This is a genomic window from Pseudomonas sp. B21-053 (genome assembly GCF_026016365.1).
In the GTDB taxonomy this organism is placed as follows: Bacteria; Pseudomonadota; Gammaproteobacteria; order Pseudomonadales; family Pseudomonadaceae; genus Aquipseudomonas; species Aquipseudomonas nunensis.
Genome location: NZ_CP087205.1, coordinates 112,441 through 170,111, shown reverse-complemented (window position 1 = coordinate 170,111; position 57,671 = coordinate 112,441). Strand labels below are relative to the sequence as shown.

The 57,671-nt window shown below is 59.1% G+C and carries 28 protein-coding genes, 2 tRNA genes and 4 rRNA genes (2 of these 34 only partly in view); 12 read left to right on the top strand and 22 right to left on the bottom strand.

Annotation, left to right across the window (positions count from 1 at the left end):
- From LOY68_RS00725 to LOY68_RS00675, 11 genes are all read right to left on the bottom strand, one after another.
- Positions 1–63: the 5' portion of an efflux transporter outer membrane subunit gene (locus tag LOY68_RS00725; RefSeq protein WP_265042422.1), read on the bottom strand. Its footprint begins 1,470 nt before the window's first position; 63 of the gene's 1,533 nt are visible here — the first part of the coding sequence; its start codon is at positions 61–63; the stop codon falls past the left edge of the window.
- A complete protein-coding gene (locus tag LOY68_RS00720; RefSeq protein ID WP_163907648.1) occupies positions 60–1,124 on the bottom strand; it encodes an HlyD family secretion protein in 1,065 nt (354 codons plus the stop codon). Before LOY68_RS00720 ends, LOY68_RS00725 begins: the two co-directional genes overlap by 4 nt.
- Positions 1,125–1,150: 26 nt before the next feature.
- Positions 1,151–2,686 (bottom strand): MFS transporter, encoded by a 1,536-nt coding sequence (locus LOY68_RS00715; protein ID WP_265042421.1) that lies wholly within the window; start codon positions 2,684–2,686, stop codon positions 1,151–1,153.
- Between the two features lie 196 nt (positions 2,687–2,882).
- Positions 2,883–3,803 carry a LysR family transcriptional regulator gene (locus LOY68_RS00710; protein ID WP_265042420.1) on the bottom strand — a complete coding sequence of 307 codons (921 nt, stop codon included), beginning with the start codon at positions 3,801–3,803 and terminating at the stop codon, positions 2,883–2,885.
- Between the two features lie 151 nt (positions 3,804–3,954).
- The gene (locus LOY68_RS00705) at positions 3,955–4,821 is read right to left on the bottom strand and encodes an ABC transporter permease (protein WP_265042419.1); all 867 of its coding nucleotides are present in this window, start codon (positions 4,819–4,821) and stop codon (positions 3,955–3,957) included.
- A 20-nt stretch (positions 4,822–4,841) separates the two neighbouring features.
- On the bottom strand, positions 4,842–5,705 hold the full coding sequence (locus tag LOY68_RS00700; protein ID WP_265042418.1) for an ABC transporter ATP-binding protein: 864 nt from the start codon (positions 5,703–5,705) through the stop codon (positions 4,842–4,844).
- A gap of 5 nt (positions 5,706–5,710) precedes the next feature.
- The gene (locus LOY68_RS00695) at positions 5,711–6,736 is read right to left on the bottom strand and encodes an ABC transporter substrate-binding protein (protein ID WP_265042417.1); all 1,026 of its coding nucleotides are present in this window, start codon (positions 6,734–6,736) and stop codon (positions 5,711–5,713) included.
- A gap of 17 nt (positions 6,737–6,753) precedes the next feature.
- A complete protein-coding gene (locus LOY68_RS00690) occupies positions 6,754–7,641 on the bottom strand; it encodes a TauD/TfdA dioxygenase family protein (protein WP_265042416.1) in 888 nt (295 codons plus the stop codon).
- A gap of 319 nt (positions 7,642–7,960) precedes the next feature.
- Positions 7,961–9,328 carry an HlyD family type I secretion periplasmic adaptor subunit gene (locus tag LOY68_RS00685; RefSeq protein ID WP_054050328.1) on the bottom strand — a complete coding sequence of 456 codons (1,368 nt, stop codon included), beginning with the start codon at positions 9,326–9,328 and terminating at the stop codon, positions 7,961–7,963.
- Entirely contained in the window at positions 9,318–11,474 is a 2,157-nt protein-coding gene (locus LOY68_RS00680; RefSeq protein WP_054050330.1) for a type I secretion system permease/ATPase, read from the bottom strand. The genes LOY68_RS00685 and LOY68_RS00680 overlap by 11 nt, the downstream gene beginning before the upstream one ends.
- A 42-nt stretch (positions 11,475–11,516) precedes the next feature.
- Positions 11,517–12,869 (bottom strand): TolC family outer membrane protein, encoded by a 1,353-nt coding sequence (locus tag LOY68_RS00675; protein WP_054050332.1) that lies wholly within the window; start codon positions 12,867–12,869, stop codon positions 11,517–11,519.
- A gap of 359 nt (positions 12,870–13,228) precedes the next feature.
- Between LOY68_RS00675 and LOY68_RS00670 the strand changes: the two genes are divergently transcribed.
- Complete coding sequence (locus tag LOY68_RS00670; RefSeq protein ID WP_265042415.1) at positions 13,229–31,579, top strand: retention module-containing protein; 18,351 nt, start codon at positions 13,229–13,231, stop codon at positions 31,577–31,579.
- Positions 31,580–31,727: 148 nt separating this feature from the next.
- Positions 31,728–32,066, top strand: coding sequence for a hypothetical protein (locus tag LOY68_RS00665; RefSeq protein ID WP_054050336.1), 339 nt, complete (start codon positions 31,728–31,730; stop codon positions 32,064–32,066).
- A 123-nt stretch (positions 32,067–32,189) separates the two neighbouring features.
- Here LOY68_RS00665 and lapD read toward each other — a convergent pair whose 3' ends face one another.
- Positions 32,190–34,136: a cyclic di-GMP receptor LapD gene (gene lapD, locus LOY68_RS00660; RefSeq protein ID WP_163914931.1), complete on the bottom strand. Its 1,947-nt coding sequence runs from the start codon at positions 34,134–34,136 to the stop codon at positions 32,190–32,192.
- A gap of 14 nt (positions 34,137–34,150) precedes the next feature.
- Positions 34,151–34,843 (bottom strand): cysteine protease LapG, encoded by a 693-nt coding sequence (lapG, locus tag LOY68_RS00655; RefSeq protein WP_265042414.1) that lies wholly within the window; start codon positions 34,841–34,843, stop codon positions 34,151–34,153.
- A gap of 267 nt (positions 34,844–35,110) precedes the next feature.
- Between lapG and LOY68_RS00650 the strand changes: the two genes are divergently transcribed.
- The 5 genes from LOY68_RS00650 (at position 35,111) to LOY68_RS00630 (ending at position 42,221) form a co-directional block, all read left to right on the top strand.
- Entirely contained in the window at positions 35,111–35,821 is a 711-nt protein-coding gene (locus LOY68_RS00650; protein ID WP_163914927.1) for a GntR family transcriptional regulator, read from the top strand.
- A gap of 783 nt (positions 35,822–36,604) precedes the next feature.
- Positions 36,605–37,381, top strand: coding sequence for a DUF3050 domain-containing protein (locus LOY68_RS00645; protein ID WP_265042413.1), 777 nt, complete (start codon positions 36,605–36,607; stop codon positions 37,379–37,381).
- On the top strand, positions 37,378–38,307 hold the full coding sequence (locus LOY68_RS00640) for a diiron oxygenase (protein ID WP_265042412.1): 930 nt from the start codon (positions 37,378–37,380) through the stop codon (positions 38,305–38,307). Before LOY68_RS00645 ends, LOY68_RS00640 begins: the two co-directional genes overlap by 4 nt.
- A gap of 13 nt (positions 38,308–38,320) precedes the next feature.
- On the top strand, positions 38,321–41,731 hold the full coding sequence (locus tag LOY68_RS00635; protein WP_265042411.1) for a non-ribosomal peptide synthetase: 3,411 nt from the start codon (positions 38,321–38,323) through the stop codon (positions 41,729–41,731).
- A gap of 22 nt (positions 41,732–41,753) precedes the next feature.
- Positions 41,754–42,221, top strand: a complete 468-nt coding sequence (locus tag LOY68_RS00630; protein ID WP_265042410.1) for an SRPBCC family protein — start codon at positions 41,754–41,756, stop codon at positions 42,219–42,221.
- Positions 42,222–42,369: 148 nt separating this feature from the next.
- On the opposite strand, the gene LOY68_RS00625 is transcribed toward LOY68_RS00630, so the two are convergent.
- The 9 genes from LOY68_RS00625 to LOY68_RS00585 form a co-directional block, all read right to left on the bottom strand.
- A complete protein-coding gene (locus LOY68_RS00625; RefSeq protein ID WP_265042409.1) occupies positions 42,370–44,250 on the bottom strand; it encodes a methyl-accepting chemotaxis protein in 1,881 nt (626 codons plus the stop codon).
- Between the two features lie 304 nt (positions 44,251–44,554).
- Positions 44,555–44,670, bottom strand: a 5S ribosomal RNA gene (rrf, locus tag LOY68_RS00620).
- 108 nt (positions 44,671–44,778) lie between these two features.
- Positions 44,779–44,894, bottom strand: a 5S ribosomal RNA gene (gene rrf, locus LOY68_RS00615).
- A 176-nt stretch (positions 44,895–45,070) separates the two neighbouring features.
- A 23S ribosomal RNA gene (locus LOY68_RS00610) occupies positions 45,071–47,962 on the bottom strand.
- A gap of 247 nt (positions 47,963–48,209) precedes the next feature.
- Positions 48,210–48,285: transfer RNA gene (locus LOY68_RS00605), tRNA-Ala, on the bottom strand.
- Positions 48,286–48,318: 33 nt separating this feature from the next.
- Positions 48,319–48,395, bottom strand: a tRNA-Ile gene (locus tag LOY68_RS00600).
- 83 nt (positions 48,396–48,478) lie between these two features.
- A 16S ribosomal RNA gene (locus LOY68_RS00595) occupies positions 48,479–50,017 on the bottom strand.
- The 16S, 23S and 5S rRNA genes sit together here with 2 tRNA genes alongside, the layout of an rRNA operon.
- A gap of 629 nt (positions 50,018–50,646) precedes the next feature.
- Complete coding sequence (locus LOY68_RS00590; protein WP_265042408.1) at positions 50,647–51,867, bottom strand: CaiB/BaiF CoA transferase family protein; 1,221 nt, start codon at positions 51,865–51,867, stop codon at positions 50,647–50,649.
- Positions 51,868–51,880: 13 nt separating this feature from the next.
- A complete protein-coding gene (locus LOY68_RS00585) occupies positions 51,881–53,062 on the bottom strand; it encodes an acyl-CoA dehydrogenase (protein WP_163910462.1) in 1,182 nt (393 codons plus the stop codon).
- 157 nt (positions 53,063–53,219) lie between these two features.
- On the opposite strand from LOY68_RS00585, the gene LOY68_RS00580 reads away from it, so the two are divergent.
- From LOY68_RS00580 to LOY68_RS00560, 5 genes are all read left to right on the top strand, one after another.
- Entirely contained in the window at positions 53,220–54,119 is a 900-nt protein-coding gene (locus LOY68_RS00580) for a LysR family transcriptional regulator (RefSeq protein ID WP_054617216.1), read from the top strand.
- Between the two features lie 435 nt (positions 54,120–54,554).
- Positions 54,555–55,676 (top strand): Re/Si-specific NAD(P)(+) transhydrogenase subunit alpha, encoded by a 1,122-nt coding sequence (locus LOY68_RS00575; protein WP_265042407.1) that lies wholly within the window; start codon positions 54,555–54,557, stop codon positions 55,674–55,676.
- A gap of 15 nt (positions 55,677–55,691) precedes the next feature.
- The gene (locus LOY68_RS00570) at positions 55,692–56,015 is read left to right on the top strand and encodes an NAD(P) transhydrogenase subunit alpha (RefSeq protein ID WP_007947884.1); all 324 of its coding nucleotides are present in this window, start codon (positions 55,692–55,694) and stop codon (positions 56,013–56,015) included.
- Positions 56,015–57,451, top strand: coding sequence for an NAD(P)(+) transhydrogenase (Re/Si-specific) subunit beta (locus tag LOY68_RS00565; RefSeq protein ID WP_265042406.1), 1,437 nt, complete (start codon positions 56,015–56,017; stop codon positions 57,449–57,451). The genes LOY68_RS00570 and LOY68_RS00565 overlap by 1 nt, the downstream gene beginning before the upstream one ends.
- Before the next feature lie 180 nt (positions 57,452–57,631).
- Positions 57,632–57,671, top strand: partial view of an acetyl-CoA hydrolase/transferase family protein gene (locus LOY68_RS00560; protein ID WP_054047914.1) — the 5' end (the start) only. 1,454 nt of this gene lie beyond the right edge of the window; only the first 40 of its 1,494 coding nucleotides appear in the window; the start codon lies at positions 57,632–57,634; its stop codon lies off the right edge, out of view.

Below are 57,671 nucleotides of genomic sequence, written 5' to 3'. Positions count from 1 at the left end.
GCGGTCCCCTGTGGGAGCGGGCTTGCTCGCGAAGGCGCCAGCACGATCAACAAAAATCTTCATCGCTGAACCACCTCATGCTTATCCACGCTGGCAGTATCAATCCGCGCATCCACCGACATCCCCACCCGCAACCGCTCAGCCAACGGCTGTCCCGGATCCAGCACAATCTTCACCGGAATCCGCTGCACCACTTTGGTGAAGTTGCCCGTGGCGTTGTCTGGTTTGACCGAGGCAAACGTCACCCCGGTGGCCGGCGCAATGCTTTCGACGCGACCGTTCAACAGTTGGCCGCCGAGGCTGTCGACGCGCACCTGCACGTCCTGCCCCTGCTGCACATCCGTCAATTGCGTCTCCTGAAAATTGGCGACGACATAAGCCTGGGCCAATGGCACCACGGCGAGAATCTTGCTCCCTGGCGTGACATAAGCGCCCACTCGCACTGCCCGCTCACCGACCATGCCGTCCTGCGGCGCGACGATCCGCGTGTAGGACAGTTCGTAACTGGCGATCTCCAGCGCCGCTTGCGCGCGCTTCAGCCCACCTTCGGCCGCGTCGCGCTGGGCAGTGAGGATGTCGACCTGCTTGCGTTCCGCCGCCAGCACCGCCGTGGCGTTGGCCAGTCGAGCGGTCGCTTGATCGATGCGCGTGCGGGCCTGTTGCGCGTTCTGCACCGTACCGGCACCGACACCCGCGAGGTGGTCGTAGCGATTCAATTCATGCTCGGCGAAAGCCATTTCAGCCTTGGCCGAGACCACCGTGGCCTGGGCCTGGGCGATTACCGATGTCTGACGCTCAAGAGTCGCCCGGGCGTTTTGCAGTTGCGCCCTGGCCACCAGGGTTTCGGCGTCGGCAGCCTGGGCGGCGGCGCGCAGGTCACGGTCGTCGATCAACGCCAGCAGTTGCCCGGCCTTGACCTGCTGGTTGTCCTCCACCAACACCTCTTTGATAAACCCGGCGACCCGCGGCACGACCAGGGTGAAGTCCGCCGAGACAAAGGCGTCGTTGGTGCTCTGTTGCGTGCGTTTGCCGAACAGGCCCGGCGCGACCAGGTAAATCAGCACGCCGACCGCGATCGCTGCGGCGACGCCGACAGCCACTTTTTGCTTGGTAAAAGTCGTCATAAAAACCTTCTGGTTCAGTGAAGCGTTCAAGTCGGCGCGCGCGGTGGATACATCCGCGTCGGCAGCCAGAAAATCAGCAGGATCAACGCCGCAGCGACGCCCGCCATGCACAGATAAAGATCGGAAGCGGTCAGCACCACGGCCTGCTCATGCAGTCGGTGGGCAAGGCCGGCGCTGTCGCTGTCGGCCAGGGGCGAGTTGCCGAGGTTGTCCACCAACATGGTCGAGTGGAAATGCAGGCGGGCAGTGGTCAGCGCCTCGATGATGCCGGTCGCGATCACCGCGGACAGACCTTTGACGGTGTTGAACCAGGCCGAGGCGAACGGTCCTTCCATCGGCGAAATGCTGCCGGTGGCCAACATCAGCAGCGGCAACACCGCCATGGGCTGACCGAAGATTTGCAGCAGTTGCAGCACGTAGAAATCATCGCGAATCCACACCGACGTCAGTTGCGAACCGCCGAGGCAGGACAACACCAGCATGCCCAGGCCAATCCCCAGCACCCAGCGACAATCGACCCAGCGAAAGTTGCACAACGCCGCCACCAACGGCAGCGCGATCAATTGCGGCAACGCTGCCAGCAGCATGATCGGCGCGGTCTGGATCGGCCGATAACCCTGGACTTGCGCCAGGTAACTGGACGGAATGATCACCACTGCCAGCAACACCACCAACACCCCGGCCAACGTCATCAGGGCGAACGACAGGTTGCGGATACCGAGCATTTGCAACTTGAAGAATGGAATCGGCTGCGACCATTCATTGATCAGGAACAGCACCAGCAACAGCAACCCGACGCCGAGCAAAAAGCAGATCAGGCTCGACTCGAACCAGTCCAGCCGATTGCCTTGCAGGATGCCGATCACCAGCATGCAAATCGCCGGAAAACCCAGCAGCAACCCGCGCCAGTTGAACTGCTTGAGACGCTCCAGGCGCAGTGGGTCCTGAGGCAATCCGTAAGCCACAGCGGCCATGGCAATCAGGCACGGCACGATGATCTGCCAGAAGGTCCATTGCCAGCCGACGTACTCGGTCCACAACCCGGCCAGCGGCGTGCCGAGGCCCGGTCCGAAGGTCGCGGTCAGGGCGTATCCGGCGAGACCATAAAGTTTGACGTTGGCCGGCAGAAAGCGCAGGGCGACGGTCATCAGCATCGGTGGTAACGCCCCGCCCGCCAGGCCTTGCACGATGCGCATCAGCAACAGGCTTTCGTAGTTCGGCGCGAACGGGCACAGCACCCCGAGGAAGGTGAAGACACCGATGGCGTAAAGCGTGAAGCGCCGCAGCGAGAACGTCACCGAGCACCACGGCGCGAACGCCATGGCCGCCACCGAGGTCGCGGTGTAACTGGCGACCAGCCAGGTGCCTTCGTCGTAACCGATGGCCAACGCGCCGCGAATGTCGGCGAGGGCAACCTTGGTCACCATCTCGTTGAGGCCCGACACCAGCACCGCCAGCAACACGCCCACCAGACCGATGATGATCCGCAGACCGAAGACCGGTGGCGCAGCGGCGGCAGGGCTGGTCGCGGCGAGAGGGGCCGGGGCCGTGAGGGAAGTCATGTACTGCAAGCTCCGGGAAGAATACCGGGGCATTTTATGGAGGGTTAGGCGTTACGAAAATTGACTTGTTGGCAGGTTATAAGTGCGTCAGACGCAGCAATAAAAATACAAGATCAAAAGATCGCAGCCTTCGGCAGCTCCTACAGGGTTTTGTGTACACCTGTAGGAGCTGCCGAAGGCTGCGATCTTTTGATCTTCAGACGGGTTGCGCAGCCAGCCAGGTTTCATCGCAACACGCCTTGAGCATCTCGCGCATCCAGCGGTGAGCCGGATCCTTGTCGTAGCGAGGGTGCCAGGCCTGGGTCAACATCAGCGTTGGCAGCGGAATCGGCAGCGTGAACGAGCGCAGCTTCAGGCCCAGACGCCGCACGCTCAGCAGCGCTTCTTTTGGCACCGGCAGCAGCAGATCGGATTCGGGCAGCGCAAACATCGCCGCATGAAAACTCGGCGCAATCACCGCCACCCGCCGCTCCAGCCCCAGAGCGTTGAGCGCCGTGTCGATCGGTCCCCGGGCAATCCCGCGACGGGACATGCTGATATGCGCAAACCCGGCATAACGCTCGGCGGTGATTTCCTCATCGAACAGAGGATGATCTTCTCGCGCCAGGCCGACGAAGTGCGTGGAGAACAGGTTCTGGATCTTCACTTCCGGCATCAACGGACGGTTGTTGCTGATGTTCAGATCGATCCGCCCTTCGCGCAGCGCCTCATCATCGCCATCGCCTTCCGGGACGAAACGCAGCTCACAATGCGGCGCCTGACGTTCCATGGTGGAGAACAGCTTGCCGCCATAAACGCCGACGAAAAAGTCATTGGCTCGAATGCTGAAGCGACGGCGCAAGGTGCCCAGATCCACTGCGTCGGCGGAGCGGAACAGCAGCGCGGCTTGCTCCATCACGTCGCGCACCTGTTCGCGCAACGCCAATGCCTTGGGGGTTGGCACCAGGCCACGACCAGCGCGCACCAGGATCGGGTCGCCGATGGCCTCGCGAATGCGGGTCAGGGTGCGGCTCATGGCCGCCGGGCTGAGGTTCATCCGCCGCGCGGCGCCCACCACACTGCCCTCGTCGAGCAAGGCGTCGAGGGCGACCAGCAGGTTCATGTCCGGGAGTTGCATGCTGAGCACTCTTGGCTGATCAGGATTGATTCAGACGCAATGCTAGCAGATCAAAAGATCGCAGCCTTCGGCAGCTCCTACAGGTGTACACATTCTCCTGTAGGAGCTGCCCAAGGCTGCGATCTTTTCGAGTCACCCCCGATTTAATTGATTAACGCTGCATCCCCCAGCGCTTAACGGTCACGCGCTCCAGGGTGTCGAACACCAGGTTCTCCACCAGCAACCCAATCAAAATCACCACCGCCAACCCGGCAAACACTTTGTCGGTGTACAGCTCATTGCGGTTCTGAAAAATATACCAACCCAAACCACCCTTGCCGCTGGTCGCACCGAACACCAACTCAGCCGCGATCAATGTGCGCCAGGCAAACGCCCAGCCGATTTTCAGCCCGGCCAGGATCGACGGTAGCGCCGCCGGGATCAGGATGAACAACACGAAGCGCATGCCCTTGAGGCCATAGTTGCGACCTGCCATGCGCAGGGTTTCCGAGACGCCGAGAAACCCGGCATAGGTGTTCAAGGCCAAGGCCCAGAGCACCGAATGCACCAGCACGAAAATCAGGCTGTTCTGCCCCAGGCCAAACCACAGCAGCGCCAGCGGCAGCAGCGCGATTGCCGGCAGTGGGTTGAACATCGAGGTCAGCGTGCTCAGCAGATCACGACCGAACTGCGTCGAGACCGCCAGCGTGGTCAGGGCAAACGCCAGGACGATGCCGATCAGGTAACCCTTGAGCAACACCACCAGGGAAATCCATACCTTGCCCAGCAATTCACCGCTGAGCAGACCGTCGTACAGCGCGCTGCTGGTTTGCACAAAACTCGGTAGCAGGAGATCGTTGTTCTGGATGCGGGCAACCACTTCCCACAGCACCGCGAGCAAAATCAGGATCAGGCTTTTGCGAACCCAGCCCTGTTGCCAGACACGCTGGCCGAGCGGTAATTCTCGCTCCAGCGGTACGCTGGTCAGTGGCTCCAGGACGGTTTCGAATTCTTTACGTGCAGATGACAACTGGCTCATCGGGCAATCCTCTCAATGGCTCAATAAGCGATGCGAATGTCGGAGAAATCCAGCTCACGCTCGGTTTCCGGGGACTGGCCTTCATCGAACAACAACCGATGAATACGCCGCGCCGACTCCTGGAACGCCACGCCTCCGAGGCTGTGCAAATCGTATTGATGGCTGTGGACTTCCGCCCGTACCCGACCCGGATGCGGCGACAGCAGCAGGATGCGATTGCCCACCACCAGCGCTTCTTCGATGGAATGCGTGACGAACAGCAGGGTGAAGCGCACTTCCTCCCAGAGCAGCAACAGCTCTTCCTGCATCTTGCGTCGGGTCAACGCGTCGAGGGCGGCGAAGGGTTCGTCCATCAGCAGGATTTTCGGTTGCATGGCCAACGCACGAGCAATCGCCACGCGCGCCTTCATGCCGCCAGACAAGGTGTGCGGATAGGCATCGGCAAACGCCGCCAACCCGACCTTGTCCAGATAGTGCAACGCCCGCTCTTCGGCCTCTTTGCGCTTGAGGGTTTTCGAGGCCAGCAGCGGAAACATCACGTTCTGTTTGACGGTTTTCCACGGCGGCAGTTGATCGAATTCCTGGAACACCACGATCCGGTCCGGGCCCGGCGCGTTGACGGTTTGCCCCTGAAGACGAATCTCGCCCTCGCACGGCTGGATAAACCCGGCCACCGCTTTGAGCAGCGTCGATTTACCACAGCCGGACGGGCCGAGCAGCACAAAGCGGTCGGCCGGATCGATCTCGAAACTGACTTGGTGGGTGGCCCGAACCACACGCTGCGGCGTGCGGTATTCGAGGCTGACGTGATCGACCGACAGCAGCGCTCCGGCTGCCGGTGCGATCGGGTTGCTGGCCGTGTGGCCTTGCAAGGGGGCGTTCATGTCGATCAGCTCCCTTGCAGCGGTTTGGCGTCCTGGAAGAAGTAATCCTTCCACGAATCCGGTTTGTTTTTGATCGCGCCGACGCGGTAGAGGAACTCCGCCAGCGGGTAGGTATTTTTCGGCGTGACGCTGAATTCGAACTGTGGGTTATCGATGATTTTCAGCAACGCGGCGCGGTCGATTTTCGCCTTGGTCACACGGATATAGGTGTCGGCTGCCGCACCTTTGTCGTTCTGGGCGAACTCGGCTGCTTCGGTCAGGGCTTCGACGAAGGCCTTGTAGGTTTTCGGGTTCTCTTCGCGGAATTTTTCGGTGGCAAACAGCACTGTTGGCGAGTTCGGGCCAAGCAGGTCGTAGGTGTTCAGCACCACATGGACGTTGGGATTGGCCAACGCCTGATCCTGGAATGGCGGGTTGGAAAAGTGCCCGCTCAACTCTGTGCCGCCAGCAATCAAAGCAGCCGTCGCGTCGGGGTGGGGAACCGCGATGGTGTACTTGTCGAGTCGATTGAATTCCTTGTCGCCCCACTGCTTGGCCGCCGCGTATTGCAGGAAGCGCGACTGCACCGACACACCGACCGCCGGCACCGCGATGCGGTCCTTCTCGGTGAAGTCGGCGATGGTTTTGACGTTCGGATTGTTGCTCAGCAAGTAGTAAGGAAAGTTGCCCAGCGAAGCGACGGCTTTGACGTTTTGCTTGCCGTGGGTGCGGTCCCAAATGGTCAGCAGCGGACCGACGCCGGCCCCGGCGATGTCGATGGAACCGGAAAGTAACGCATCGTTGACCGCCGCACCGCCCGAGAGCTGGGTCCAGTCGACCTTGATGTCGATGCCTTCCTGCTTGCCGTACTTCTCGATCAGTCCCTGATCACGCACTACGTTGAGCAACAGATAAACAATACCGAACTGCTCGGCGATGCGGATTTCACCTTCGGCGTGGGCCACGGTCGGCGCCACCAGGCTGCCGGCGATCAGGCTGAAACCCAGGCCGATGGCAGCCGCCAACGGCGCGAATGGAAGACGTTTGGACATGATGGTTCTCCGGCAAATCAGAAAGGCGCGTCGCCCTGGATGGTGGTGCGATACAACTTGCGGCGAAGGTAGCTAGGGCAACCGGTGGCAAGGTGGATCAGCGAACGGTTGTCCCAGAACACCAGGTCGTGGGGCTGCCACTGATGGCGGTAGATGTTTTGCGGCAATACGCTGTGGGCGTAGAGCTCGTCGAGCAGCTGTTTGCTCTCGTCTTCTGGCAAGCCAACGATGCGCGTGGTGAAGCCTTCGCTGACGAACAACGCCTTGCGCCCGTTTTCCGGGTGAGTACGGACGATCGGGTGCACGACTTCGGCCACCTGGGCGAGTTGCTCCGGGGTCAGGGTCGGGCGCCAGTTGCCTTCGAATTTGGTTTCGCTGTAGCGCGCCGTGTAGGAGTGCGCGGCGGATCGGCCTTCAACCGCTTTACGCAGCGCGTCGGGCAAACCGTCCCAGGCTTTGTGCATGTCGGCGAACAGGGTGTCGCCGCCCTCGGACGGCAGTTCCTGAGCGTGCAGCATCGAGCCGAGGCTCGGCAGCTCTTTATAAGAGAGGTCGGAATGCCAGAACTTGCCGGCGTCACCGAGACCGACGGACACGCCGTTTTCGACGATGTTGGAAACGATGAGGACTTCCGGGTGCCCGGCCAGCAAGAATTGCTTGAGCACATGGATCTGCAACACGCCGAAGCGACGGCTGAAGGCGATTTGCTGTTCGGGGGTAATGCGTTGGTCGCGGAACACCACCACGTGATGATCCAGGTGTGCGCGGTGGATGCGCGCGAAATCCTGGTCATTGATCGGGCGGGACAGGTCCAGGCCGATGATTTCGGCACCGACGGCGCCGCTGAATGGGCGGATGTCGAAGGTTTGCGGCGCGATGCTTTGAGATGCAGAGACGGCTGACATTTAAATCACTCCCACGCACGGCACGCTCAAGGGCGCGCGCGTCGATCAGAAACTCACGGAGGTCCCGTGTTGGTTCGTGTCGTGCGGCGCGCCGATTGGTCGGCAGGTACGCAGGAGAGTGACTTTATAGATATAAGAATTGAAATTTAAATACCGTTAGTGAATAACGATATGGCTTTTGGATCGTGGGGGTTTTGAGGTCGCCTTCGCGGGCAAGCCTCGCTCCTACGGGTTTTTAGTCGTCCGCATCATCTGCGCACGACTTGGACCTGTAGGAGCGAGGCTTGCCCGCGAAGAGGCCATCAGCCGCACCGAAGATCTATCGCTCGTGCAAAGCCTCAGCCCGCGCCCGAATAATCGGTTTCAGCAGATAGCTGAGCACGGTCTTCTTGCCGGTGATGATATCCACCGACGCCACCATCCCCGGAATGATCAGCAACGGCTTCTCATCTGTCCCCAGGTGACTGCGATCGGTGCGCAGTTTGATGATGTAGTAAGTGGTCTTCTTGTCTTCATCGGTAATGGTGTCGGCACCGATCTGCTCAAGCTTGGCTTTGAGTCCACCGTAAATGGTGTAGTCATACGCGGTGAATTTCACCGTCGCCTCTTGCCCCGGATGCAGGAACGCGATGTCTTGCGGACGAACCTTGGCTTCCACCAGCAAGGTGTCGTCCAGCGGCACGATCTCAACCAAATCGCTGCCCGGCTGGATTACGCCGCCGATGGTGTTCACCAGCAATTTGTTGACGATGCCGCGCACCGGCGATGTCACCAGGGTCCGGCTCACGCGGTCTTCCAGCGCCTTGCCGGTGGCCTGAGCCTTATTCAGATCAGTGCGGGCTTCGTTGAGCTGAGTCAGCGCTTCACTGCGGAATTTGCCGCGAGTTTCATCGATCTTGCGCTGCACTTCCTTGATCGCGGATTCAGCGCGAGGAATCGCCAGGGTGGTCGCGTCCAGTTGCCCACGGGTTTCGACTTCGGCGCGCTTGAGTCGCAGCACTTCCACCGGCGACACCGCGCCCTGGGCCACCAGCGGCTCGGACATGTTGATTTCCTGGCGTTGCAGCGCCAGCCCGTTGCGGTACTGGGACTGTTTGGAGGTGAATTCGCGCAGCTCTTGCTGACGCTGGATCAACTGCTCCTGCAAGCCACCGATTTCATCGTGCAACTGCTGGCGACGGCTGGTGTACAGCGACTCCTCGCTGGCAGCCTGGCCAGGAACGGCCTTGAGCACATCGGCCGGGAAATTCAACGGACGGTCATCCACCTCGGCGCTCAAGCGCTCAACCCGCAGCAGCATCGACAGGCGATCAGCCTCGGTTTCACCCACGTTGGAGGCGAACCGCGTGTCGTCCAAGCGAATCAGCGGCGCGCCAGCCTCGACGATCTGCCCTTCCTTGACGAACAGCTCGGAGACGATACCGCCCTCAAGGTTCTGGATTTTCTGGATCTTCGACGACGGAATCGCCTTGCCGTCGCCCTTGGTCACTTCGTCGATCACCGCGAAGTTGGCCCAGAGCATCAGGAACACGAAGAAGCCGATGATCGCCCAGATAGTCAGCCGCACCACGCGCGGTGCGTCTTCGATCAGCGCCTTGTTCACTTCCGGCAACGGCTGGCCTTGCAGCGAGGCGGAGCCTTTGAAGTAACGGCGGACAGAGTCCTTGAAACCCGACTTAAGCAACACTGATCTGCCCCTTCTTCAACGCTTCCATCACGGCGGCTTTCGGGCCATCGGCAAGAATCTGGCCACGGTCGATCACCAGCAGGCGATCCACCAGCGATAACAGCGAAGCCCGGTGCGTCACCAGCACCACGGTTTTGTTTTCGATCACTGCAGCCAGACGCTGCTTGAGGCGTTCTTCGCCAGTGTTGTCCATCGCGCTGGTCGGTTCGTCGAGCAGCAGGATCGGCGGGTTGAGCAGCAATGCACGGGCCAGGGCCACGTTCTGGCGCTGGCCGCCGGACAGGTTCTGCCCACGCTCGCCGACTTGCAGTTCATAGCCTTGCGGGTGCAGACGGGCAAATTCGTGCACGCCGGCCAGTTCGGCGGCTTGCAGCACCAGTTCGTCTTCTACATAACGCGCACCGGACACCAAATTGTCGCGCAGGGTGCCGGCAAGCAATTGAATGTCCTGGGGCACGTAGCCGATGTTGTGGCGCAGTTCGCTGACATCGATCTGGCGAATATCAACGCCGTCCACCAGCAACGCGCCGTCGTCCGGCTGATAGAGGCCCACCAGCAGTTTGGCCAGGGAGCTTTTGCCCGAGCCGCTGCGACCGATGATGCCGATTTTTTCGCCGGGCTTGATGATCAGGTTGATGTTCTTCAGCGCCGGGTTTTGCTGGTTCGGGTAGGTGAAGTTCAGCTGACGGCATTCGATGGCGCCTTGCAGCACTTTGCGGCTCAGCGGACGCTCTTCGAAATTGCGCTCTTGCGGCAGCTCCATCATCTGGTCCACCGAAACCATGGTCACCCGCGCTTGCTGGTAACGGGTCAGCAGGCCGGACAGCGAGGCCAACGGGCTAAGCGCGCGACCGCTGAGCATGTAGCAGGCAATCAAACCGCCCATGCTCAGGTGACCGTCAATAATCTGGTACACGCCGAAGACGATCATGATCACTCCGGCCAGTTGCTGGATCAGCAAGGTGATGTTCATCGCCAGGCCGGAGAGCATTTTCACTCGCAGCTCGAGGCGGCTGAGGGTGCCGATGGTCTGTTCCCACTGGTATTGGCGTTCGCTTTCGGCGTTGTTGACCTTCACCGCATCGAGGCCGGCGAGGGTTTCGATCAGGCTCGACTGACGCTCGGCGGCGAGGGCCATGGTTCGCTCCATGGTCGCCACCAAAGGCTTCTGCAACGCGTAGCCAATCAACAGGGCAATCGGGAACGCCAGCACCGGAATCCACACCAGATGCCCGCCAAGAATCGCGATGACCATGAAGATCAGCAGCGTAAACGGCAGGTCGATCAGGCTGGTTAGCGTCAGCGAGGCGAGGAAGTCGCGCAGGCTCTGAAACTCGTGGATGTTCTGGGCGAAGCTGCCGACCCGCGCCGGGCGGTATTTCATGGCCATGCCGACGATGCGCTCGAACAGCGTGGCCGAGATGATCAGGTCGGTTTTCTTGCCGGCCAGATCCAGGCAGAGGCTGCGCAGGCTTTTAAGGATCAGGTCAAACAGGTAGGCGCCGGTGATACCGATCGCCAACACCCACAAGGTGGATTCCGCCTGGTTTGGCACCACGCGGTCGTAGACGTTCATCACGAACAGCGGCGCGGCCATGGCGATGATGTTGATCAGGAAACTGGCGGCGATGGCGTCGGCATAGAGCCAGCGCGAACGCTTGAGGGTGTCGCGGAACCATGAACGCGCACGCGGAATCAGCGTGCCGTGGTTAACGTCAAATTTATGCTGCGGTTGAGCGAAGAAGACTTTGCCAATGTAGTCGTCGGCCAGCAGTTCACGACTGACGACACTTTCGCCGCCGTCGGTTTCGCTGAGCAGCACGCGAGCCTGGTCTTCACCTTGCCAGCCGAGCAGCACCGCGCTGCGACCGTCCTTGAGCAGCAACAGCGCCGGCATCGCAATCGCCGGAATATCTTCCAGCTTGCGTTGCAGCACCCGGCCCTGCAGACCGGCGCGAGCGGCTGCGCGGGGCAGCAACTCGACGCTCAGGCGCTGCTTGGGTAACGGCAGGCCGGTGGTCAGCATCGCCGCGCTGGCCGGTTTCTGGTGCAGCGTGCACAGGGCGAGCAGGCCATCCAGTAACGGATCGTCATGCAGCGCGCGCGGATCATTAATGAGTTGAACTCGACTGACTTCTGATTCCACGCTCGGCACTCTTGGCTAACTATTGAACAATGAAGGTCCTGCTCAATTCATGCCGGGCAATTGGACCTTTGGCTTCACGTCGTTCTGCACAACGGATGCCAACGGTGCGACCACTCCCTGGCTCTTGAGCAACTCGCCCATGGTCGCCTTGATTCGGTACTGAGTAAATAACTGAATGTTTTTGATGTCCGCCAGACGACGCGACGCGGTGAACAGTTCGTTTTCACTGTCGAGCAAGTCGAGCAAGGTGCGCTGGCCAAGGCTGAACTGCTTCTGATAAGCCGTGCGCACTGCGGTGCTGCGATCCACATATTGCTGGGCGATCGGCACTTGGGCGTTAGCGTTATTCAAGGCGTTCCAGGCCAGGCCCAGCTCTTCGTTCAACACGCGCAAGGCGTTGTTGCGGATGTCCAGCGCCTGGTTCGACAGGTAGGACTTGGATTCCAGGTCAGCCTTGTTGCTGCCACCGGCAAACAGGTTGAAGCGCATGCGCAGCATGGCTTGCCATTCGTTGCTGTGACCGTTCTGACCGTCGAGATCGTTATCGGCGGTACGGCCCAGCTCAGCGTCGAAACGCGGGTAGAACGTCGACTTGGCGGCGTCGTACTGCTTCTCGGCAGCGGCGATGTCGGATTCGGCGGAACGCAGGATCGGGCTGTTTTCCAGCATCTGCGTGCGAGCTTCATTCAGGTTGGCCGGCAGCAGTGCCAGGAACGGCGCAGGACGCTCGAGCTGGTCGGGCATCTGGCCGACAGCGCTGAGGAAGTTGGTTTCGGCGTCGGCCAGGTTGGTCTGTTCGGTGATCAGGTTGTTGCGGGCCTGAGCCATACGAGCTTCGGCCTGATCGAGGTCAGCGCCGCTGCCTACACCGCGGGAGGTGCGCAGTTTGATCTGGTCGAAAATGCGTTCGTGGCTCTTCAGGTTTTCTTCGGCCAGGCGCACGAATTCACGGCGGGTCAGTACATCGAGATAAACCTGGGCCACGGTCAGCGCGGTACGTTCCGACGTTCCGAGCAAGGAATAGGCGCGGGAGTTAACGGTGGCTTGTTGACGCCCCACTTCGCTGGACGTCGCAAAACCGTCAAAAACCATTTGCGAGAGACGCAAACTTGACTCGCTGCGGTTCAAGGTTTCCCAGTGGTTGCTACCGGTATCGGCACGCGTGGTGACGTTATCCGTGCCTTCGCGACCATAACCGCCCAGCAGATCGACCCGTGGCAGGTATCCACCTTTTGCTGCCTTTAACTGATAATCCGCGGCCAATCGACTATTAACCGCAGCCTGGATCTCCGGATGGACATCCAGCGCCTGTTGCATGGCTTCTGGAAGGCTTTGTGCCTGGGCAAAACTGGCGGCGAGGGCGAAGGGTAAAGCCTTGAACAAAGACGAACGCATGTAAGAAATATCCCAGAACTTCTTGTCTTGAATCACAGCAAATAGGGGCGCTGCGTCGGATGATGGCAACCGGAATGACCGTATGTCGGAAAGTTCAAAACAGGAACTGGATCACACGCTGTAGGACAGGTCGCCGCTTAAATATCAATGTGACATTACTGGGGCGATTGTTTAGGATGGCACCCATAAGGTCAATAGTTTGGCATAAAGTAAATAGCGAAAGAATATAGCCAAATAATTGACGAGTTGCAGCGTCAAGCTTATGCACTAAATTTTTTAAAGTACGTCCAGACTGCTTTGGCGAGAGCGCCATCAGGTCCATGGAAGTCAACTGAACGTGACACCCGGAGAAGTCTTCAATGAGCAGTGTTGTTGCCATCGTCAAAAGCATTGTTGGTCAGGTTTTCGCGGTGTCCCCAGAGGGCGTCCGTCGCGTACTCGTTGAAGGCGATCGGCTGTTTGTCGGCGATCAGGTAGACACCGGTGCCGCTGGCGCCGTAACCCTCGAACTGGCTGATGGCCGGACCCTGGACCTGGGCCGCGACACTCAATGGAGTGGCACCGATCCGGATTCCAGCACTGACCTGGCAGAAGCCACTGCACAAGCCGCGCCATCGGTTGAAGAACTGCAGCAAGCCATCGTTGCCGGCGCCGACCCGACCACAGACCTCGAAGCCACCGCTGCCGGCCCGACCGCAGCAGGCGGCGACGGCGCGGCCGGTGGTGGCCACAGCTTCGTCATGCTGGACGCGACCGCTGGCCGGGTAGACCCGACCATTGGCTTCCCGACCGCAGGCATCGGCGCTGCCGGGGCTGTCACCCAGAACACCATTGGCGGCCAGAACACCATTGGCGGCCAGACCACCAATAACGCCAACATCGTGCAGGCATCGACCCTGAGCCTGACCGCCACGCCGACCATCACCGAGGCCGGTGGCGTACTGGTTTACACCGCATCCCTGACGCAGGCACCGACCAGCGACCTGACCATCACTCTGTCCAACGGCTCGGTGATCGTGATCCAGGCCGGCCAGACCACCGGCACCGTCAACGTCCCATTGGCGCCGAATGACACCGTCTATAACGACGCGACCCAGATCGACGTCACCGTCACCGGCATCGCTGGCGGCGCCGGCATCGTGGTTACCACGCCGACCGTGCCGGCCACGACCCAGGTCACTGACACCATCGACACCACCACTGTCACGCTGACGGCGGGCGGCAGTGTCACTGAAGGCGGTCAGATCACTTACACCGCGACACTGACTAACCCGGCGCAGACGCCGGTTACCGTCACGTTGTCCAATGGTTCGACTATCACCATTGAAGCGGGCAAGACCACTGGCACTGTGGACGTTCCGACGCCTGCCAATGACGTTTACCAAAATGGCAGCACCGTCACGACCACGATTACGGGTACAACTGGCGGTAACTTCGAGAATCTGGTGCCGAACCCGGCGCCAGCAGTCACGACTATTACTGATTCGGTCGACACCACGACTGTCACGCTGACAGCAGGCTCGACCGTGACTGAAGGCGGTCAGATCACCTACACCGCGACACTGACCAACCCGGCGCAGACGCCGGTCACCGTCACGTTGTCCAATGGCTCGACCATTACCATTGAAGCGGGCAAGACCACCGGCAGCGTGGACGTTCCGACGCCAGCCAATGATGTCTATAACAATGGCAGCACCGTCACGACCACGATCACCGGCACCACCGGCGGTAACTTCGAGAACCTGGTGCCGAACCCGGAGCCAGCGGTCACGACCATCACCGATTCGGTTGATACCACCACCGTCACGCTGACAGCGGGCTCGACTGTCACTGAAGGCGGTCAGATCACCTACACCGCGACACTGACCAACCCGGCGCAAACCCCGGTTACCGTCACGCTGTCCAACGGTTCGACCATCACCATCGAAGCCGGCAAGACCACTGGCACTGTGGACGTTCCGACGCCTGCCAATGACGTTTACCAAAATGGCAGTACCGTCACGACCACGATTACCGGCACAACTGGCGGTAACTTCGAGAATCTGGTGCCGAACCCGGCGCCAGCGGTCACGACTATTACTGATTCGGTTGATACCACGACTGTCACGCTGACAGCGGGTTCAACCGTTACTGAAGGCGGTCAGATCACCTACACCGCGACACTGACCAACCCGGCGCAAACCCCGGTTACCGTCACGCTGTCCAACGGTTCGACCATCACCATCGAAGCCGGCAAGACCACTGGCACTGTGGACGTTCCGACGCCAGCCAATGATGTCTATCAAAACGGCAGCACCGTCAGCACTACCATTACCAGCGCAACCGGTGGCAACTTCGAGAACCTGGCGCCAAACCCGGCTCCAGCGGTCACGACCATCACCGATTCGGTTGATACCACTACCGTCACGCTGACAGCGGGTTCCACCGTTACTGAAGGCGGTCAGATCACCTACACCGCTACCTTGACTAACCCGGCGCAGACGCCGGTTACCGTCACGCTGTCTAACGGTTCGACTATCACCATTGAAGCCGGCAAGACCACTGGCTCGGTGGACGTTCCGACGCCAGCCAATGATGTCTATCAAAACGGCAGCACCGTCAGCACTACGATTACCAGCGCAACTGGTGGCAACTTCGAACAGTTGATCCCGAACCCGGCTCCGGCCGTGACGACCATTACCGATTCGGTTGACACCACTACCGTCACGCTTACGGCTGGCTCGACTGTCACTGAAGGCGGTCAGATTACTTACACAGCGACACTGACCAACCCGGCGCAGACGCCGGTTACCGTCACGCTGTCCAACGGTTCGACCATCACCATCGAAGCCGGCAAAACCACCGGCACTGTGGACGTTCCGACGCCAGCCAATGATGTCTATCAAAACGGCAGCACCGTCTCGACCACCATCACTGGCGCAACCGGCGGCAACTTCGAACAGTTGACCCCGAATCCGGCGCCAGCAGTCACGACCATCACCGATTCGATCGACAACACCGGCCTGAGCCTCACCGCCACCGGCACCGTCGTCGAAGGCGGCCAGATCACCTACACCGCGACGCTGACCAATCCGGCCGGCACGCCGATGACTGTGACCTTGAGCAACGGCTCGGTCATCTCCATCGAAGCAGGTAAAACCACAGGCAGCGTTGTCGTCGATACTCCGCCGAACGACGTCTACAACAACGGCAGCACCGTCAGCACTACGATCACCGGCACCACCGGTGGCAATTTCGAGCAGCTGACCCCGAGCGCCGAGCCGGCGCTGACCACCATCACCGACTCGAAAGACACCACTACCCTGAGCCTGAGCGCGACTGAGTCCGTGGCTGAAGGCGGTTCGATCGTTTACACCGCCAATCTGACCAACGCCGCCGGCACTCCGGTGACCGTGACCCTGAGCAACGGCGCGGTGATCACTATTGCCGCTGGCGCTACCAGCGGTTCAGTGACTGTCGCCGCACCTGCCGATGACGTCTATAAAGACGCCGGCAAGGTTGAAGTCACCGTTAAAGACGCTACCGGTGGCAACTTTGAAAACCTGGCCACTGATCCGACTCCAGCGGTGACCAACGTCACCGACACCATCGACACGTCGGTAGTGACCCTGACCGCGACGTCGACCGTGGCTGAAGGCGGCACCGTGGTATACACCGCATCCGTCGGCGCTCCAGTGACCGGCGCGCCGGTCATCGTGACGTTGGCCAACGGTCAGACGATCACCATCGACATCGGCAAAAGCTCCGGCACCGTCAACGCTGTCGCACCGAACGATGTGCTGAATGGCCACGCACCGCTGACCACTTCGATTACCGACGTGAGCGGTGGCAACTACGAAAACCTGGTCGCCAACAAGACGCCGGTTTCGACCGAGGTCACTGATACTGCCGACACCACTACCCTGAGCCTGAGCGCAACTGACTCCGTGGCTGAAGGTGGTTCGATTGTCTACACCGCTACCCTGACCAACGCCGCTGGCACTCCAGTGACCGTGACCCTGAGCAATGGCGCGGTGATTACCATCGCGGCTGGCGCCACCAGCGGCAACGTCACCGTCGCTGCCCCGGCCGATGACGTCTATAAAGACGCTGGCAAGGTTGAAGTCACCGTTAAAGACGCCACCGGTGGCAACTTCGAAAACCTGGCCACTGATCCGGCTCCAGCGGTGACCAACGTCACCGACACCATCGACACGTCGGTTGTGACCCTGACCGCGACATCGTCTGTTGCCGAAGGCGGCACGGTGGTTTACACCGCATCCGTCGGCGCTCCAGTGACCGGTGCTCCGGTTGTCGTGACCCTGGCCAACGGTCAAACCATCACCATCGACATCGGCAAAAGCTCCGGCACCGTCAACGCCGTCGCGCCGAACGATGTGCTGAATGGCCACGCGCCGCTGACCACCTCGATCACTGATGTGAGCGGCGGTAACTACGAAAACCTGGTCGCCAACAAGACGCCGGTTTCGACCACCGTAACTGATACTACCGACACCACCACTCTGAGCCTGAGCGCAACTGACTCCGTGGCTGAGGGTGGTTCGATTGTCTACACTGCGACTCTGACCAACGCCGCCGGCACTCCGGTCACCGTGACCCTGAGCAACGGCGCGGTGATCACCATTGCTGCCGGCGCCACCAGCGGCAACGTCACCGTCGCCGCGCCTGCCGATGACGTCTACAAAGACGCCGGAAAGGTCGAAGTCACCGTTAAAGATGCCACCGGTGGCAATTTCGAAAACCTGGCCACTGACCCGACTCCGGCGGTGACCAACGTCACTGACACCATCGATACTTCGACCGTCACCCTGACCGCCACCAGCACAGTGGCCGAAGGCGGCACGGTGGTTTACACCGCATCCGTCGGCGCTCCAGTGACCGGCGCCCCGGTTGTCGTGACTCTGGCTAACGGCCAGACGATCACCATCGACATCGGTAAAAGCAGCGGCACCGTTAACGCCGTCGCGCCGAACGATGTGCTGAACGGCCACGCGCCGCTGACCACTTCGATTACCGACGTGAGCGGCGGCAACTACGAAAACCTGGTGGCTGATAAGACACCGGTTTCGACCACCGTCACTGACACCGCCGACACCACCACCCTCAGCCTGAGCGCAACTGACTCCGTAGCTGAAGGCGGCCAGATTACCTACACCGCAACCTTGACCAATGCGGCCGGTACACCTGTGACTGTCACGCTGAGCAACGGCGCCGTGATCACCATCGACGCCGGTAAAACCACTGGCACCGTGACCGTCGCAGCGCCAGCCGATGACGTCTACAAAGACGCCGGCAAGGTTGAAGTCACCGTTAAAGATGCTACTGGCGGCAACTTCGAAAACCTGGCTACTGACCCGGCTCCGGCGGTGACCAATGTCACCGACACCATCGACACTTCAACCGTTACGCTGACCGCTACCAACAGCGTCGCCGAGGGCGGCACGGTGGTTTACACCGCATCCGTCGGCGCTCCAGTGACCGGCGCCCCGGTTGTCGTGACCCTGGCTAACGGTCAGACGATCACCATCGACATCGGCAAAAGTTCCGGCACCGTCAACGCCGTCGCACCAAACGACGCGCTGACCGGCCACGCACCGCTGACCAACTCGATCACCGACGTGAGCGGTGGCAACTACGAAAACCTGGTCGCCGACAAATCACCAGTTTCGACCACCGTTACCGACACCGCCGACACCACCACGCTGAGCCTGTCGGCGACTGACTCGGTCGCCGAGGGCGGTTCGATCGTTTACACCGCCAATCTGACCAACGCCGCTGGCACGCCAGTGACCGTGACCCTGAGTAACGGCGCGGTGATCACCATCGCCGCCGGCGCCACCAGCGGTTCCGTGACCGTCGCCGCACCGGCTGATGACGTCTATAAAGACGCCGGCAAAGTCGAAGTGACCGTTAAGGATGCAGCGGGCGGCAACTTCGAAAATCTGGTCACCAGCCCAGCGCCAGCCGTTACCGACGTGACGGACACCATCGATACCTCGACGGTCAACCTGACCGCCACCAGCACCGTGGCTGAAGGCGGCACTGTCGTTTACACCGCGTCCGTGTCTGCCCCTGTCACTGGTTCGCCAGTGGTCGTCACTCTGTCCAACGGTCAGATCATCACCATTCCAGTTGGCGCGAGCAGCGGTTCCGTCAACTTCGTGGCGCCGAACGATGCCCTGGCGGGCGGCGGCTCCCTGAGCGTCAAGATTGATGATGCGAAGGGCGGCAACTACGAGAAGCTGGACGTTGACGCCAAACCGGCTGAAACCTCGGTTACCGACACGCCAGACACCACGAACCTGAGCTTGAGCGCAACTGACTCCGTAGCTGAAGGCGGCCAGATTACCTACACCGCGACCTTGACCAACGCTGCCGGCACACCAGTGACCGTCACCCTGAGCAACGGCGCCGTGATCACCATTGATGCCGGTAAAACCACTGGCACCGTGACCGTTCCAGCACCGGCTGATGACGTCTATAAAGACGCTGGCAAAGTCGAAGCGACGATTTCCACCGCAACCGGTGGCAACTTCGAGAACCTGGTGCCGAGCACGGCTCCAGCGGTGACCAACGTCTCCGACACCATCGACACCTCGACCGTCACCCTGACTGCGACCAACAGCGTTGCTGAGGGCGGGACCGTCGTTTACACCGCGTCGGTGGGCGCTCCAGTAACGGGCGCTCCAGTCATCGTGACTTTGGCCAACGGCCAGACCATCACCATCGACATCGGCAAAACCACCGGCACCGTCAACGCTGTCGCACCGAACGACGTGCTCAATGGCCACGCGCCGTTGACCAACTCGATCACCGACGTGAGCGGTGGCAACTACGAAAACCTGGTCGCTGACAAAACACCGGTCAGCACAACCGTCACCGACACACCGGACACCACGACCCTCAGCCTGAGCGCGACCGATTCCGTGGCTGAAGGCGGTTCGATCGTTTACACCGCGACACTGACCAATGCAGCCGGCACTCCGGTGACTGTGACCTTGAGCAACGGCGCCGTCATCCTCATCGCCGCCGGCGCCACCAGCGGGAACGTAACCGTCGCGGCCCCGGCCGATGACGTGTACAAAGACGCCGGCAAAGTGGAAGTCACCGTCAAAGATGCAACCGGTGGCAACTTCGAAAACCTGGCCACTGACCCGGCGCCAGCCGTGACCAACGTCACCGACACCATCGACACATCGGTTGTAACCCTGACCGCGACGTCGACCGTGGCTGAAGGCGGCACCGTGGTTTACACCGCGTCCGTCAGCGCTCCAGTCACCGACGTGCCAGTCGTCGTCACCCTGTCGAACGGCCAGACCATCACCATTCCGGTCGGCGCGAGCAGCGGTTCCGTCAACTTCGTGGCCCCGAACGACGCCTTGGCGGGCGGTGCCTCCCTGAGCGTCAAGATTGATGATGCGAAGGGCGGCAACTACGAGAAGCTGGACGTTGACGCCAAACCAGCGGAAACCTCGGTTACCGACACGCCAGACACCACGAACCTGAGCCTGAGCGCGACTGACTCGGTAGCTGAAGGCGGCCAGATCACTTACACCGCGACCTTGACCAATGCGGCCGGCACTCCGGTGACCGTGACCCTGAGCAATGGCGCCGTAATCACCATCGACGCGGGCAAAACCACCGGCACCGTCACTGTTCCAGCGCCAGCCGATGACGTTTATAAAGACGTCGGCAAAGTCGAAGCAACGATTTCCACCGCTACCGGCGGTAACTTCGAGAACCTGGTACCGAGCACCGCTCCAGCGGTGACCAACGTCTCCGACACCATCGACACCTCGACCGTCACCCTGACCGCGACCAACAGCGTCGCTGAAGGCGGCACTGTGGTTTACACCGCCACCGTCGGCCAGCCAGTCACTGGCGCCCCGGTTGTTGTGAACTTGGCCAACGGTCAATCGATCACTATCGACATCGGCAAAACCACTGGCACCGTCAACGCCGTCGCGCCGAACGACGTGCTCAATGGCCACGCACCACTGACCAACTCGATCACCAACGTCAGCGGCGGCAACTACGAAAACCTGGTCGCTGACAAAACACCGGTCAGCACCACCGTGACCGATACCACCGACACCACCAACCTGTCGCTGAGCGCGACCGGCACCGTGGATGAAGGCGGCCAGATCACTTACACCGCGACCCTGACCAATGCAGCCGGCACCCCAGTGACCGTGACGCTGAGCAACGGCGCCGTGATCACCATCGACGCAGGTAAAACCACCGGCACTGTGACCGTCGATGCGCCGAAGGACGACGTTTATAAAGATGCCGGCACCGTTGAAGCGACCATCAAAGGCGCGACCGGTGGCAACTTCGAGAACTTGGTCAGCAGCGACACCCCGGCGGTTACCACCGTCAATGACACCATCGACACCAGCACCGTATCGCTGACCGCCACCGCGAACGTCGCCGAAGGCGAAACCGTGGTCTACACCGCGTCCGTTACCGCTCCGGTGACCGGCGCGCCGGTTGTGGTGAGCCTGTCCAACGGCCAGACCATCACCATCCCGGTGGGCGAAACCAGCGGCAGCGTGAATTTCATCGCGCCGAACAGCCCACTGGCGGGCGGCACGTCCCTGAGCGTGAAGATCGACGGCGCCACCGGCGGCAACTACGAAAAACTGGAAGTGGACGGCAAGCCTGCGGACACGGCGGTCAGCGATACGCCTGACACCACGACCCTGAGCCTGAGCGCGACCGATACCGTGGCCGAGGGCGGCTCGATCGTCTACACCGCAACCCTGACCAATGCGGCCGGCACTCCGGTAACCGTGAGCCTGAGCAATGGCGCGGTGATCACCATCGCCGCCGGCGCCACCAGCGGCACCGTAACCGTCGCTGCCCCGGCTGATGACGTCTACAAAGACGCCGGCAAGGTTGAAGCCACGATCAAGGACGCCAGCGGCGGCAACTTTGAAACCCTGGCAACCAATCCGACGGCGGCCGTGACCAACGTCACCGACACCATCGACACTTCGACGGTCAACCTGACTGCCACGTCGACCGTTGCCGAAGGCGGCACCGTGGTCTACACCGCGTCCGTTACCGCTCCGGTGACCGGCGCGCCAGTCGTCGTCACCTTGTCGAACGGCCAGACCATCACCATTCCAGTCGGCGCGAGCAGCGGCAGCGTGAACTTCGTTGCACCGAACGATGCACTGGCGGGCGGCGGCTCCTTGAGCGTCAAGATTGATGATGCGAAGGGCGGTAATTACGAGAAGCTGGAAGTTGATGGTAAACCGGCGGAAACCTCGGTTACCGATACGCCAGACACCACGACCCTGAGCCTGAGCGCGACTGACTCGGTGGCCGAAGGTGGATCGATTGTTTACACCGCGACATTGACCAACGCGGCCGGCTCGCCGGTGACCGTGACCTTGTCGAACGGTGCAGTGATCACCATTGAAGCCGGTAAAACTACCGGCACCGCGACTGTTCCAGCGCCAGCCGATGACGTCTACAAAGATGCCGGCAAAGTCGAAGCCACGATCTCTACCGCTACCGGCGGTAATTTCGAGAACCTGGTGCCAAGCACTGTTCCGGCGGTGACCAATGTCACCGACACCATCGACACCTCGACGGTCAAACTGACGGCTACCGACAGCGTGGCTGAAGGTGGAACCGTCGTTTACACCGCGACGGTCGGCCAGCCAGTCACTGGCGCCCCGGTTGTCGTGACTTTGGCCAACGGTCAATCGATCACCATCGACATCGGCAAAACCAGCGGTACCGTCAACGCTGTCGCGCCAAACGATGCATTGACTGGTCATGCGCCACTGACCAACTCGATCACTGACGTGAGCGGTGGTAACTACGAGAATCTGGTGGCTGATAAGACGCCGATTTCGACCACGGTTACTGACACGACTGACACCACGAACCTGAGCCTGAGCGCGACTGACTCCGTTGCTGAGGGCGGTTCGATCACCTACACCGCGACCCTGACCAACGCTGCTGGCTCGCCGGTCACCGTTACTCTGTCGAACGGCGCCGTGATCACCATTGAAGCCGGTAAAACCACTGGCACCGCGACTGTTCCTGCGCCAACCGATGACGTTTACAAAGACGCCGGCAAAGTCGAAGCGACGATCTCCACCGCTACCGGCGGCAACTTCGAGAATCTGGTACCGAGCACAATTCCGGCAGTGACTAACGTCACCGATACCATCGACACTTCGACCGTCAAACTGACCGCCACCGACAGCGTTGCTGAAGGCGGCACCGTGGTTTACACCGCGACGGTCGGCCAGCCAGTTACTGGCGCCCCGGTTGTCGTGACTTTGGCCAACGGTCAATCGATCACCATCGACATCGGCAAAACTTCGGGCACCGTTAACGCCGTCGCGCCAAACGATGCGCTGACTGGTCATGCGCCACTGACCAACTCGATCACTGACGTGAGCGGTGGTAATTACGAAAATCTGGTGGCTGATAAGACACCGGTTTCGACTACTGTCACTGACACGGCCGACACCACCAATCTGACCTTGAGCGCTACCGATTCGGTCGCTGAAGGCGGTTCGATCACCTATACCGCGACCTTGACCAACGCCGCTGGCTCGCCAGTGACTGTGACCTTGTCGAACGGTGCTGTGATCACCATCGAGGCCGGTAAAACTACCGGTACTGCGACTGTTCCGGCGCCGACTGATGACGTCTATAAAGACGCCGGCAAAGTTGAAGCGACGATCTCCACCGCTACAGGCGGTAATTTCGAGAACCTGGTACCGAGCACGGTTCCAGCGGTGACCAATGTCACTGACACCATCGACACTTCGACCGTCAAACTGACCGCCACCGACAGCGTTGCTGAAGGCGGCACCGTGGTTTACACCGCGACGGTCGGCCAGCCAGTGACTGGCGCCCCGGTTGTCGTGACTTTGGCCAACGGTCAATCGATCACCATCGACATCGGTAAAACCACCGGCACCGTTAACGCCGTCGCGCCAAACGATGCGCTGACTGGTCATGCGCCACTGACCAACTCGATCACTGACGTGAGCGGTGGTAACTACGAAAACCTGGTCGCCGACAAAACTCCGGTTTCGACTACGGTTACCGACACGACTGACACCACCAACCTGTCCTTGAGCGCTACCGACTCGGTCGCCGAGGGCGGTTCGATCACCTACACCGCGACCTTGACCAACGCGGCCGGTTCGCCAGTGACGGTAACCTTGTCGAACGGTGCTGTGATCACCATCGAAGCCGGTAAAACCACCGGCACCGCGACTGTTCCTGCGCCAACCGATGACGTTTACAAAGACGCCGGCAAAGTTGAAGCGACGATTTCTACTGCTACCGGTGGCAACTTCGAGAACCTGGTGCCAAGCACGGCTCCAGCGATCACGAACGTTACTGACACCATCGATACCTCGACCGTCAAACTGACCGCCACCGACAGTGTTGCTGAAGGCGGAACCGTGGTTTACACCGCGACTGTCGGCCAGCCAGTTACTGGCGCCCCGGTTGTCGTGACTTTGGCCAACGGTCAATCGATCACCATCGACATCGGCAAAACCTCGGGCACCGTCAACGCTGTCGCGCCAAACGATGCACTGACCGGCCACGCTCCGCTGACCAACTCGATCACTGATGTGAGCGGTGGTAATTACGAAAATCTGGTGGCTGATAAGACACCGGTTTCGACCACGGTTACCGACACGACTGACACCACCAACCTGTCTTTGAGCGCTACCGACTCGGTCGCCGAGGGCGGTTCGATCACCTACACCGCGACCTTGACCAACGCGGCCGGTTCGCCAGTGACGGTAGCCTTGTCGAACGGTGCTGTGATCACCATCGAAGCCGGTAAAACCACCGGCACCGCGACTGTTCCTGCGCCAACCGATGACGTTTACAAAGACGCCGGCAAAGTTGAAGCGACGATTTCTACTGCTACCGGTGGCAACTTCGAGAACCTGGTGCCAAGCACGGCTCCAGCGATCACGAACGTTACTGACACCATCGATACCTCGACCGTCAAACTGACCGCCACCGACAGTGTTGCTGAAGGCGGAACCGTGGTTTACACCGCGACTGTCGGCCAGCCAGTTACTGGCGCCCCGGTTGTCGTGACTTTGGCCAACGGTCAATCGATCACCATCGACATCGGCAAAACCTCGGGCACCGTCAACGCTGTCGCGCCAAACGATGCACTGACCGGCCATGCGCCACTGACCAACTCGATCACCAATGTCAGCGGTGGTAACTACGAGAATCTGGTGGCCGACAAAACCCCGGTCAGCACCACCGTGACCGACACCCCGGACGCCACGACCCTCAGCTTGAGCGCGACTGACTCCGTGGCTGAAGGCGGTTCGATTGTCTACACCGCGACATTGACTAACGCAGCCGGCTCGCCGGTCACCGTGACCTTGAGCAACGGCGCCGTCATCCTGATTGCCGCCGGCGCCACCAGCGGCAACGTGACCGTCGCCGCTCCGGCCGATGACGTCTACAAAGACGCCGGCAAGGTTGAAGCCACGATCAAGGACGCCACCGGCGGCAACTTCGAAAACCTGGTCAAAGACCCGTCGGCCGCAGTCACAAGCGTCACCGACACCATCGACACCAGCACCGTATCGCTGACCGCCACGTCGACCGTCGCTGAAGGCGGCACCGTCGTCTACACCGCGTCCGTGAGTGCGCCAGTGACTGGCGCCCCGCTTGTCGTGACGCTGTCCAACGGCCAGACCATCACGATCGACATCGGTAAAAGCAGCGGCACGGTCAATTTCGTCGCGCCAAACGATGCCCTGGCTGGCGGCAGTTCGCTGAGCGCCACCATCAAGGATGCGACTGGCGGTAATTACGAGAAACTGGACGTCAATGCTGACCCTGCCAAAACGACTGTCACTGACACGGTGGATAACACCAATCTGTCGCTGACAGCGACCGACACCGTGGCTGAAGGTGGCCAGATCACTTACACCGCGACCCTGACCAATGCGGCCGGCACACCTGTGACCGTCACACTGAGCAACGGCGCCGTGATCACCATCGACGCCGGTAAAACCACTGGCACCGTGACTGTCGCGGCTCCGGCTGATGACGTTTATAAAGATGCGGGCAAGGTTGAAGTTACGGTCAAAGATGCAACGGGTGGCAACTTCGAGAACCTGGTGCCGAGCACTGTTCCAGCCGTCACCAACGTCACTGACACCATCGACACTTCGACCGTCAAACTGACGGCAACCGGTACTACGGCTGAGGGCGGCACCGTCACCTATACCGCGACGGTTGGGCAGCCAGTGACTGGTTCTCCAGTGACCGTGACTTTGGCCAACGGCCAAAACATCACCATCGACATCGGCAAAACCTCCGGCACCGTGACCACCCTCGCGCCGAACGACGTGTTGACCGGTCACGCACCGCTGACTAACTCGATCACCAACGTCACTGGCGGTAACTACGAGAACCTGGTTGCTGACAAAACCCCGGTCAGCACCACCGTGACGGACACTGTCGACACCACCAATCTGTCGCTGAGCGCCACTAACACCGTGGCCGAAGGCGGTCAGATCACCTACACCGCAACCTTGACCAACGCGGCTGGCTCGCCAGTCACCGTGACCCTGAGCAATGGCTCGGTGATCACCATCGACGCGGGCAAAACCACCGGCACCGTGACCGTTCCGGCTCCGGCTGATGACGTTTACAAGGACGCCGGCACCGTCCAGGCAACGATCACCACCGCTACCGGTGGCAACTTCGAAAGTCTGGTACCGAGCACCGTTCCGGCAGTGACCAGCGTCACCGACACCATCGACACCTCGACCGTCAAACTGACGGCAACCGGTACTGCGGCTGAGGGTGGCACCGTCGTTTACACCGCGACTGTCGGCCAGCCAGTGACTGGCTCGCCGGTAACTGTATCGCTGGCTAACGGCCAGACGATCACCATCGACATCGGTAAAACCACCGGCACCGTGAACGCCATCGCGCCAAACGATGTACTCAATGGCCATGCACCGCTGACCAACTCGATCACCAACGTGAGCGGCGGCAACTACGAAAACCTCGTAGCCGACAAGACGCCGGTCAGCACCACCGTTACTGATACCGTCGACACCACCAACCTGTCGTTGAGCGCAACCGGCTCGGTCGCCGAGGGTGGCCAGATCACCTACACCGCCACCCTGACCAACGCCGCTGGCTCGCCAGTGACCGTGACCCTGAGCAATGGCTCGGTGATCACCATCGACGCGGGTAAAACCACTGGCACCGTGACCGTTCCTGCACCAGCCGATGACGTTTACAAGGACGCCGGCACCGTCCAGGCAACGATCACCACCGCTACCGGTGGCAACTTCGAAAGCTTGGTGCCGAGCACCATTCCAGCGTCTACCAGCGTCACTGACACCATCGACACATCGACGGTCAAACTGACTGCGACGGGCACTGCCGCTGAAGGTGGCACCGTCACCTACACCGCGACTGTCGGGCAGCCAGTAACTGGCTCTCCAGTGACTGTGACTTTGGCCAACGGCCAAAACATCACCATCGACATCGGCAAAACCACCGGCACTGTGACCACCCTCGCGCCAAACGACGCGTTGACCGGCCACGCACCGCTAACCAACTCGATCACCAACGTGAGTGGCGGTAACTACGAAAACCTGGTTGCCGACAAAACCCCGGTCAGCACCACCGTAACCGACACCGTCGACACCACCAACCTGTCGTTGAGCGCAACCGGCTCGGTCGCCGAGGGTGGCCAGATCACCTACACCGCGACCCTGACCAACGCCGCGGGCACGCCCGTGACCGTGACGCTCAGCAACGGCTCGGTGATCACCATCGACGCCGGCAAAACCACCGGCACCGTGACGGTTCCAGCTCCGGCTGATGACGTGTACAAGGATGCCGGCACCGTCCAGGCGACGATCACCAACGCCACCGGCGGCGGCTTCGAAAACCTGGCGACCAACAACACGCCAGCCGTGACCAACGTCACCGACACCATCGACAAAACCGAAGTCAGCATCACCGGCAGCACCTCGGTGACCGAAGGCCAGACCGCCAGCTACACCGTCAGCCTGACGCACCCGGCGCAAACCGACGTGACGCTGAAAATCGTCTACAGCGGCACCGCCGCCGACGGTTCGGACTTCACCGGCGTGTACACCGTGAAGATTCCGGCCGGCGCCAGCAGCGCCAACTTCAACGTGGCAACCATTGACGACAAGATCACCGAAGGCACCGAAAATTTCGTGGTCAAGATCGACTCGGCCACTGGCGGCAACTTCGAGAACCTCGCGGTCAGCGCCACCAACGGCAGCGTCAGCACCTCGATCATCGACAACGATGCGCCGCCGGTCATCGATCTGGATGCCAACAACTCCAGCGGCGCCACCGGTGCCAATTACAACGTGACCTTCACCGAAAACACCCCAGGTGCGGGCGTGTCGATTGCCGACACCGATCTGAAGATCACCGACCCGGACAGCACCATGCTGACCGGCGCGACCGTGGTGCTGACTAACCGTCAGGATGGCGATGCGCTGAACCTGGGCAACAGCGTCAACGGCATCACCATTAATGCCAACAGCACCAATGGCACCGTGACGCTGACCTTGTCGGGTAACGCGACGCTGGCCGATTACATGCAGGCGATCAAGAACATCAGCTTCACCAACAGCAGTGAAGACCCGAGCACCGTGCCGCGGATCATCACCGTGACCGTGACCGATGGCGGCAACTACTCGAACGTCGCGACCACCACCGTCAACGTGGTGGCCGTGAACGACGCGCCAACCGCTGCACCGGTCAACGTCACCGGCACTGAAGACACCCCGCTGATCCTCGGCTGGTCGACCTTCGGCGTCAGCGATGTCGACAGCCCGGCCGCGAGCCTGGGCGTGAAAATCACCGGCCTGCCTGGCGAAGGCAAGTTGCAGTACCTGAACGGTTCGACCTGGACCGACGTTACTAACAATCAGACCATCACCAAGGCTGACATCGACGCCGGCAAGCTGCGCTTCACCCCGGACGCCAACGAATCCGGCACCAATGGCTACGGCGGCACCGGCCTGGGCAACAATCAGGCGGACTACGCGCAGATCAAGTTCCAGCCAACCGATGGCCAACTGCTGGGCAACACTGGCACGGTGAAAATCGACATCACGCCAGTGGCCGATGCACCGTCCCTGACCGTGGCGGACAACAGCGTCAAATCCACCGGGCTGATCAAGGAAGTCTGGACCGGTCTGTCGGGCCTGGGCACTGATGGCAGCGGTGCGCCGACGGCCACGCTCAAATCGGTTATCGACGCGGCAGGCACACCGAACTCCAGCACCACCGTGACCAACGTGCAGTCCGACGGCAGTGTCACGGCAGGCACCGCTTCGAAAACCTCCGGACTGATCTACCTCGAAGCCGGCAAGACCTACACCTTCAGCGGCTCGGGCGATGACAGCTTGCTCGTCACGGTCGGCGGCAAGAACGTCGCGTCCGCCCTGTGGGGTTCGGGCGGTAATCTGAGTGGTTCGTTCACTCCGACCGCCAGCGGCTACTACACCCTGGACATCTACCACCACAACCAGAGTGGCCCGGGCAGCTATGACGTCAACCTGTCGGTCAACGGCGGCACCGCCATCGACCTGAGCAGCGCCGGCGTTCCGCTGTACACCGGCGTGGCGGATCTGGCCGCTTCCGGCGTGACCGTCTCCGACTTGCACGGTACCAACGGCGAGGGTTACTACGACGGCTACAAACTCAACACAGGCTTCGAAGGCACCAGCGTTCACCTGTCCGCGATCAACACCGCACTGACCGACACCGACGGCTCCGAAAGCCTGAGCGTGAAAATCAGCGGCATCCCGGCGGGCTCGGTCCTGACTGACGGTGCGGGTCACACCTTCACCGCCACCGCGACCTCCGGCGAAGCCAACGTTACCGGCTGGAGCCTCGGCTCCCTGACCGTGACCCCGCCGACCTACTACAACGGCCAGTTCAACCTGACCGTGACCTCGACCTCCACCGAGGCCCTGGGCGGTTCGGCAATCACCACGGCGCAGATCCCGGTCACCGTTTACCCAGCAACCTACAACGCAATCACCGCTACGTCGGCGAGTGACACCATCAGCGGCACCGACGGCAACGACATCATGATCGCCGACATCGGCGGCCTGACCGTGGTGCCGGGCACCAACTACAACATCGCCTTCATGGTCGACAGTTCGGGCAGCATGAGCGCGTCGTCGATCAGCGCCGCGAAAGACTCGCTGACCTCGGTGTTCAACACCCTCAAGCAGAGCATGGGCGGCAACTCGGGCACCGTGAACGTCTTCCTGGTGGACTTCGATACCCAGGTCAACAAGTCGGTGGCGGTCAACCTGAACGATCCGAATGCACTGACCTTGCTCAAAGCAGTGCTGAACTCGATGTCGTCCGGCGGCGGCACCAACTATGAGGACGTGTTCAAGACCACGGCCAACTGGTTCCAGAGCGCTGATGCGGTGGCTAACACCGGGGCGAAGAACCTCACCTACTTCATCACCGACGGCCAGCCGACCTACTACCAGAGCGGCGAGCAGACCAACCCGACGCTGTACGGCAACGTGAAGCTCGACGACGTGGTGAAAACCAGCAACTACAAGCCGGGCGACACGTTCTCCACGAACATCGACAGCACGCACATCCTGAACATCAACAGTGCGGGTGTCGCGACGCTGCAAACCTACAATTCGTGGTGGGGCTGGAGTTCAAGCAACCTGGGCACCGTTCACGCTCAAGGCGATGGCACCTATGAGTTGTCGAGCCTGGCGGGCAGCGGCAACAGCACCAGTTCGACCACCACCGACAACTCCAACAGCAGTTTTGCGCTGCTGGGCAACCTGTCGAATGTCGAGGCCATCGGCCTCAACAGCGGTGTCAGCCTCAACGATCTGAAACCGTACGACTCGGACAAATCGCCACAAACCAACATCGACCCGAAAGACCTGGCCAACTCGATCATCGGTCACACCGAAGCGACGTTGCCAGGTTCCGACACGGTCAGCGGCGGTAATGGCAACGACATCCTGTTCGGCGATCTGGTGAGCTTCAACGGCATCGCCGGCGAGGGTTACCAGGCCATGCAGGCGTTCGTCGCCCAGCAAACCGGCGTGGACGTCAGCAAAGTTACCACCAGCAACGTGCACCAGTTCATCACCGAGCACTACACCGCGTTCGACGTGTCCGGCGCCCACGACGGCAACGACACGCTGTTGGGCGGTGCGGGCAATGACATTCTGTTCGGCTCGGGCGGTAACGACACGCTCGATGGCGGCAAGGGCAATGACATCCTGCTCGGCGGCACCGGCAACGACACGTTGATCGGCGGTTCGGGCAACGACATCCTGATTGGCGGCTCGGGTGCCGACACCTTTGTGTGGAAGGCGGGCGACACCGGCAGCGACGTGATCAAGGACTTCAAGGCCAGCGAAGGTGACCGTATCGACCTGCGCGATTTGTTGCAGGGCGAAACCGGCAGCACCATCGACAACTTCCTGAAGATCACCACGGTCGATGGCGTGTCGTCGTTGCAGGTCAGCTCGGCCGGCAAGTTCAACTCGGCAGATGCTGCGGCAGCAACACCGGATGTGACGATCAAACTGGAAGGCAACAACTGGTCTACCGCCAACCTGCACAACCTGATTGCCGGTAGCGATCCGACCATCAAAGTCGACCACAACAACAGCTGATGCCAGGTAAAACGGCCGCCCTTATGGGGCGGCCGTCACGTTTGCGGCTATCTCGGCGGTGACGATTTCGTCGCCGCACCGCATACTCGCCAACAGTTGGCCTATGCTGCTGACAGCATGACGCTGGTCCATTTCTGAGGGATGCTCAATGTTTTACGTGCAACGCGATGCGCAAGGCCAATTGGTGCGCGTGGAAGCCGCGGCCTACGCCGAGGCCACGGAAACACTGCCGGCCGACAACCATGAAATCCAGGCCTGGTACGCCAACGAGGTGATGGAAACCAGCCTCAAGCAGCTCAAGCAGAGCGACCTGGAAATGATCCGGGTACTCGACGACTTGATCCAGGTGCTGACCAGCAAAGGCGTGATCCGCGTCACCGACCTGCCGGCCGCCGCCCAAGCCAAACTGATGGACCGGACCCAGGCCCGGGAAGCGTTGGGCGGGTTGAGTCATTTGATTGATGATGATGAGACGGGGTTGATCTAGACCCCACCGCAAAAGCAAAAGATCGCAGCCTTCGGCAGCTCCTACATTGGGATGGCGTACACCCTGTAGGAGCTGCCGAAGGCTGCGATCTTTTTCGGCCTTACTGACAACCCGACTTAATGGTTACTTCCAGGGCTTGGGCTCACCAAACAACTGCCCCTGAACCCCATACAAGCCCATCTCGCGAATCACTGACAACTCCCCTTCGGTCTCGACCCGCTCGGCAATCAGCGGCAGGTCGATGCTGTGCGCCGCGCGCTGGATGGCCTCGATGAACAGACGCTTGTCGCTCTCCTGATCGATCGCCCGGATGTAGCTGCCATCGATCTTCAGATAGGCCAGCCCCAGCCGCGCCAGGTTGCCGATCATGCTGAACCGCCCGCCAAACCGCTGCAGGCTCAGGGAGAACCCGAGTTCGCGCAGACGCCGCGTCAACTGCTCCAGTACCGCTTGCTCGGGCAGTTGCTCTTCTCCGATTTCCAGGGTCAGGCGCTCACCCAGATTCGAATGCTGACGCAAAATCTCGAAGACTCTATTCAGCGCCTGCGGATCCGCCAACGTTGCCGAAGACAGGTTCAGCGCCAGGGACTCTTCATGCCCGGCCATCTGCTCCAGAACCAATTCCAACATCAACCGATCGAGCCGCGCGGTCCAGCCAAAGCGCTCCAGCCACGGCAGGAAGCGCCCGGCGGGAATGGTCTGGCCCTGATCGTCGATCAAACGCGACAGCACCTTGTAATGCAGCACCAGCGCGGTGTCCTGACTCGCCACCACCGGTTGGAAATACAACTCGAAACGCTGCTGATTCAATGCGCCATCAAGCAATGTGTGCCACGCATGATGGTCATCACCGACACTCGCCGAAGCACTGTGATCCAGGCAGGCCCAGCTCTGCTCGCCCTGGCCTTCGGCTTGCGCCAACGCCTGATCTGCCAGGCCGAGCACCGCTTGCGGCGAGTCGCCATGGGCAAACGGCGCCAGCCCGATGGACGCTACTGAGGCCACGTCGGTGGCGCCGGTCGCATGCAGGCTCGCCAACGCGCTGTCGAGGTTCTGCGCCAGTTGCAGCGCTTCTTCGCGCACCAGTCCGGGCGCCAACACGGCGAATTCACCGCCGCGAATCCGCGTGACGAGGTTCTGGGTTTCCGGGTATTTGGCGCACTCGCGGGACAACTGCTCGCCCACTGCTTTCAGCAAATCATCGGTGCGTTGCCCGCCTAGGCGCTGGTTCAGACCGGCCAGGTCCTTGACCCGCAACAGCAGCAGATAACCGGAACTGGCCTGTTCCGGGTTGCTCACCCGGGCGTTCAATTGCATTTCGAAATAGCGTCGGTTGGCCAGGCCCGTAAGGTTGTCCTGATAGGACTCGACCCGCAGTTTTTCACTGCGCTCGGCCTGTTCCTGGAACAGCGCCTTGAGCTTCTCGACCATCTGGTTCATGGCCTGCACCACCCGGCGCAGTTCCGGGGTGCGCGGCAGTTCCGGCAGGCTGAGGAATTCCCGGCGCGCAATGGCGTGGGATTGCTTGACCATGTAGTCCAGCGGCTTCAATTGCCGACGCAGCAGCAACGCGCCCAGCACCGCACTCACCGCGCCACAGATCAGCAACCAGCCCAGACTCCCGAGCGCGCTCTGCCACAGTTTGGCCAGGGCGAACATCGGATGGCTGACCACTTCGACCCTTGCAGCCTGCTCCCAGCCACGGCTGACCAGTGCATCACCGCCGGCGGCTTCCAGGCCGATCATTTTGACGAACCAGTCCGGCACATTGTTCACCGCCGGAATGCCGCTGCGCTCGACGATGGTCTGGTCGGTCTTCAGATCGACCACGCGGATGCTCGCGTAGTAGCCGCTGTCGAAGATCGAGCTGACCAGCAACTCGACCATCGCCGGGTCGTCGATGTTTGGCGTCAGTGACAGTGCCAGCGCCGTGGCGGCGTCCTGGGCGTGGGAGCGCAACTGGTTGACGTACTGAGTGCGCGAGCTCTCCAGGCTGACCATGAAGCTGCCGGTGAAGGCGACCACAAGGAACAGGCAGATAGCGATCAACAGCTGTTTGAACAAAGACATCTGAGCGCGTGCTCCTAGTTAGTCGTCTCGACCGGAAATCCTTCGGCCTGCATTTTTTTCAACACATCCTGCCAACGGGACAGGCGCTTGGTGTCACCGACTTTCTTGTTGCCCTTGGCACCGGGCAGGTACAAGCCTTCGGCATTGAAAGAGTAGACCGGCAGCAAATCGGTTCGTTGGCTGGCCGGCTTGATCTCGTTGATCAGGCTATCGAGCACCAGCGGCATTGCCTCGGGTGTCGAATAGTAGGTCAACACCATGTGCGCCCGGTTCAAACGCAACGCCTTGACGTAAGTGATGCGCAGCTTGTCACTGGAAACACCAAGATGGCGCAGGCTGAAATACTTGGCGATGGCGTAGTCTTCGCAGTCGCCGGCACCCTTCCACAAGGCTTCGATGGGGGTTTCCCAATAATCGACCTCGTGCCACAGGTCGATGTCTTCTTCGTAGCGCATCTGTTTGTTGAAGAACTGGTTCACCACATTAAGTTTTTCAATCTCGCCGACCTGCTTCTGGGTGGCCAGCAAACGCTGCCAGGCATCGATGCGTTGCTGCCCCTCGCCCAATGGCCCGTAAAGGGCCTGGGCACGGCGGCTGATCAGGGAAAAATCCCAGTCGGCATGCAACCCGCCCAGCATGACGCCGGCCAGCAGCAGCGCGCAGCACAGCCAGCGCAACATCCGGGGGATTGCGAAACGTACCGCCAATGCGAGGCATCCAGGGTAGGCAGGTGGAAATCGGTTGATGGTGCAGGTTAGGCCGATAAAAGACAATGGCACGGTGAGATCACTTCCAGCACGCTAAACTTGGAATGTGAGTAGTCATAAAAAGATCACAACCTGGAGCAAGCACGGCAAGGGCCACGGGCGCGACACAAGTTGCGATGATCTTTTACAAGGTTTGACAACCTGTATAACAGTCACTAGTGTCCATTTGGATCCAAAAACAACTTCAGTCATGCAGGGTGCGTAGTAGTGACACAGAAGCCCAATCCTCTGAACAGCATCAAGGTCAACGGGCCGATTCCCGCTCACCTGGCGCGTTCGGTGATCGAAGAAACCCTGCGTTCGGCCATTCTCGACGGACGCATCCCTTGCGGCACAGCATTGCGCCAGCAAGACCTGGCGGACCTGTTCGGCGTCAGTCGCATGCCGGTACGCGAAGCATTGCGCCAGCTCGAAGCGCAATCGCTGCTCAATGTCGTTGCCCATAAAGGTGCCGTGGTCGCTGCGCTGGTACAGGGCGATGCGACGGAAACCTATGAACTGCGGATCCTGCTGGAATCCGAAGCATTACGCCGTTCGATTCCCTTGCTCGAAGCCGCCGATTTCGAACTGGCTGCCCGCTACATCGACGAATTGGAAACCGAACACAACTACACCGAGATAGGTCGACTCAATCGCCTGTTCCACATGGCACTGTACAGCAAGGCGCCCAATCGCCGGCTGTTGCGACTGGTCGAAGACGGATTGAACGAAGAAGAGCGTTTCCTGCGCTTCAATCTTGAGGCGATGGGGCTGGGCAAGCTGTCCCAGGAAGATCACCGCAGTTTGTTGCGCGCCGTTGAAGACCGGAACGTTGAGCTGGCGGTCGAACTGCTTGAGCATCACCTCAATCGCGGTGTCGAGGTCATCACACGCTATCTCGAAAGCACCGGCACCCAAGGCAAGAAAAACTCGAGATAAATCGCCCCAAGGCACGCGCGAGCACATCGAATGTGCTCGCCAGCGCTTGCCGCAACGTGTCGCGGAACCTGTCCTGGGTCATTCGGCGAAAAGCCTGCTTACAAATCCCCCTTCGCTCATACCAACCCGCTAGAACAATGCCACTCCTGCGTTCCCGGAGCCCGCCTGGCAACTTCTTCTCAATCCCGATAATTGCAGCCAACGAATGCCGTACCAACGATAGCGGCTACCGTCAATTACGCTCACTCTTGGGCCTGCCAACTCAACAATGAACGCAGACGCACCGCTCTCGCGGGAGCCGACTGCGCACCAAGAACCTACGGAAGGAGTCTTGCCACGGGAAAGGAAGTAAATGGCGTATTCCCGGCCAACTTCCATCCCCTCAGATGACACCAGCGATCACAGTTTGAAAGTTACTTTGAGTGAGGCATTCACTCTCTTATTCGATTCTGACTTATATAAGCCGGAAGGAGTAACTTCACCCAAATAAAACTTAAACCGAAAGTTTTATTGAAACTTGTCGCGCCCGAGAAAGTTTAACTTTCAAATAATATAAAAATAACTTGCCGGGAACTTTATTGATGTATTAGTTTTTCTCCGCCGCCATTGGATCCAGGCCAGCAAGGCTCAAGCCCAATCCTTACGCGGCGCCACAAAGACTGTCTCGCCACTCACATAGATCAATTCGATTGAGGCCTCCGCTCGCCCAGATAAAACATCTACTCACTATCGCTAGTTGTTTACATCTCCCATTGGTATTCCCAATTTACTTATAGGCTCGCCATGAAACCGACTAAAGACCGTCTCAACCAAAAGAAAGCAGAACTTAGCGCTCACCCGATCTTTGGCGAAATACATTCGTTGTCGATCCTGCAACGCTTCATGGAAACCCATGTGTTTGCCGTCTGGGACTTTATGTCGCTGACCAAGCGCCTGCAGCAGGAACTGACCTGCGTGCAGTTGCCCTGGCTGCCACCGCGAGATCCGCAAGCGGCGCGGCTGATCAACGAGATTGTGCTCGGCGAAGAATCCGATGATCGTCCTGCCAATGGTCACTACAGCCATTTCGAGTTGTACCTGGATGCGATGCGCGAAGTCGGTGCAAGTACCGTCGCGGTAGAGCGCTTCGTCGCGTTGCAGAAAGAAGGCGTGAGCTACGACGTGGCGCTGCAAAGCGTGGACATCGATCCCGCCGCTGCACAGTTCGTACGCCACACCTTGCACACCGCGCAGCATGCGCCGGGTCATAGCGTTGCCGCCGTGTTTCTGCATGGCCGGGAAAGCGTGATCCCGCAGATGTTCCAGCGGATTCTCGACGACTGGGGCATTGGCCTCGATCAAGCCCCGACCTTCCGTTACTACCTGGAACGCCACATCGAAGTCGATTCCGAAGACCACGGCCCGGCGGCAGAAAAACTCCTCGCCCGGCTGGTCGATGGCGACCCGCAACGTCAGGAAGATGTGTACGCCAGCGCCATCGCCGCGGTGGAAAGCCGCATCGCCCTGTGGGATGGCTTGCGCGTCAGCATGAGTGAAGCCGTCGGCGAGGTGAGTGCATGAACGCCGCCGATTACCAATCATTCGCTGACGCCTGGGAGAGCCGCGCCACCATCCGCACCCGGCCCCGGCGCGTGCTGGAGAACGACGACAAACTGATCTACCCGTTGAGCCGCCAACCCCTGGTGTTGAGCGAAACCTTCCTGCGCGAATGCCCCGAACAACGGGACTTCGCCTTGGTGCAGACGCTCTACAAATTCATCAACGACGTGGTGATTTTCGAAACCGAGATCGTCGACAAGACCGCGCGCAGCATCGCCAAAAACCGCTTCGCCGTGACCTTCCCGTTCGCTTGCCGCTACGACGCCATGACCGTGGTGGTAGACGAGGATTACCACGCCTTGGTGGCGATGGATTTCATGCAGCAGACCGTGGCCATGACCGGCATCACGCCGATCGAACTGCCGGATGAAATCGAATTGAGCCGGGCGATTCCGGCAGCAGTCGCGCTCGCCCCGGAACACTTGCGCAGCGCTGTGGAATTGATCTGCGTGGCCATCGCCGAGAACACCGTGACCGGCGATGTGGCGGCGTTTGCCAAGGACGAAACGGTCAAGCAATCGATCAAGGGGCTGATGGCCGATCACTTGCTGGACGAAGGCCGCCACTCCGGTTTCTGGGCGCGACTGGTGCGCATCTACTGGCACACCGCGAGCGACGCCGACCGCCAATGCATCGCGCAAATCCTGCCGGTGTTTATCGGCCACTACCTGACCAACGACATTCAGAAGTCCTTCGACTTTCGCCTGATCGAGTCCTTGCAGGTCAGTGACGCTGCGCGCCGGGCACTCAAGAGCGAAGTCTCGGGCCTGGCCTTCCCGATCAATCGCCATCACCCGTTGGTTGCCAACATCGTGCGGTTTTTTCGCAGCAGCTCGCTGCTCGATTCGCCGTGCGTTCAAGAAGCTCTGAGCGACTACCTGGTTTAACGAGGAGAACATCATGAGACGTCTCGACATTGTGCTTATAGGGCAGAGCCAGGCCTTGAACGACCTGGCGCTGGAGCTCGAACAACATGGACATTCACTGGTGCGGCAGGCTGCTTCGGGTGAGCGAGCGTTGGGCAACGTCGATTTAGTCATCGACGACGCCAGCCTGGCTTTTGCCGACTTCGGCGATGTACCGCGATTGACGCTACAACTGGGTGTTACTGAGTCTTTGGGGCTGCCAACCCTAGACTTGCTATGCGCGTTCGACTCGACGCTGTTCACTCGCGTGCCGATTGCCGAAGAATCTTCCGGTAACGGCCAGGCCCTGCGCCTGCGGGCGGTGGCAGAACTGGTGGATCATGTGGCGTTGCTGGTCAGCCGGTTTTCCCGGGATGCCGAGTATTTCCAACTCACCGAAACGGTGGCACCGATTGATTTTGATCGAGTAGAAAACCTGCTGTTTCTCGAGCATCTGGCCTTCGTCCATCAGCTCAACATGACCGCGCACGAAGGGCTGCTGCAACTGGGCCAGATCCCGATGATCGAGCGGCTTGAACAGCGCTTTATCCAATGCGCCGAACGACCCGCACTGAACATCGCCGGCACATCCCTCAGCTATCGCCAGCTGCATGCCCTCAGCCGCGCGATCCAGCAGCGTCTGCAACCGTTGCTTGATCAACATCAAAGGGTGTTGGTGGTGGGTATCTGCCTGCCGAAATGCAGCGCGTTGTATGCAGGGATTCTGGCGATTCTCGGCAGCGGTGCAGTTTACCTGCCGCTGGAGCCGAGCCATCCGCTGCAACGTCAGCAGTACATTCTGGAGAACGCCGGGGCGGTGTTGTTGCTGCATGACGGCGAGCATCCGCTGGCGGAGCAGATGCCGGGGCTGGATATCAGTCGTATCGACTGTGATGCCATGGATTTCGATCTACCGTTGATGCGTCAGCGGCCAGCGCTCGATGCACCGTGCATGGCGCTCTACACCTCGGGCACCACCGGGCACCCGAAAGGCGTGCTGCTCAGCCAGGCCAACCTCGCGCACTTCACTGCGTGGTACGCCGACTATGTGCAACTGACCGAACAGAGTCGGGTATTGCAATTTTCGTCGCTGAGTTTCGACTCGTCGCTGATCGATATTTTCCCGACGCTGCTACAGGGCGCCGAGCTGATCGTGCCCAGTGACGACCAGCGCCGCGATCCGTTGCAACTGGTGGCGCTGATCCGCAATCAACAGCTGAGCCACGCTTTCCTGCCGCCGGCGCTGTTAAGCATTTTGCCGCTGGATCAGTTGCAGGTGCTGGATCACGTAATGACCGGCGGCGATGTTTGCGAGCCCTACGTCATCGAGCAACTGACCCGCCAGGGCAACCTCTACAACCTCTACGGCCCGACCGAAGCCACGGTGCTGATCACCGCGCGGCAACTGCGACCCGGCGACAACAACCGCACCCTCGGCGGCCCGATTGCCAACAGCCAAGTGCTGATTCTCGATGAAGACTTTCAACCGGTGGCCGAGCAGACCGTCGGCGAGTTGTACATCGTCGGCCCGGGGGTGTGCCTGGGTTACCTGAACAACCCGCAGCAAACTGCCGAGCGCTATCTGGAGCTGAGCCTGCCGAACGGCGAACGCCTGCGTGCCTACCGTACCGGCGATATGGCGAAGTGGACCCGCGACGGTATCGAACTGTGTGGGCGGCGGGACAATCAGGTGAAGATCCGCGGCTTCCGGGTCGAACCGGAGGAGATCGAACGTTGCCTGCGGGACAGTCAGCTCTACCGGCAAGTGGCGGTGGTCATCGACAGTCAGCGACGGATTCTGGCGTTCCTCGCCCAACCTCAGGAAGACCAGCCAGGCGCCGCTCGCGAAGCGCTGAAGGCCCACGCCGTGCAATTCCTGCCGGACTACATGCAACCCGGTGCGTGGACTGAGCTGGAGAGCATGCCGTTCGCCAGTAACGGCAAGGTTGATCGCAAGGCGCTGCTGGCGCTGCCGGTGAACGTGCTGGAGAACAGCGCTCGGCGTTTGCCTACCAGTGCCGATGAAGAGCTCTTGCTGGAGATCTGGGCCGAGTTGCTGGAACTGCCGGCGAGCGATATTTCCACCGACGAAAGCTTCTTCAATCTGGGCGGTCATTCGATTCTGTTGTCGCGGATGTTGCTACGACTGCGCGAGGAATTCGGCCGAAGCATCTCGATCAACCGCTTTATCGAGTTGCCGACGATCGCGAAATTGGCGACGCTGGTTCGCGGCTCGGGCACCGAAGAAGTGCTGAGCGCGCAGGCCATGGCCGATGCTTTTCGTGAACTGGATATGCAGCCGCTGCCGGTCAGCCGCATGGGCGATGTGCACAAGGTGATCGTCACCGGGGCCAACAGTTTTGTTGGTGTACACATTGTCGAAGCGTTGCTGGCGTGGGGCGCCACAGAAGTGGCCTGCCTGGTACGCGATGGCGGCGGGCAATCGGCGGCGGAACGCTTCGCCCAGGCCTTGCGCGAGAACCGTCTGGAGCACCTGGACCTGCATCGGGTGCGGGTTTATTCAGCGGATATCACGCGCCCTTCGTTGGGGCTCGCGCAGGATGTCTACGAGCGCCTGGACCGGGAGTTCGGTGCGCTGGTGCACAACGCGGCCAACGTCAATCACGTACTCGATTACGAGTCGCTGGCGCGGGATAACGTCGAACCGATTTTCGAGTGCCTGCGCCTGTGTGAGGGGCGCAGCAAGAAGATCTTCAACTTCGTCTCGACGCTCTCGGCCTCCAGCACGATTTCTGACGATGGCCGGGTGCTTGAATTGCCCGCCGCGCAGACCCCGCCGATCTACATCAAGAACGGCTACAACCTGTCCAAATGGGTCGGCGAGCGGATCCTCGAGCGTGCGCGGGAGCGCGGTGTGCGGGTCAATCTGTATCGCCCCGGCAATATCAGTTTCAACAGCCTCACGGGCGTGTGCCAGCCGCACAAGAATCGCTTGATGCTGATGCTCAAGGGCTCGATCCAGCTCGGCCAGGTGCCGGAGTTCTCGCTGAACTTTGACCTGATGCCGGTGGACTTCCTTGCCCGTTTTATCGCCTTCCATGCCAGCCGTTATCAGCCGGAACACGCGGTGTTCAACCTGCACAACCCCGAGCCGCTGAGCTGGGATGCCTACGTCGATTCATTTCGCGAAGCCGGTCGGGAATTCTCGATGGTCAGCGTCGCCGACTGGCAGCAGCAACTGGGCCGGGTCGACAGCGACAACGCGTTGTTCGGCGTGCTGGGTTTCTACCTCAACGGTTTTGAAGAAGACATCGGCGACATCTCGATGATCGGCCACGACAACGCCCAGGCCGGCGTCCGGCAGATGGGCGCGCACTACCCACAAAAATCCCCGGCGCTGCTACGCCGCGGCTGCGACTACCTCAAAGAAATCAACTTCATCTGACCCACCCCACTGGAGCAAGACCATGAAAACCCTGCAACCCGATACCCTGATCCAAAACCCTCACGGCTGCCACGTAGCGTCTTCGGTAGACGTGCCTGCGGACCCGGCGAAAGTCTGGGCGGTGGTCGGCAACTTTGCCGGCTTCGATCAATTCATCCCGGCGCTGTCGCACATCGAAATGACCGGCGACGGCGTGTCGTCCTTGCGCAAGAAATTCTTCAAGGACGGCAACCTGGTGGTCGAGCAACTCAACTCCCGGGACGACCAGGCGCTAAGCATGACCTGGACCACGATCTACAACACCTTGGGCGTGGCCAATTTGTGGGCGGCAATGAATGTGGAATCCCTGGGGGAAGGCAAGTCCCGGGCGACCTGGACCATCATCGCCGAACCTGCCCAGGGCGGCGCTGAGGCGTTGCCGGGGTTCACGGAGTTTGTGCAGGGGTTTGCTGATGATGCGATGAACAATGTGTTGAAGCTGTTTGCGTAAGGCTTCGGCTCAGCGGTGACTGAAGCACCGCATTCGCGAGCAAGCCCGCTCCCACACTCGACTGCGTTCCTACTGAAGGAACGTGGTCAACCTGTGGGAGCGGGCTTGCTCGCGAAGAACGATAACGCGGTAGTAGAACTGACCAGAATCAGATTTTGAAGCTGTCGACCAACTGCTTCAACCGATTCGCCTGCAACGACAAGGCATCGCAATCCTTCAAAGTTTCATTGAGGTTGGCCACGCTTTGCTGGTTCAGCAGGTTGATCTGGTTGACGTCGACGTTGAGGGTTTCCACCACTGCGGTCTGCTCTTCGGTTGCCGCGGCCACCGATTGGTTCATGCCGTCGATTTCACCGATGCGCTGGGTCACGCTGACCAATCGCAGACCGGCCTGGTTCGCCACTTCGACACTCTCTTCGCTGGAGACCTGACTGGCGTTCATGGTGGTCACCGCTTCGCGAGAACCGATCTGCAACGAAGTGATCATCTTGTGGATCTCTTCTGCCGACTCCTGGGTGCGATGGGCGAGGTTACGCACCTCATCCGCCACCACCGCAAAACCACGACCGGCTTCACCAGCACGGGCCGCTTCAATGGCCGCGTTCAATGCCAGCAGGTTGGTCTGTTGGGAGATGCCTTTGATCACGTCCAGAATGTGCCCGATGTTGTCGGTGCTGGCATTCAGGGTTTCGATCTGGGTGCAGGACAGGCTGATTTTCTGCGACAACTCGGTCATGGCCAGGATGGTTTTTTCCACCACCTGACGACCGTCGTCGGCCTGCTCGCTCGCGCCGCTGGCATGTTGCGAGGCATCAGCGGCGTTGCGTGCGATTTCCTGAGTTGCGGCACCGAGTTGGTTGATCGCAGCAGCCACACTGTTGGTGCGGGCACTTTGTTCATCGGAACCGATGATCGAGGCGTTGGACGAAGCCATCACCCGTTGCGAAAGGTCGTGGACCTGACGGGTCGCCGAGGACACTTCAGAAATCGACGCGTGAATCCGCTCCACGAACTGGTTGAAAGCACCACCCAGTTCACCGAACTCGTCTTTGCTTTCCACGGAAAGACGACGGGTCAGGTCACCTTCACCTTGGGCGATGTCTTGCATCGCACGGCCCATGGTGGTCAGCGGACGCATCAGCACATTGATCAGCAGGCTCAGCAGCACTGCAATGGCGCTCACGGCGATAAACATCGCGATCAATGCCGAGGTGCGGAATTGACTCAGCGGGGCGTAGGCCTTGTCCTTGTCGATCGACAGACCGATGTACCATTCAGCGTTCGGCAAACCGGTGACCGGGGTGAACGAGAGGATGCGGTCCTGCTTGTTCAGAGTGACGCTCTGATTACCCTTCTCAATGCGCACGCTGGAACCTGGGTAGATGTCTTTCAGGTTCTTCATCACCTGATCTTTGTCCGGGCTGACGATTACCTGACCGTCCGCGCTGACCAGGAACGCATGACCGATGCCGCCGAAGTCTACCGAGTTGATGATCTTGACCAGGGTTTCCAGACTCAGGTCACCGCCGACAACGCCGAGCAGTTCGCCGTTCTTTTTAACGGGCAGGGCGATGGTCACCACCAGACCACCGACCGCAGCCATGTAAGGCGGCGTCAGCATGGTCTTGTCAGCCGCAACGGCTTGTTTGTACCAAGGGCGCTGACGTGGATCGTAGCCATCCGGCATCTTCGCGTCCGGGCGTTGGGTGAATACACCGTTGGCCTGGCCGACATAAGTGAACTGGAAGTTCGAGGTGAATGCCGGTTGATCAACCAATCCTGGCAGATCGGCGTTCGCACCTTGATGGGCAACGTTCTGTGCCAGGTTCTCTAGCACCAGTACGCGGCCACTCATCCAGTTCTGCACGCTGCTGGCGGTCAAGTCGCCGGCTTGCTGGACGGAGGATTCGAGATTCTGCCGAATAGTATTTCGCTGCAAATAGTCGTTGTACAAAGTGAACAACGCAAAAGCCAGCACCACGACGCCTGAAGCGGCCAGCAGGATTTTATGGCTGAACTTGAGATTCATTTCATGGGACTTCTTATGCAAAAAGTGGGGATGCGTTCCGGATTGCAACATTCCATGTAACAGCGCAGACGGCTTTCTGAGGCCGCTCTACTTTGGTGCACGCATGTCTCACCAGTCTTTCGGCACGAGAAGGAGAAATCTTAGGGGATTGTCTGAAATGGATGGGATTCGTAGCGGATTCCCGCCGAACGGCGCGCTAGAGCTTCTGGGTTAGCTTTAAGCCCTTGCTGCCGCTTGAAGATTTATCTGCTCCAAAACGACAAAACCCCTGTCTGCGTTAGCAGACAGGGGTTTCGGAATTCAATCTTGACGATGACCTACTCTCACATGGGGAAACCCCACACTACCATCGGCGATGCATCGTTTCACTGCTGAGTTCGGGATGGGATCAGGTGGTTCCAATGCTCTATGGTCGTCAAGAAATTCTGTGACCAGCCCGTTACCTCAGTAACGTGCCAGCAAAAAACGGTGACTTCTACTAAAACAAAACCCCTACCTGCATACGCAGATAGGGGTTTCGGAATTTAATCTTGACGATGACCTACTCTCACATGGGGAAACCCCACACTACCATCGGCGATGCATCGTTTCACTGCTGAGTTCGGGATGGGATCAGGTGGTTCCAATGCTCTATGGTCGTCAAGAAATTCGGGAGCCGGCTCGTTTGCCCTTACGGGTTTACGCTCCAGCGAATGGGTATGTGATAGATCTCGGTGTTTTGTGAGCAGTTTCGAACTTTCGGTTCGTTTCGTCTTCACACACCGCAATCTGGTGCTCTTTCGCTTTTCAGCTCGAAGCAAGCAAATTGCTTGGGTGTTATATGGTCAAGCCTCACGGGCAATTAGTATTGGTTAGCTCAACGCCTCACAGCGCTTACACACCCAACCTATCAACGTCGTAGTCTTCGACGGCCCTTCAGGGGACTCAAGGTCCCAGTGAGATCTCATCTTGAGGCTAGTTTCCCGCTTAGATGCTTTCAGCGGTTATCTATTCCGAACATAGCTACCCGGCAATGCCACTGGCGTGACAACCGGAACACCAGAGGTTCGTCCACTCCGGTCCTCTCGTACTAGGAGCAGCCCCTCTCAAATCTCAAACGTCCACGGCAGATAGGGACCGAACTGTCTCACGACGTTCTAAACCCAGCTCGCGTACCACTTTAAATGGCGAACAGCCATACCCTTGGGACCGGCTTCAGCCCCAGGATGTGATGAGCCGACATCGAGGTGCCAAACACCGCCGTCGATATGAACTCTTGGGCGGTATCAGCCTGTTATCCCCGGAGTACCTTTTATCCGTTGAGCGATGGCCCTTCCATACAGAACCACCGGATCACTAAGACCTACTTTCGTACCTGCTCGACGTGTCTGTCTCGCAGTCAAGCGCGCTTTTGCCTTTATACTCTACGACCGATTTCCGACCGGTCTGAGCGCACCTTCGTACTCCTCCGTTACTCTTTAGGAGGAGACCGCCCCAGTCAAACTACCCACCATACACTGTCCTCGATCCGGATAACGGACCTGAGTTAGAACCTCAAAGTTGCCAGGGTGGTATTTCAAGGTTGGCTCCACGCGAACTGGCGTCCACGCTTCAAAGCCTCCCACCTATCCTACACAAGCAAATTCAAAGTCCAGTGCAAAGCTATAGTAAAGGTTCACGGGGTCTTTCCGTCTAGCCGCGGATACACTGCATCTTCACAGCGATTTCAATTTCACTGAGTCTCGGGTGGAGACAGCGCCGCCATCGTTACGCCATTCGTGCAGGTCGGAACTTACCCGACAAGGAATTTCGCTACCTTAGGACCGTTATAGTTACGGCCGCCGTTTACCGGGGCTTCGATCAAGAGCTTCGCGTTAGCTAACCCCATCAATTAACCTTCCGGCACCGGGCAGGCGTCACACCCTATACGTCCACTTTCGTGTTTGCAGAGTGCTGTGTTTTTAATAAACAGTCGCAGCGGCCTGGTATCTTCGACCGGCATGGGCTTACGCAGTAAATGCTTCACCCTCACCGGCGCACCTTCTCCCGAAGTTACGGTGCCATTTTGCCTAGTTCCTTCACCCGAGTTCTCTCAAGCGCCTTGGTATTCTCTACCCAACCACCTGTGTCGGTTTGGGGTACGGTTCCTGGTTACCTGAAGCTTAGAAGCTTTTCTTGGAAGCATGGCATCAACCACTTCGTGTTCTAAAAGAACACTCGTCATCAGCTCTCGGCCTTAGAATCCCGGATTTACCTAAGATTCCAGCCTACCACCTTAAACTTGGACAACCAACGCCAAGCTGGCCTAGCCTTCTCCGTCCCTCCATCGCAATAACCAGAAGTACAGGAATATTAACCTGTTTTCCATCGACTACGCTTTTCAGCCTCGCCTTAGGGACCGACTAACCCTGCGTCGATTAACGTTGCGCAGGAAACCTTGGTCTTTCGGCGTGGGTGTTTTTCACACCCATTGTCGTTACTCATGTCAGCATTCGCACTTCTGATACCTCCAGCAAGCTTCTCAACTCACCTTCACAGGCTTACAGAACGCTCCTCTACCGCATCACCTAAGTGATACCCGTAGCTTCGGTGTATGGTTTGAGCCCCGTTACATCTTCCGCGCAGGCCGACTCGACTAGTGAGCTATTACGCTTTCTTTAAAGGGTGGCTGCTTCTAAGCCAACCTCCTAGCTGTCTAAGCCTTCCCACATCGTTTCCCACTTAACCATAACTTTGGGACCTTAGCTGACGGTCTGGGTTGTTTCCCTTTTCACGACGGACGTTAGCACCCGCCGTGTGTCTCCCATGCTCGGCACTTGTAGGTATTCGGAGTTTGCATCGGTTTGGTAAGTCGGGATGACCCCCTAGCCGAAACAGTGCTCTACCCCCTACAGTGATACATGAGGCGCTACCTAAATAGCTTTCGAGGAGAACCAGCTATCTCCGAGCTTGATTAGCCTTTCACTCCGATCCACAGGTCATCCGCTAACTTTTCAACGGTAGTCGGTTCGGTCCTCCAGTTAGTGTTACCCAACCTTCAACCTGCCCATGGATAGATCGCCCGGTTTCGGGTCTATTCCCAGCGACTAGACGCCCTATTAAGACTCGCTTTCGCTACGCCTCCCCTATTCGGTTAAGCTCGCCACTGAAAATAAGTCGCTGACCCATTATACAAAAGGTACGCAGTCACCCAACAAAGTGGGCTCCCACTGCTTGTACGCATACGGTTTCAGGATCTATTTCACTCCCCTCTCCGGGGTTCTTTTCGCCTTTCCCTCACGGTACTAGTTCACTATCGGTCAGTCAGTAGTATTTAGCCTTGGAGGATGGTCCCCCCATATTCAGACAAAGTTTCTCGTGCTCCGTCCTACTCGATTTCATGACTAAGAGATTTTCGCGTACAGGGCTATCACCCACTATGGCCGCACTTTCCAGAGCGTTCCGCTAATCTCAAAGCCACTTAAGGGCTAGTCCCCGTTCGCTCGCCACTACTAAGGGAATCTCGGTTGATTTCTTTTCCTCAGGGTACTTAGATGTTTCAGTTCCCCTGGTTCGCTTCTTAAGCCTATGTATTCAGCTTAAGATACCTAACTTATGTTAGGTGGGTTCCCCCATTCAGACATCTCCGGATCAAAGTCTGTTTGCCGACTCCCCGAAGCTTTTCGCAGGCTACCACGTCTTTCATCGCCTCTGACTGCCAAGGCATCCACCGTATGCGCTTCTTCACTTGACCATATAACCCCAAGCAATCTGGTTATACTGTGAAGACGACATTCGCCGAAAATTCGAATTTCTCAATTAAGAGAACTCACAAATTTTACCTTAGCCTGATCCGTTACCAGTGAAAGTAACGTTCAGTCTATCTTTCTATCACATACCCAAATTTTTAAAGAACGATCTAATCAAAGACTAGAAATCAACATTCATCACCGTTTTGGTGGAATGCTCATTTCTAAGCTTTCAACAAACAGAAGCAGTAGTGGTGGAGCCAAACGGGATCGAACCGTTGACCTCCTGCGTGCAAGGCAGGCGCTCTCCCAGCTGAGCTATGGCCCCGTATTTCTACAGGCGTTCCCACACAAGCAAAATTGGTGGGTCTGGGCAGATTCGAACTGCCGACCTCACCCTTATCAGGGGTGCGCTCTAACCAACTGAGCTACAGACCCAATTTCGGGCTGCTTCTTTATCGTCTTCTTCAATGAATCAAGCAATTCGTGTGGGAGCTCATGGAGCAGCTGATGTCGTCGATTAAGGAGGTGATCCAGCCGCAGGTTCCCCTACGGCTACCTTGTTACGACTTCACCCCAGTCATGAATCACACCGTGGTAACCGTCCTCCCGAAGGTTAGACTAGCTACTTCTGGTGCAACCCACTCCCATGGTGTGACGGGCGGTGTGTACAAGGCCCGGGAACGTATTCACCGCGACATTCTGATTCGCGATTACTAGCGATTCCGACTTCACGCAGTCGAGTTGCAGACTGCGATCCGGACTACGATCGGTTTTCTGGGATTAGCTCCACCTCGCGGCTTGGCAACCCTCTGTACCGACCATTGTAGCACGTGTGTAGCCCAGGCCGTAAGGGCCATGATGACTTGACGTCATCCCCACCTTCCTCCGGTTTGTCACCGGCAGTCTCCTTAGAGTGCCCACCTTAACGTGCTGGTAACTAAGGACAAGGGTTGCGCTCGTTACGGGACTTAACCCAACATCTCACGACACGAGCTGACGACAGCCATGCAGCACCTGTCTCAATGTTCCCGAAGGCACCAATCCATCTCTGGAAAGTTCATTGGATGTCAAGGCCTGGTAAGGTTCTTCGCGTTGCTTCGAATTAAACCACATGCTCCACCGCTTGTGCGGGCCCCCGTCAATTCATTTGAGTTTTAACCTTGCGGCCGTACTCCCCAGGCGGTCAACTTAATGCGTTAGCTGCGCCACTAAGAGCTCAAGGCTCCCAACGGCTAGTTGACATCGTTTACGGCGTGGACTACCAGGGTATCTAATCCTGTTTGCTCCCCACGCTTTCGCACCTCAGTGTCAGTATCAGTCCAGGTGGTCGCCTTCGCCACTGGTGTTCCTTCCTATATCTACGCATTTCACCGCTACACAGGAAATTCCACCACCCTCTACCATACTCTAGCTTGTCAGTTTTGAATGCAGTTCCCAGGTTGAGCCCGGGGATTTCACATCCAACTTAACAAACCACCTACGCGCGCTTTACGCCCAGTAATTCCGATTAACGCTTGCACCCTCTGTATTACCGCGGCTGCTGGCACAGAGTTAGCCGGTGCTTATTCTGTCGGTAACGTCAAAACACTTACGTATTAGGTAAATGCCCTTCCTCCCAACTTAAAGTGCTTTACAATCCGAAGACCTTCTTCACACACGCGGCATGGCTGGATCAGGCTTTCGCCCATTGTCCAATATTCCCCACTGCTGCCTCCCGTAGGAGTCTGGACCGTGTCTCAGTTCCAGTGTGACTGATCATCCTCTCAGACCAGTTACGGATCGTCGCCTTGGTGAGCCATTACCTCACCAACTAGCTAATCCGACCTAGGCTCATCTGATAGCGCAAGGCCCGAAGGTCCCCTGCTTTCTCCCGTAGGACGTATGCGGTATTAGCGTCCGTTTCCGAGCGTTATCCCCCACTACCAGGCAGATTCCTAGGCATTACTCACCCGTCCGCCGCTCGCCACCAGGTACAAGTACCCGTGCTGCCGCTCGACTTGCATGTGTTAGGCCTGCCGCCAGCGTTCAATCTGAGCCATGATCAAACTCTTCAGTTCAAACATCTTTGGGTTTTTAAGAAACCCTAAACTTGGCTCAGCAATCGTTGGTTACATCTTTGATTTCTCGCGGAGTAACTTGTGATGCTGATAATCTTGTTGACTATCAGTCTGACTCCACAAGCACCCACACGAATTGCTTGATTCAGTTGTTAAAGAGCGGTGGGTTGATTCTTTCGTCTCAACCGAGGCGCGCATTCTACAGCAGCGCCAGTTACTGTCAAGCGGTTATTTTAAGAAGTTTTCAAAGTTTCCTCTGTAACTTCAACCACTTGCGCTTTCGATCTCTCGTTAGCGGGAGGCGAATTCTACAGCGTTACTCGCTGCTGTCAACACCTCTTTTACTCCGCTTTCGACCGAGAAGATCGAACCGTCAATCGAGCCACACAACACCGCTCAACCAACTCCTTCGGGGCTTCGATGATCTGAAGCAATCCGCTGTCGAAAACCGCATAACTCTTTGTTTACCAAGGAGTTTTCCGTTTCGACTGCGCCGGAAGTGGGGCGAATTATAGACTTCCAGAATCTGCCGTCAGCACTGATTTTGCTTTTCTATCAATAACTTGCAAAAGCCCGGAAAACAGCCCGACTCCCTCTATAAAACAAGCGCTTCTATATAGAAGGAATCCTTAAAGCACTCCAGCGTCCCTGAAAGCAGCCACCGCGCCAGCATCCAGACCCAACACCCGCTGCAATACCTCCAGCGTATGCTCCCCTAATAGAGGAGGCGCGTTGCGGTATTCCACAGGCGTCTCAGACAACCGGATCGGACTCGCCACCTGGGGAACCATTCCAGCCAATGCATGGGGCAGCTCTATAGCCAACCCACGCGCCTGAACCTGCGGATCAGCAAACACCTGCGCCAGATCATTGATCGGCCCACACGGCACACCCGCCTGCTCAAGCTGCACCACCCACTCAGCTGTAGTCTTGAACACCGTCGCCTGGCGAATCAGCGGAATCAGCACCGCCCGATTGGCAACCCGCAGCTTGTTGGTAGCAAAGCGCGGATCGTTTGCCCACTGCGGCTGACCCGCCACCTCGGCAAACTTGCGGAACTGCCCGTCATTACCCACGGTGAGGATGAAGTCGCCATCCGCCGTAGGAAAATCTTGATAAGGCACAATGTTCGGGTGCGCATTCCCAAGGCGCTTCGGCGCATTGCCGGTAGTCAGGTAGTTCATCGCCTGGTTCGCCAGACAAGCCACCTGCACATCCAGCAGCGCCATATCGATATGCTGGCCGCCACCGTCATGATCCCGATGCGCCAAGGCCGCCAGAATCGCTACCGTCGAATAGAGCCCGGTCAAAATATCCGTCAGCGCTACGCCGACTTTCACCGGCCCGGCGCCCTCATCACCTTCAGGTCGCCCCGTCAGGCTCATCAAGCCGCCCAACCCTTGGATCATGAAGTCATAACCTGCGCGTTTGGCGTAAGGCCCGGTCTGGCCAAACCCGGTGATCGAGCAATAGATCAGGTCCGGATTGATTGCCTTGAGCGACTCATAGTCCAAACCATAAGCCGCCAGGCCACCCACCTTGAAGTTCTCGATCAGGATGTCCGACTTCGCCGCCAGATCACGCACAAGCTTCTGGCCTTCAGGCCGTGTGAAGTCGATGGTTACCGATTGTTTGTTGCGATTGGCCGACAAGTAATAGGCAGCCTCGCTGGTGTTCTCGCCATAGGCGTCTTTAAGGAACGGAGGCCCCCAGGCGCGCGTGTCGTCACCGTTACCCGGGCGCTCGACCTTGATCACTTCAGCGCCAAGGTCCGCCAGGATCTGCCCGGACCAAGGCCCGGCCAGCACCCGCGATAAATCCAGTACCCGTAGATGCGAAAGCGCGCCCATGGCCGTTCTCCTATTAATAGAACGCCTGGATGCCGGTCTGCGCGCGACCGAGGATCAGCGCGTGCACATCATGCGTACCTTCGTAGGTGTTCACCACTTCCAGGTTGACCAGGTGGCGCGCAACGCCGAACTCATCGGAGATACCGTTACCACCCAGCATGTCGCGGGCCATGCGCGCGATATCCAGGGATTTGCCGCAGGAGTTGCGCTTCATCATCGAAGTGATCTCGACTGCAGCAGTACCTTCATCCTTCATACGGCCCAGACGCAGGCAACCTTGCAGGGCCATTGTGATTTCGGTCTGCATGTCGGCCAGTTTCTTCTGGATCAACTGAGTAGCCGCCAATGGGCGACCGAACTGCTGACGATCCAAGGTGTACTGGCGAGCGGTGTGCCAGCAGAACTCGGCAGCGCCCAGTGCGCCCCACGAGATGCCGTAACGCGCAGAGTTGAGGCAGGTAAACGGACCTTTCAGACCACGGACATCCGGGAAGATGTTCTCTTCAGGGACAAACACGTTGTCCATGACGATTTCGCCGGTGATGGACGCACGCAGGCCAACCTTGCCGTGAATCGCCGGGGCACTCAGGCCTTTCCAGCCCTTCTCCAATACGAAACCGCGGATGTCGCCGGCATCATCCTTACCCCAGACCACGAACACATCGGCGATCGGGCTGTTGGTGATCCACATTTTGCTGCCGGTCAGGCTGTAGCCGCCTTCCACTTTGCGTGCACGAGTAATCATCGCGCCCGGGTCGGAACCGTGGTTTGGCTCTGTCAGACCGAAGCAGCCGATCCATTCGCCAGTGGCCAGTTTTGGCAGGTACTTCTGCTTTTGCGCTTCGGTGCCGAATTCATTGATCGGCACCATGACCAGCGAGGACTGCACGCTCATCATCGAGCGATAGCCGGAATCGACACGCTCGACTTCACGGGCGATCAGGCCGTAGCTGACGTAGTTCAGGCCGCTGCCACCGTATTCCTCAGGAATAGTCGCACCCAACAGGCCCACTTCGCCCATTTCGCGGAAGATCGCCGGATCGGTCTTTTCATGGCGGAAAGCTTCGAGAACACGCGGCGCGAGCTTCTGCTGAGCGAACTGCTCGGCGGTGTCGCGGATCATGCGTTCTTCTTCGGTGAGCTGTTGATCCAGCAGCAGGGGATCGATCCAGTTGAAGCTAGCTTTACCGCCCATGAGTGTGTCCTCTCGAATCGGGTCAAATAACGTGGACTGATCCTAGGCCCGGTTCGCCGTCTCGGCAAACGAGGATTTCGCATACTGTTGTGCTAATTTCTCACTCCGAAACATCGCGAAAGGTCATTAATGCGATGTATTAGTGAGGTTCACGTACATGCGCAGGAAAATCCCCAGCACAACCGCGCTGATCAGCTTCGAAGCGGCAGCGCGTCATGAGAGCTTTACCAAGGCCGCACAGGAACTTTCCCTCACTCAGGGCGCGATTTGCCGACAGATCGCCAGCCTTGAGGAGTTTCTCAGCGTCGAACTGTTCCGACGTTCCCGGCGCGGCGTGAAGCTGACAGAAGCCGGGCTTTCCTACAGCCGTCGCGTGGCCACGCAACTCGACGCTGTTGAGCGGGACACGCTGTCGGTGATGGGCCAGCAAGGCACCAATGTCATCGAACTGGCGGTGGTGCCAACTTTCGGCACCCAGTGGCTGCTGCCGCGACTCAAGGATTTCCAGCACAAACACCCGGAAGTAACGGTCAACCTCACTAACCGCACACGGCCCTTCCTGTTTGCCGATACCGAATTTGATGCGGCGATCTACTTCGGCGATGCGGATTGGTCGGGTACCGAATCCCACAGGCTGATGGGAGAAAACCCGATGCCGGTGTGCAGCCCCGCCCTATTGGGCAAGAAGACAAATCTGACACCCGCTCACATCGCGGAATTGCCCCTGCTGCAGCAGACCACACGCCCGTACGCGTGGCGTCAGTGGTTCAATTCCCAGAACCTGAATATCCCTCGCGACATGACAGGCCCGCGTTACGAGCTATTCTCCATGCTCGCGCAGGCGGCCATGCACGACATGGGGATCGCGCTGATTCCGCCGTTTCTGATTCAGCGCGAATTGGCGGAGAAGCGCCTGGTGATTGCCAATCCCCAAGCCCTGTCGAGCATCAAGGCTTATTACCTGATGATTCCTGAGCGAAAGGTCGAATCGGCCTCTTTAAGGGCTTTTCGCGACTGGCTGGTGAATCAGGCGCATGGCTACAGCCTAGAAGGATAAAGGCTGCCGGCATTTAACTGACCTCGTAGTCAGCAAATCTAAAACACTACAGATATAAGTATTTGTCGCATATTCATAGACTGTACCGACATGCAGTACAAACGTCCCACAAGCGCCTGAAGTCGTGGCCTTGAGCCTCTATTTCGAGGCAATGACCCCTCATTCACGGCGCCGATGTGTAAATTATTGAAATTCGACCAGAATCCTTACAAGGCACGGCCTGCAAGGGATTGAACCGGCTAGTTGCGACATTCGGTCACGGGGTGACTTGTAGTTAATTTTCCGTCACCCGTCATAATCCCTTGAAGGGCACAAAGTTCGCCTGCAAAATGCCGCGCCCCGCCCTGATTTGGCGGGATCGTGCTGATCGGCCGCCCCAGCCGCACCATCCGAAGTGCCTGGGTTTACTCAATAAGATCACGCAGGAGATTTGACGTGCACATTGGTGTTCCTCTCGAAACCCAAACGGGTGAAACACGGGTTGCTGCAACCCCGGAAACCATCAAAAAGCTGATCGGCCAGGGTCATAAGGTCACTGTACAAAGCGGCGCCGGCGTTAAAGCCAGCGTTGTCGACAGTGCTTATGAAGCGGCAGGCGCAACCATTGGCAGCGCCAACGATGCATTTGGTGCCGAGCTGATTCTCAAGGTGGTCGCCCCCAGCGACAGCGAGCTGGCTCTGATCAAGAGCGGCACCATTGTCGTCGGCATGCTCAACCCGTTCAGCAATGAAACCATCGCCAAGCTGGCCGAGTGCGGCATTACCGCGTTCGCGCTGGAAGCCGCGCCGCGCACCTCCCGCGCTCAGAGCCTGGATGTGCTGTCCTCCCAAGCGAACATTGCCGGCTATAAAGCCGTGTTGCTGGCGGCTCACCACTATCCGCGCTTCATGCCGATGCTGATGACGGCGGCGGGCACCGTGAAAGCGGCGCGCGTGCTGATTCTCGGCGCTGGGGTTGCCGGTTTGCAGGCGATCGCCACGGCGAAACGCCTGGGTGCGGTGATCGAAGCGTCCGACGTGCGTCCTGCGGTAAAAGAGCAGATCGAATCCCTCGGCGCCAAGTTCGTCGACGTACCCTACGAGACCGATGAAGAGCGTGAATGCGCCGTCGGTGTCGGCGGTTACGCGCGCCCGATGCCCGCCAGCTGGATGCAGCGCCAGGCACTGGCCGTGCACGAACGCGCCAAGCAGGCCGACATCGTCATTACCACCGCACTGATCCCGGGCCGCAAGGCGCCGACGCTGTTGAGCGCGGAAACCGTGGCGCAGATGAAGCCAGGCTCGGTGGTCATCGACCTCGCCGCAGCCCAGGGCGGCAACTGCCCGCTGACCGTGGCCGACCAGGTCGTCGTCGAGAATGGCGTGACCATTTGCGGCCCGACCAACCTGGCCGGTGAAGTTGCTGCAGATGCTTCGGCGCTTTACGCCCGCAACTTGCTGGACTTCCTGAAGCTGGTCTTCAACAAAGAAGGCCAGTTCGAAGTGAACCTAGAAGACGACATCGTCGCCGCGTGCCTGATGTGCCGCGACGGCCAAGTCATCCGCAAAAACGCCTAAGCAGGGATTCAGACGATGGAAGAGCTTATCTCCCCCGGTATCTACAACCTGATCATCTTCGTGCTGGCGATTTATGTCGGTTATCACGTGGTCTGGAACGTTACACCTGCACTGCACACGCCTTTGATGGCGGTGACCAACGCAATCTCGGCGATCGTGATCGTCGGCGCCATGTTGGCAGCGGCTTTGACCGTGACGCCACTGGGCAAAACCATGGGCACCCTGGCGGTGGCTCTGGCGGCGGTCAACGTGTTTGGTGGCTTCCTGGTTACCCGCAGGATGCTTGAGATGTTCAAGAAAAAAGCCCCGAAAGTCGTAAAAGAAGAGGCGCCTAAGTAATGAGCATGAATCTTGTCACGACGCTCTACTTGATCGCGTCGATCTGCTTTATCCAGGCCCTCAAAGGCCTGTCGCACCCGACCACGTCGCGGCGCGGCAACGTGTACGGCATGCTCGGCATGGCGCTGGCGATCCTCACCACCGTCGGCCTCATCTATAAGTTGGGCGCTGAGCTCGCCACCGCTGGTATTGGCTACGTCATCGTCGGTTTGCTGGTCGGCGGCACTGCCGGTTCAATCATGGCCAAGCGCGTTGAAATGACCAAGATGCCGGAACTGGTCGCCTTCATGCACAGCATGATCGGTATGGCGGCGGTGTTCATTGCGATCGCTGCGGTGGTTGAGCCGCAATCGCTGGGTATCGTCAAGCAATTGGGTGATGCGATTCCTGCCGGTAACCGTCTGGAGCTGTTCCTCGGCGCGGCCATCGGTGCAATCACCTTCTCCGGTTCGGTGATCGCCTTCGGCAAGCTCTCGGGCAAGTACAAGTTCCGCCTGTTCCAGGGCGCACCGGTACAGTTCAGTGGCCAGCACAAACTGAACCTGTTGCTGGGCGTGGCGACACTGGCGCTGGGCATCACCTTCATGTTGACCGGCAATCTAAGTGCCTTCGCGCTGATGCTAGCCCTGGCCTTCGTGCTTGGCGTGCTGATCATCATTCCGATTGGTGGCGCGGACATGCCGGTCGTCGTGTCGATGCTCAACAGCTACTCCGGTTGGGCAGCGGCGGGCATCGGCTTCTCGCTGAACAACTCGATGCTGATCATTGCCGGTTCGCTGGTAGGTTCGTCTGGTGCGATCCTCTCGTACATCATGTGCAAGGCGATGAACCGTTCCTTCTTTAATGTGCTGCTCGGCGGTTTCGGCAACACAGCAGATGCGGCCGGCCCTGCTGGTTCAAAAGAAGTCCGCCCGGTGAAATCCGGTTCGGCTGACGACGCAACCTTCCTGCTGACCAACGCCGACACCGTGATCATCGTTCCGGGCTACGGTCTGGCGGTAGCACGGGCACAACACGCGCTCAAAGAACTGACCGAGAAGCTGACCCATCGCGGCGTGACCGTGAAGTACGCGATCCACCCGGTTGCCGGTCGGATGCCTGGCCACATGAACGTACTGCTGGCCGAGGCCGAAGTGCCTTACGACCAGGTGTTCGAGATGGAAGACATCAACTCCGAATTCGGTCAGGCCGACGTGGTGCTGGTGCTCGGCGCCAACGACGTGGTCAACCCGGCCGCCAAGAACGATCCGAAATCGCCGATTGCCGGCATGCCGATTCTCGAGGCGTTCAAGGCCAAGACCATCATCGTCAACAAGCGCTCGATGGCCAGCGGTTATGCCGGCCTGGACAACGAACTGTTCTACCTCGACAAAACCATGATGGTCTTCGGTGACGCTAAAAAGGTCATCGAAGACATGGTCAAAGCTGTCGAGTAAAACCTGCTCCAACGCAATACCCAAAACCTCAGCCTTTAGTAGGCTGGGGTTTTTTTATTCCCCGTGAAACCCGACCAAAGGCTCTAAATCAGGGCTCGGCATTCGACCATGGTAGCGGGACGGATTTTTTTCAAGTCACTAGACTGCACACCTTGCTTCCGTTGCCCGAGATAACAATCCATGTACCGTGATCGTATTCGCTTGCCTTCGTTGTTGGATA

Bases quoted from the DNA above. Each gene is read 5' to 3' on its own strand.
- LOY68_RS00690 (WP_265042416.1), bottom strand. From the start codon at position 7,641: ATGTCAGCCGTCTCTGCATCTCAAAGCATCGCGCCGCAAACCTTCGAC.
- LOY68_RS00630 (WP_265042410.1), top strand. From the start codon at position 41,754: ATGAAAACCCTGCAACCCGATACCCTGATCCAAAACCCTCACGGCTGC.
- LOY68_RS00670 (WP_265042415.1), top strand. From the start codon at position 13,229: ATGAGCAGTGTTGTTGCCATCGTCAAAAGCATTGTTGGTCAGGTTTTC.
- LOY68_RS00715 (WP_265042421.1), bottom strand. From the start codon at position 2,686: ATGACTTCCCTCACGGCCCCGGCCCCTCTCGCCGCGACCAGCCCTGCC.
- LOY68_RS00570 (WP_007947884.1), top strand. From the start codon at position 55,692: ATGGAAGAGCTTATCTCCCCCGGTATCTACAACCTGATCATCTTCGTG.
- LOY68_RS00675 (WP_054050332.1), bottom strand. From the start codon at position 12,869: ATGCGTTCGTCTTTGTTCAAGGCTTTACCCTTCGCCCTCGCCGCCAGT.
- LOY68_RS00585 (WP_163910462.1), bottom strand. From the start codon at position 53,062: ATGGGCGGTAAAGCTAGCTTCAACTGGATCGATCCCCTGCTGCTGGAT.
- LOY68_RS00635 (WP_265042411.1), top strand. From the start codon at position 38,321: ATGAGACGTCTCGACATTGTGCTTATAGGGCAGAGCCAGGCCTTGAAC.
- LOY68_RS00720 (WP_163907648.1), bottom strand. From the start codon at position 1,124: ATGACGACTTTTACCAAGCAAAAAGTGGCTGTCGGCGTCGCCGCAGCG.
- LOY68_RS00695 (WP_265042417.1), bottom strand. From the start codon at position 6,736: ATGTCCAAACGTCTTCCATTCGCGCCGTTGGCGGCTGCCATCGGCCTG.
- LOY68_RS00580 (WP_054617216.1), top strand. From the start codon at position 53,220: ATGCGCAGGAAAATCCCCAGCACAACCGCGCTGATCAGCTTCGAAGCG.
- LOY68_RS00710 (WP_265042420.1), bottom strand. From the start codon at position 3,803: ATGCAACTCCCGGACATGAACCTGCTGGTCGCCCTCGACGCCTTGCTC.
- LOY68_RS00640 (WP_265042412.1), top strand. From the start codon at position 37,378: ATGAACGCCGCCGATTACCAATCATTCGCTGACGCCTGGGAGAGCCGC.
- LOY68_RS00590 (WP_265042408.1), bottom strand. From the start codon at position 51,867: ATGGGCGCGCTTTCGCATCTACGGGTACTGGATTTATCGCGGGTGCTG.
- lapD (WP_163914931.1), bottom strand. From the start codon at position 34,136: ATGTCTTTGTTCAAACAGCTGTTGATCGCTATCTGCCTGTTCCTTGTG.
- LOY68_RS00705 (WP_265042419.1), bottom strand. From the start codon at position 4,821: ATGAGCCAGTTGTCATCTGCACGTAAAGAATTCGAAACCGTCCTGGAG.
- LOY68_RS00665 (WP_054050336.1), top strand. From the start codon at position 31,728: ATGTTTTACGTGCAACGCGATGCGCAAGGCCAATTGGTGCGCGTGGAA.
- LOY68_RS00625 (WP_265042409.1), bottom strand. From the start codon at position 44,250: ATGAATCTCAAGTTCAGCCATAAAATCCTGCTGGCCGCTTCAGGCGTC.
- LOY68_RS00565 (WP_265042406.1), top strand. From the start codon at position 56,015: ATGAGCATGAATCTTGTCACGACGCTCTACTTGATCGCGTCGATCTGC.
- LOY68_RS00645 (WP_265042413.1), top strand. From the start codon at position 36,605: ATGAAACCGACTAAAGACCGTCTCAACCAAAAGAAAGCAGAACTTAGC.
- LOY68_RS00700 (WP_265042418.1), bottom strand. From the start codon at position 5,705: ATGAACGCCCCCTTGCAAGGCCACACGGCCAGCAACCCGATCGCACCG.